Source organism: Roseovarius sp. MMSF_3298 (assembly GCF_030733705.1).
Taxonomy (GTDB): domain Bacteria; phylum Pseudomonadota; class Alphaproteobacteria; order Rhodobacterales; family Rhodobacteraceae; genus Roseovarius; species Roseovarius confluentis.
Genome location: NZ_JASHIN010000021.1, coordinates 1 through 55,312, shown reverse-complemented (window position 1 = coordinate 55,312; position 55,312 = coordinate 1). Strand labels below are relative to the sequence as shown.

Here is a 55,312-nt window from a genome sequence, read left to right as displayed (position 1 = left end):
CGTCGATGCGCACCCCTTCGTCGCCAAGGGCGACAGCGGCAACACCTACACCGCCGACGCCGTGATCCTCGCCACCGGCGCGCGCGCCAAGTGGCTCGGCCTGCCGTCCGAGGACGCGTTCAAGGGCTTCGGCGTGTCGGCCTGCGCCACCTGCGACGGCTTCTTCTACCGCGGCGACGAGATCGTCGTGGTTGGCGGCGGCAACACCGCCGTCGAAGAGGCGCTGTTCCTGACCAATTTCGCCTCCAAGGTCACGCTCATCCACCGCCGCGACGAACTGCGCGCCGAAAAGATCCTGCAGGACCGTCTGCTCAAACACCCCAAGATCGAGCCCCTGTGGTTCCACGAACTCGACGAGGTGCTGGGGGACGACAATCCCAAGGGCGTCACCGGCGTGCGCGTCAAGCACACCAAGACCGGCGAGACGCAGGAAATTCCCTGCAAGGGCGTTTTCATCGCCATCGGCCACGCCCCGGCAAACGAGCTGGTCAAGGGCAAGGTCGAGATGCATCACGGCGACTACGTCAAGGTCGAGGCCGGCTCCACCCGCACCTCGATCCCCGGCCTGTTCGCCGCGGGGGACCTGACCGATCATATCTACCGCCAGGCCGTGACGTCTGCCGGTATGGGGTGCATGGCCGCGCTGGATGCCGAGAAGTTCATCGCCGAACTCCCCGAGGACGCGCCCGCCCCCGAGGCCTACGTCCCGCAAGCCTGAGCTACCCAATAGCGGGACGTCCCCACTCAATGCCCCGCACCGTAGGTTGGGTAAAAACCCACGTGACACTCACTCCGGGTGAATGTCACGCGGCGCGCATCCCGCCTCCAGGACCACCGCGACCCAATTCACATCCGGCTCCAGCCCCAAGGCATTCAGCCATGCCTGCTGCGCCCGGTAGGCCGGCAACTCCTGCGCCCCCGCGCAATACCAATGCCCATGCGCCGCCTGCCGGTGATGCACCAGCTCGTGCAACAGGACGCTCACGTCATACGGGTTCTTCGCACTCCACGGCCGCACCAGCCAGATCGTCTCGCTATCTGGATCGTAAAGCCCGCGTGTACGCGATGATTCCGAGGCCGCCCGCATCGGCGCCAGCCGCGCCACCGTGGCCTGCGACGTCAGGCGGATCTCTGGCGCCACCGCCCGCCGTGGCAAATCCGTATGCCGGTCCAGCCAGACTTCCATATGCTCCACCAGTTCCGGCATCGCTTTCGCCTCGCGCCAGGCCAGCAGATCCGCCGCCCAAGCGACGCCGCAAAACGCGTTGAGAACAAGACAGAAAAGGCCGGTACGCGCCGACCATGGGCCGGCTCGGGACAGGATGCGCATGGCAACCTCCTCTCGGGATTTGGATTGATGTCCCTAAAATGCTAAGCTGCGGTCGCGCCCCGGCGCAAAAGGCCATTTTTCATGTGCCCGTGAAGGAAATTCATCTGCCATGGGACGGCACCTGCCCCCCTTCGCCGCGGTCAAGGCGTTCGAGGCCGCCGCGCGCCACAAAAGCTTCAAGCACGCAGCCGAAGAGCTGTGCCTGTCGCCTTCTGCCGTCAGCCACCAGATCCGCGCACTTGAAGAGTATCTCGACACCGCGCTGTTCGAACGCAGCGGAAACCGGATGGACCTGACGCTGACGGGCCGCGCCTACGCGGGCAAGCTCACCGGCCTTCTGGACCTGCTCGACGACAGCACCCGGTCGGTACGCGAGGCCGGGGACAAACCGTTGCGCGTGCTCTGCACGCCCGGCTTTGCAGCCCGCTGGCTGGTGCCACGCCTCGGCGGGCTCTCCTTCGGCGACCGGATCCGCCTGCGCGTTTCGACCGGCGCGCCCGACATCGATTTCTCGTCCAATGACAGCGACGTGGTGATCCAATGGCGCGACGCGCACCACCCCGGCGTTCACACCGAACCGCTGATGACCTCCAGCCGCTATCCGGTGATCCGCCCCGACCTCAAGGAACGGGAGAACATCCGCAGCCCGCAGGATCTGCTGCGACTGCGCCTGATGTATGACGAAACCGACGACTCCTGGGCAGAGTGGTTCGCCGCCACAGGCCTCCGCTCGCCCGACCTGCCGGCCGGCCCCACCTTTCCCAATTGCGAACTGGCCACCACCGCCGCCGAACAGGGCCACGGCGTGGCCATGGCATTCGATGCGATGGTGCAGGGCACGCTGGCCTCGGGACGCCTGGTGCGGCTCTTCGACACCGACACCATGCCCGACGTGATCTATTCCGTGACCTGCGCCGAGGCGCGCGCGAACGATCCGATGATCCAAACCTTCCGGTCATGGCTGCACGATGAGGTCCGGCAGGCCCGGGCCGCCACCGCACCGATGTCCGCTGCGGAGTAAAACCGGCGGCGCTTCGCGCAACATATCCGCAACTTTAGTGTTTTCGGCCCGAAAGGGGTTCACAACGCAGGTCGCCTGCCATATGTGTTCACGCGTGAACACACTTTGAGTCGCCGCATGACCGCGCATGATGCTAAACAAGGCCTTCCCGACCGGGACCTCCTCTTCCGCCTCCTGCGGCAGCTGGACAGGTCGTCCGAGGCCTCGCAGCGCTCACTCGCGGCGGCGCTCGACGTGTCCCTTGGCCGCCTTAACGCCCTGCTCCGCCAGGCGACAGAGGCCGGCTTCGTCAAGATCGGCGACCGCTCCGGCCCCGACAAGCGCCAGCGTTTCGCCTATGCGCTCACCTCCCGCGGCGCGACGGAAATGCTGCGCCTCACCGACGACTTCCTCGCCCGGAAATTCGCCGAATACGACGCGCTTCATGCCGAACTGACCGGCACGCGAAGCGGGCTCGACCCCCTCAAACACAGGACCAGACTAGTGCAGAACAACCTCGCCCCCATTCCCGAGCTTTTCGTCTCCTACGAAAGCGCCCAGAAACTGAAGGTCGAAGCGGCCGATCTCGTCAGCTGGGATCTCTCCCCGCGCCAGATCTGCGACCTCGAACTGCTGATGAACGGCGGTTTCAGCCCGCTCAAGGGCTTCCTGACCGAGGAAGATTATAACTCCGTGGTCGACACGATGCGCCTGGCCGACGGCACGCTCTGGCCCATGCCCATCACGCTCGACGTCTCCCAGGATTTCGCCGACAGCATCGAGCCCGGCCAGGACATCGCCCTGCGCGACCAGGAAGGCGTGATTCTCGCCACCATGACCATCACCGACCGCTGGTCGCCCGACAAATCGCACGAGGCCGAAAAGGTCTTCGGCGCCGACGATTCCGCCCACCCGGCGGTCAACTACCTGCACAACACCGCGGGCCCCGTCTATCTCGGCGGTCCGGTCACCGGCATCCAGCAACCCGTGCATTACGATTTCCGCGCCCGCCGCGACACGCCCAATGAACTGCGCGCCTTCTTCCGCAAGATGGGCTGGCGCAAGGTCGTCGCCTTCCAGACCCGCAACCCCCTGCACCGGGCGCACCAGGAACTCACCTTCCGCGCCGCGAAAGAGGCACAGGCCAACCTGCTCATTCACCCCATCGTCGGCATGACCAAGCCGGGCGACGTCGATCACTTCACCCGCGTCCGCTGCTACGAGGCCGTGCTCGACAAGTACCCCGCCTCCACCACCAACATGTCGCTGCTGAACCTCGCCATGCGCATGGCCGGCCCGCGCGAGGCCGTCTGGCACGGCCTGATCCGCAAGAACCACGGCTGCACCCACTTCATCGTCGGCCGCGACCACGCCGGCCCCGGCAAGAACTCGGCCGGCGAGGATTTCTACGGCCCCTACGACGCCCAGGACCTCTTCCGCGAGCACCAGGACGAGATCGGCATCGAGATGGTCGACTTCAAGCACATGGTCTACGTGCAGGAACGCGCCCAGTACGAGCCGATGGACGAGATCGAGGACAAGGACGACGTGACCATCCTGAACATCTCGGGCACCGAACTGCGCCGCCGCCTGCAGGAAGGCCTGGAAATCCCCGAATGGTTCTCATTCCCCGAGGTCGTGACCGAACTGCGCCGCACCCGCCCGCCGCGGGCCAAGCAGGGCTTCACCGTGTTCTTCACCGGCTTCTCCGGCTCGGGCAAGTCGACCATCGCCAACGCGCTGATGGTCAAGCTGATGGAAATGGGCGGCCGCCCGGTGACGCTTCTGGATGGCGATATCGTCCGCAAGAACCTCAGCTCGGAACTCGGCTTCTCGAAAGAGCACCGTGACCTCAACATCCGCCGCATCGGGTATGTCGCCTCCGAGATCACCAAGAACGGCGGCATCGCCATCTGCGCCCCCATCGCGCCCTATGCTGCCACGCGCCGCGCGGTGCGCGAAGACGTCGAAAACTTCGGCGCCTTCGTCGAGATCCACGTCGCCACCTCGATCGAGGAATGCGAGCGCCGCGACCGCAAAGGCCTCTACAAGCTGGCCCGCGAAGGCAAGATCAAGGAGTTTACCGGCATTTCAGACCCCTACGACGTGCCCGAAAATCCCGAACTGCGCGTCGAGACCGAAAATGTCGATGTCGACAACTGCGCCCACCAGGTGGTGCTGAAGCTCGAACAGATGGGCCTCATCGCGGGCTGATCTGCCGGGCGTTTGAAAAACCGGGCCCTCCCTTGTTGGGGCGGCCCGTACTGGTTGGCGCGCCAGTGTCGGCTATTCGAACTTTGCTGCTGGTCACGACGAAGGCGAGCGTCAGCCCCTGGGGTGGCGACCGCCCCCGCCTCGACCGCGACGGTATAGGGCCGGAACCTCAGTCCCCCACAACCGCCCGCGCCGCGCGCTCATACAACTCGCCATAGATCTCCGCCTTCGGCATCGCTTCCTCCAGCCTGGGCAACAGCGCGGCATAACGCTCTTCCGACAGGTCCTGCATCGCAGCCTTCAATTCCGCCTCGCTCTCGCAAACGATCATGCCCGAGGTATCGATGAAGTCCGCGATATTCGGACAACCCCAGTAGATCGGCACGCATTTGCACAGCACCGCGTCGATCAGCTTTTCGGTGAAGTAATTCACCTCCCGCACGTTCTCGATCACCAGCGAAAAGCGATAGGGCGCCAGCCCGTCGGCCTTGCGCTCGAACGGCTGATACCCGCCGCCCATCACGTCCACGTCCAGCCCTTCGGCGCGGACGTAATCCACCATCGTATGGCGCAGCGCATGTCCCTCCTGCGACCGCTTGGCCGACGCGATCAGGCTGCAGGCCTTCGTTTTCGTCAGGTCCAGCTTCGTCCGGTCCCCGACCCAGGTAATGCCCTGCGGAAAAAGCACCCCGTTGGGGATCGCGGCCAGCAGGTCGGCATTGGCAGTTAGCACCTTGTGAAACCGCGCGTACTGGCGGCGCAGCTTCTGCATGTGGTCGCCATGAATGGCTTCCGGCTCAAGTATCATCACCGACACCTTCGCCCGCGTGCCAAGCCAGGGCCGGCGATAGAGCAGGCTCGACGTGAAGACCACCAGGTGATCGTCCGGCCCAAGATCGCGCACCGTCCGCTCCGCACCCGCCAGCCTTTCGGGCCGCCCCATCGGCCAGAGAAGCGCGTCAAGGCGCACCCGCCCCGGCCGCAGGCCCGGCCGGACGTCATAAGGCATGATCGCAATGGCATTGGAGGTCTCGTTCATGGCCGCCCTGATACGGCGAAAGCGGCCTCAGCGCAATTGCTCCCGACGACGGCGTCCGCCATTGACATCCCGGCCGGAGATGCCAGCTTATGGAACACTCGGAACAGGACGGGTTCCGGCCAGAAGGACATACTATGACCACCGCGCGCGACGCATTCATAGGGGCCATGCGACAGGTGGCCGCCACGGTCACCGTCGTCACCACCGACGGCCCCTCAGGGCGTGCCGGCGCGACGGTCAGCGCCTTCACGTCGCTGTCCGCCGACCCCCCGTCGGTGCTGGTGTGCCTCAAGGCGGACAGCACCATCGCCCGCGCGGTTTCGGCCAACGGCGCTTTCTGCGTCAACATCCTGCCAGAGGATGCCGACGACCTCGCCCGGCGTTTCGCAGGCTCGTTCGATGCCGAACGCCCGGACCGGTTCGAAGGGGTCGAAGTGTTCGATACCGAATACGGCCCCCTTCTGCCCCGCGCCACGGCGTTTTCCTGCAGCCTGACGCACCGCCACGTCCATGGCAGCCACGCGATCTGCATCGGCGATGTCACAGGCATCTCCGACGCCGGGGAGAAACCGCTCACCTACATGAGCGGCAGCTTTCATATCGTGCGCCCCAAGGCCCGCGTCTGACCTGTCACGCTCAGTTCTGTCGCCACGCGCGGCGCCACAACCTTCGCGCGATTGTGTTTGCTCAGGCTGCGACGTCGCCCGCCAGCCTTGCACGAGTCCCCGGAGGCACAAGCCGTGCCGCGGAAATACGGGGAATATCCATCTCGGAAATAACCGGCTCTTCGCCAAATAGCGCGACATACTCTGCATAATTGTCAAAAGACTGCCGCGTGGCGTAGTCGATGAATGTCTCCGAGGCAGCACCATTGGCCAGGATGATCTCGTGCCCCTCGGTCTCGATATGGTAATAGACAAATGTCTCGGGCATCTCGGCGAGCGGTACGGAACGGATGGTCACGCCATTGACCAGCGCCCCCGCATTGATCACCAAGCCGTCCAAGATCAATCCGTGATCGGCAGTCAGAAACAGGTCACCATGGGGAAGACCACCACCCAAGCCGCCGGCAGAGACACAGACCGGCGCGCGCGTTTCCGATGTGAACATGCTGTTGTGGATTTTCTGGTAACCAACCCATTTGACAGACACCACCTGACCCGAGGCGGTCATGATCGGGTCGCCACGTCGCAGGGTTTCGACAGGGACCTCGCCCTTGGGGGTCGCGATCAACGTACCAGCAAGAAAGCAGAACGTGTAGTCAGCCGTTTGGTTGACGCTGATCGTGTCCCCGATGCTCAAACTGGAGTCATTGGTCGAATAGAGAATTTCCCCTGAGAAGCCAGTTTGCGTCAGGACACCGGCGCCCGGAACCGTGCCGATCAGCGTTTCAACGAAAGAACCGCCGACAGTGGCAGTTATCGGGTCTCCGACCGCTACGGAGCCGTCGTCTGCTCCGTCCGCGGTGTCAGTGAACGTGGTGCTGGTTGCGTCATACCCCGAGGTGATTTGGAACGTTCCACCACCCAGGTCAATGACGTCATAAAATCCACTGAATGTTTCCGACATACTAGGTGTTCTCCCGGCTGTAGCCTGTCAGGCTTTGTGGTTTGCAGCATCCGTTCATTGGGCCGACACTCCCCAAGAAACGTGCCCAGAGGCGGCAAAATTGCATTAACTTTCCCGCTGTACAAGCTATATCCGCGTCGAGCGGCGTATGTGGTCGCGCAGACGGTTGCATGTGTGCGGATGAGGCCGGGAAGCGGTCGCGTCGTAACTTGGCGTCGGCGTTTTTTTGCACAGGCACACACCTCTGTCTTGCCGATTTCATGCAGATTGGGCCCGGAACATCTTTACGCGCATTCCGGTGGCGCTCGTGGGCGTCGGATGGCCGCGGGGATGGCGCGGACCATCGGGCCCGTGGCCGCCACCTCGGCCAGCCTCGTCAGCGACCAGATTGCCATCGCGTGCAGCTGCGCCTTGTTTTCGCGGAACCTTCGGCAAGACAACCGCAGCGAAAGCTCGCTATGTCCCGCACAGCAGACCTCCGGGACAATACATTCCTCCCGCGGATGTCTACGGGAGGGTATGTACACATGGTGCGAGCCGCACGCTTTTTCAGGCCGTGCCCGAGGCTTCAACACTGCCAAAAAAAAGGGCCGCCCCAACGGGACGGCCCCTCTTTTTCCTTGCGGCACCCGTCAGACATCAGGCTTTCGCCAAACGCCCGCCGGGCATCGGTTTTCGCGGATGCGAAAACCTTACATCATGCCGCCCATGCCGCCCATGTCGGGCATGCCGCCGCCAGCACCGCCGCCGGCGCCTTCTTTCTGCGGCTTGTCGGCAACCATCGCTTCGGTCGTGATCAGCAGACCGGCGATCGAAGAGGCGTCTTCCAGTGCGGTGCGCACGACCTTCGCGGGGTCGATCACGCCGAACTTGAACATGTCGCCATATTCTTCGGTCTGCGCGTTGAAGCCGAACTTCAGGTCGTCCGATTCACGGATCTTGCCCGCAACAACCGAACCGTCAACGCCCGCGTTCTCCGCGATCTGGCGCAGCGGCGCTTCAAGCGCCTTGCGAACGATGGCGATACCGTTGTTCTGGTCGCTGTTGGCACCCTCGACGCCGTCCAGCGCCTTCGCACCTTGGACAAGCGCGACACCACCGCCCACGACGATACCTTCCTGAACGGCCGCGCGGGTCGCGTTCAGCGCGTCATCGACACGGTCCTTGCGCTCTTTCACTTCGACCTCGGTCATGCCGCCCACGCGGATGACGGCAACGCCGCCAGCCAGCTTGGCAACACGCTCTTGCAGCTTCTCGCGGTCATAGTCGCTGGTGGTTTCCTCGATCTGCGTGCGGATCTGGCTGACCCGTGCTTCGATCTCGGCCTTCTCGCCAGCACCGTCGACGATGGTGGTTTCGTCCTTGGTAATCGACACCTTCTTGGCCTGGCCAAGCATGTCCATCGTGACGTTGTCCAGCTTCATGCCCAGGTCTTCGGAAATCACCTGGCCGCCCGTCAGGATCGCGATGTCCTGCAGCATGGCCTTGCGACGGTCACCAAAGCCCGGCGCCTTGACGGCGGCGATCTTCAGGCCACCGCGCAGCTTGTTGACCACGAGGGTCGCCAGCGCTTCGCCTTCCACGTCTTCCGCGATGATCAGCAACGGTTTCTGCGACTGGATGACTTGCTCCAGCAGCGGCACCATCGGCTGCAGCGACGAGAGTTTCTTCTCGTGCAGCAGGATCATGCAGTCTTCCAGCTCGGTGGTCATCTTGTCGGCGTTGGTCACGAAGTACGGGCTCAGGTAGCCACGGTCGAACTGCATGCCTTCAACGACGTCGGTCTCGGTGACGAGGCCTTTGTTTTCCTCGACGGTGATGACACCCTCGTTGCCGACCTTCTGCATCGCGTCCGCGATCATCTGGCCGATCTCGGCTTCGCCGTTGGCCGACACGGTGCCGACTTGCGCCACTTCGGCCGAGTCGTTGACTTCGCGTGCGGCGGACTTGATCGCGTCGACGACTTTGCTGGTGGCAAGGTCGATGCCGCGCTTGAGGTCCATCGGGTTCATGCCCGCGGCCACGGCCTTCATGCCTTCTTTGACGATGGCTTGGGCCAGCACGGTCGCGGTGGTGGTGCCGTCGCCGGCTTCGTCATTGGTGCGGCTGGCGACTTCTTTCACCATTTGCGCGCCCATGTTCTCGAACTTGTCTTCCAGTTCGATTTCCTTGGCAACCGACACACCGTCCTTGGTGATGCGCGGCGCGCCGAAGGATTTGTCCAGAACCACGTTACGGCCTTTGGGGCCAAGGGTCACCTTGACCGCATCGGCCAGGACGTTGACGCCGCGCAGCATCTTGTTGCGGGCATCGGTATCGAATTTCACGTCTTTTGCAGACATATAAGTCGCTCCTGATGTCTTAATTGGTTGGTCAGCTTAGGATACGATCCGTGGCGTTCAGGCGGCTTGCGCGGCCTTCGCGTCGGTCGTCACACCTAGGATGTCGCTTTCTTTCATGATCAGCAGCTCTTCGCCGTCGATCGTGATTTCCGTGCCCGACCATTTGCCGAACAGGATGCGGTCGCCGACGGAAACGGCCATCTCGATCAGCTCGCCGTTATCCTTGCGGGCGCCATCGCCAACAGCAACGACTTCACCTTCGCTGGGTTTTTCCTTGGCACTGTCGGGGATAATCAGCCCACCAGCGGTTTTTTCTTCGCTCTCAACGCGGCGTACAAGCACGCGGTCATGCAGCGGTTTGAATGCCATAGCTTTTGCTCCTTGGCTATCAAGTTTCCCTCAGGCCCCCCTGCGGAGACCGTTATCACTCACCGTAGTCGAGTGCTAACGGCGCATAGCTAAGGAGCGATCACGAAGCTGTCAACATGAGTCTGGGAAAATTTTGCGTCGTCAGGCGCGGGGCGTTGTTGCGCACCTCGCCCTGCCCCTCTACATCTTGTTTCAAGCACGTGAAACAAGGGGTCAGATGATGAAAACTTTGCGCACCTCGCTGCTGGCCCCCTTGTGTTTCGCGCTGGGCTTCGCCCTGCCCGCCGCCGCGCAAGACACCCTGGGCGACACCTGCGGCGGCGCCGACCTGATCGACGCGCTGCCCGCCGAAACCCTCGAAACCCTTCGCAAAGAAGCAGATGCAATGCCCTATGCCGAGGGGCTTTTGTGGCAGGCCACGCGCGGCGACACGGTGATCGACATTTTCGGCACCTACCACTTCAAGCACCGCCTGACCGACGCCCATCTCGACCGCCTGGCGCCGATGATCGAGGACGCCGACAAGATCTACCTGGAAATCTCCAACGATGACCAGATGGCGATGCAGCGGGCGATGGCCGAAAACCCGTCGCTCATGTTCATCACCGAGGGCCCCACCCTGCCCGACCTTCTGGGCGAGGAAGACTGGCAGCATTACCGCGCCGAGATGCAGGCCCGGATGATCCCCGGCTTCATGGCCGCCAAGTTCAAGCCGCTCTGGGCCGGGATGATGCTCGGCATCGGCCCCTGCGAGGCGCAGTCCGGCGCGTTCGAGGCCAAGGGCATCGACATGCTGGTCGGCGACCGCGCCGCCGAGGCCGGCAACCCCACCCGCTCGCTCGAGGATTTCGACGACCTGCTGACCCTGCTCGACAGCTTCCCGATGGACGACCAGATCGAGATGATCCGCATGTCGCTCGCCTGGCCCGGCGACATGAACGATCTGTCCTATACGATCCGCGAACGCTACCTTGCAGAAGAGATCGCCCTGACGCTGGTGTTCTCGCGCTACGTGTCCGAGGAGTACGGCGGCGAGGCCGGCGCCGAGGGCTTTGCCATGGTCGAGGACCTGCTGCTGGAAAAACGCAACCTGGGCTGGATCGACCGGCTGGAGTCGCAGGTCGCGCCGGGCGAGCATGTGCTCATCGCCGTGGGCGCCGGCCACCTGCCGGGCGAGGTGGGCATCCTCAGGCTGCTCGAAGACAAGGGCTACACCGTCACCCGCGTGGACCTCTGACGCCACCGGCCACGCGCCCGTCCCGGACGTGATCCGGGACCTCGTAGGGTGGGGTTCCACCCCACCACGCACCCTACGACTTCACCCACCCAAATCGCGCAGGGCTATCTTCACCCCGCCACCCAAACCGCGTAGGGTGGGTGAAAACCCACGCGCCCTGCGTTAACCACCCCTTAACCACGCACGCTCGGTTAACCACCGCTCCCGCGACAACCGCACCGTCGCAATACCACCCGAATACCGACGAGATACCGACGTCGATTTCGCCACGCCGGCCCGATTAACCCTTTGATTCGCTAAGCCGGTCCAACACCCGCTGCGCCGCCACGCTGGGCACCGTGCGCCCCGCAGCCACGTCCTCGGCGCCCTCTTCCATAAGCGCCCGCGCCTCCGGTGTTTCCAGCTGCGCCATCAGGCCCCGCTTCACTTCCTCGCCGAACCAGTACCGCGCCTGTTCCTCGCGCCGCGCATCGAAATGCCCGTTCTCACGGCGCCAGTCGACCAGCGCATTCATCTCGTCCCAGGCCGCGTTCAACCCCTCGTCCTGCAAGGCCGACACCATCATCGCCTTGGGAAAGCCCTCCGGATCCTGCGGCCGTTTGCGCAACAATCGCAACGCGCCGGCATAGTCGGTGCAGGTCCTTGTCGCCGCCGATTTCAGATCGCCATCCGCCTTGTTCACAAGGATCAGATCGGCAATCTCCATGATCCCGCGCTTCACCCCCTGCAACTCGTCGCCGCCCGCCGGGGCCAGCAGCAGCAGGAACAAATCGCACATCTCCGACACCACCGTCTCGGACTGTCCCACGCCCACGGTCTCGATCAGCACCACGTCGAACCCCGCCGCCTCGCACAGCGTCACCGCCTCGCGCGTGCGCCGCGCCACGCCGCCCAGATGCGTCTGGCTGGGCGAGGGGCGAATGAACGCACCAGGCTCGCGGCTCAGCCGCTCCATCCGCGTCTTGTCGCCCAGGATCGACCCGCCCGACCGCGCCGAGCTGGGGTCCACCGCCAGCACGGCCACACGCAGGCCCTTGCCGGTCAACATCATGCCAAACGCCTCGATAAACGTGCTTTTTCCAACCCCCGGCGTGCCCGACAACCCGATGCGAACGGCCTGTTTTCCATGCCCCGCCACCCGGTCCAGCAGGGCCTGCGCCGCGTCCCGGTGATCGGCTCGCCCGCTTTCCACCAGCGTGATCGCCCGCGCCAGCGCGCGGCGTTCCTGCGCCACCAACTGCTCGGCCAGCTTTTCGGTATCGGTCATCGCGCGTCGTCTCCTCCGGTCCGGATCGCCGCATTGCGATCCCTGTCAGGGCCTTCCGCCTTGTGCCCCAGCCGGGCCGGAAATGTCCAGCAACCGCAACAGCCCCCGGCACCGCAGGGCCGGTTTACCAGATGGTAACCACTTGCGCGCCACACTCCCGCACGGACCCACTTCATATGCCGGGATGAAATCCGGGCTGAACGTGTTACTTTGGTTCTTGCGCCATGTCCTTCCACGGATGCAATGCAAGAGGCCCGCACGTGACAGTCAAGATCCGGTTAACCTATGTCGCCCTCGCGGCGCTTCTTACCGCGCTCGGCGCGACCACCGCGCTCGCGGACAGCAGCCAGGCCCGCTACGACGTCCGTCTGATCGGCGCCAAGGTCGGCGAAATGGCCATGGCCAGCAACGAAACCGCCAGCGCCTACAGCACCCGCGCCCGCTTCGCCACCACGGGGGCACTCTCCGCGCTGAAACAGGCCAGCTTCGATCTGTCCGCCAGCGGCGGCAAATCCGGCAATCGTTTCGTCCCGCGAAGCTATTCCGAGGTCACCTCCGAGGGCCGCCGCTCGACCAACCTCAAGATCTCTTTTTCCGGCGGCGTCGCCACGCGGGTCACAGGCGACACCGGCAGCAGCGCACCCGCCGTCAATCCACGCACCCTGCCCGGCGCCTACGACCCGTTGACGGCGCTCTATGCCGCCCTGCGCGACCAGGCTCCGAACCAGCTTTGTTCCTTGAACGCGGACGTTTACGACGGCCACCGCCACGCCCGTCTCAGCCTTACCAGCCGCAAGGCCCTCGATGGCGGACGCGTCCAATGCTCGGGGCAGTACCGCCGCATCGCCGGCTATTCCGCCAGCGAACTGCGCCACAGCGCCGCTCCGGTGTCGATCATCTATGTCCCGCAGGGGAACGCCATGCGCGCCGACACCGTGGTCGTGCGCACCCGCTATGGCAAAGTGTCGATGCATCGCCGATAAGGCGGGACATGACCCACGACAGGCTTCCCATCGACGACGCCATTCCGGCGCTTCTCACCGCGTTGCGCAACACCGGCCGCGCCGTGCTGCAAGCGCCCCCCGGGGCGGGCAAGACCACCGTCGTGCCCCTGGAAATGCTGGCCGACCGCCTCACCCAAGGCCGCATCGTCATGCTGGAGCCTCGCCGCCTCGCCGCCCGTGCCGCCGCCGAGCGCATGGCGTCCACCTTGGGCGAAAAAACAGGCGAAACAGTGGGCTACCGTGTCCGCGGCGATGCCAAAGTCTCCGAGGCGACCCGGATCGAGGTCGTCACCGAAGGCATCCTCACCCGCCGCATCCAGTCCGACCCGGAACTCACCGGCATCGGCGCCGTGATCTTCGACGAGTTCCACGAACGCTCTCTCAACGCCGATCTCGGGCTTGCTCTCTGCCTCGAAGTGGCCGGTGCCCTGCGCGACGACCTGTTGCTCTTGGCCATGTCCGCCACACTCGACGCCACCCCGGTGGCCGAGCTGATGCAGGCCCCCATCGTCACCTCCGAAGGCCGCAGCTTCCCGGTCGAAACCCGCCACATCGACGCGCCCATACCTAAGAAAACAAGGTGGGACGCGGCCCTTGCCGACCTCGTTACCAAGGCCGTGTCCGAGACCACGGGCGGCGTCCTCGTCTTCCTCCCCGGCGAAGGCGAGATCCGTCGCACCGAGGCCCTGCTGAAGGACCGCCTGCCGCCCGACTGCCAAATCCGCCCGCTCTTCGGCGCGATGGACTTCGCCGCCCAGCGCGCCGCCATCGCCCCCGTGTCCGAAGGCCGAAAGGTGGTCCTTGCGACCTCCATCGCCGAAACCTCGCTGACCATCGAGGATATCCGCGTGGTGGTCGACGGCGGCAAGTCCCGCCGCGCCCGGTTCGACCCCGGCTCCGGCATGTCGCGGCTGGTGACCGAGCCCGTCACGCGCGCCGAGGCCACGCAACGCGCAGGCCGCGCGGGGCGCGTCGCGGAAGGCACCTGTTACCGCCTCTGGACCAAGGGAGAGGAAGGCGCCCTGCCCGCCTATCCCCCAGCCGAAATCGAGGCGACCGACCTGTCGGGCCTCGCCCTCGAACTGGCGCTCTGGGGCGCCACGCCCGAAGACCTGCCCTTCCTCACCCCGCCCAATCCCGGCAGCTATGCCGAGGCGCAGGCGCTCTTGCAGATGCTGGGTGCCCTCGATGCACAGGCCCGCATCACCGAGCATGGCAAGGCTTTGGCGAAGCTCCCCCTGCACCCCCGCCTAGCCCATATGCTGGGCACGGCCGGGCCCGACGCGGCCCTGCTCGCCGCCCTGCTGGCCGACCGCGACCCGCTGCCACGCGGCGCCCCGGTTGACCTCACCCTGCGCATGGCCACCCTGCGCGACCCCAAGGGCCGACACCCGCACCCTGCCAACCACGGCGCGGTGATGCGCATCCGTGCCGAAGCCAAGCGCCTGGCGGCACAGGCAAAATCGACGCGGGCCAACGGGATGTCCGACGCGGAATGCGCCGCGCTCGCCTACCCTGACCGCATCGGCCTGCGCCGCAAGGGGGACGCCCCTCGCTTCGTCCTTTCGGGCGGCAAGGGCGCGCTTTTGCCCGACGAAGACCCCCTCGCCGGTCAACGCCTGCTGGTCGCCACCGACCTTGATGGCAACCCGCGCGAGGCCCGCATCCGGCAGGCCGTCGCGCTTTCCGAGTCCGAGCTTCGCGCCCTCTTCGCCGATCAGATCGCCTGGCACGACGTCTGCCACTGGGACCGCCGCGACCGCCGCGTCGCCACCCGCAAACAGGAACGTTTCGGCGCGCTGGTTCTTGACGACCGCATGTGGAAGGACGCCCCTGACGACGCCATCGCCCGTGCCATGCTCGACGGCATCCGCGACCTCGGCCTGAACTGGTCCGACGCCGCCCGCCGCTTCGCCGCCCGCGTCGCCCTGCTGCGCGAGGCGGGCGAGGACCTGCCCGACATGTCAGACGCCGCCCTCCTCGAAGACCTCGAAACCTGGCTCCTGCCTTACATCACCGGCCTCAAGACCGCCGCCGACTGGAAGCGCTTCGACATGCTGGACGCCCTGCGCGCGCGGCTGACCTATGACCAGATGCAGCGCGTTGACGCCACCGCCCCGGCGCATTTCACCACGCCCCTCGGTCGACGCATCCCCATCGATTATTCCAGCGACCATCCCGAAATTTTCCTGCGCCTGCAGGAAATGTTCGGCCAGACCACCCACCCCACCGTGGGCCGCACGCCGCTGCGCGTCACCCTTCTGTCGCCCGCAGGCCGCCCGGTGCAAACCACGCTCGACATTCCCGGCTTCTGGGACAGCTCCTATGCAGACGTCCGCAAGGACATGCGCGGGCAGTATCCCAAGCACCCCTGGCCCGAAAACCCGCGCGAGGCCGACCCGACCCTGCGCGCCAAACGCCGCCAAGGCTGAGACTGCATCTTTTGCAACAGCCAAAAGTTGATTCCTGCGGCAAAAAACGTATATACTTAAAAGAAAACAAATATATTGAGAGCAGCGGCATGACGACAGCGATGAAAAAAGCCTGGACGGAACTTTTCCAACCCATTCTGCGACGCCCGCCGGAATTGCAGGTGGCCGCTCTTTGTTACCGCAACAGTAAAAAGCACGGCACGCAGGTTCTTTTGATCACCAGCCGCGGCACGGGCCGCTGGATTGTCCCAAAGGGCTGGCCGATGGAGGGCAAGAAAGCCGCCGAGGCCGCGCTGCAGGAAGCCTGGGAAGAGGCCGGTGTCAGCAAGGGCGCCAAGATCGAAGGGCATGTCGGCAGTTTCGGCTACGACAAGCAACTCGACGGCGGCTATGAAGCCCCGGTCGAGGTCGAGGTTTTCAAGGTCCACGTCGACCAGCTCGCCGATATCTACCCAGAACATGACGAACGCAAGCGTCGCTGGGTCAGCCCCGCCGATGCGGCTGAAATGGTACAGGAACCGGGTCTGAAGTCCATTCTGCTGGAAATGTAACGGTTTTATGACATCGCGGCATTGAACCGCCGCGCCAGAACGGCTAGCGCTCTGCCCCGAACCGGACCGGGAGGGACCGTTGGCCGATAACCCGCAGAACAACCAGTGGAAGACGCTCGACAAGGATCTCGGGCGGATCTCCCAGATCGAATACGCGACGGCCTATGTCTCGCGGCCGCTGGTCTCGCTTGGTATCGCACTGGCTTTCATGGTCATCGCGGGGCTTGGCGCGGCGCTGTTCTTCGGGGCCTTTCCGAACAACATGGTGGTGATCGCCGCGGCGACATTCGGCGCTTACATGGCGCTCAACATCGGCGCCAACGACGTGGCCAACAACATGGGCCCCGCCGTGGGGGCCAACGCCCTCACCATGGGCGGCGCGATCGTCATCGCGGCGATCTGCGAAAGCGCGGGCGCGCTTCTGGCGGGGGGCGACGTGGTCTCGACCATCTCCAAGGGCATCATCGACCCCGAGGGGATGCAGACTGCACAGACCTTCATCTGGGCAATGATGGCCGCCCTCATCTCTGCCGCGCTCTGGGTCAACCTCGCCACCAAGGTCGGCGCCCCTGTGTCGACCACGCACTCCGTCGTGGGCGGGGTCATGGGCGCCGGCATCGCCGCCGCGGGCCTTGCCACGGTGAACTGGCCGACCATGGGCGCCATCGCCGCCAGCTGGGTGATCTCGCCCGTGCTGGGCGGGGTCATCGCCGCCGGCTTCCTGGCCCTGATCAAGACCCGGATTGTCTATCGCGAAGACAAGATCGCCGCCGCCCGCCGCTGGGTGCCGATCCTTGTGGGGCTCATGGCCGGCACATTCGCCACCTACCTTGCCATGAAGGGCCTCAAACGCATCGTCAAGATCGACATCGGCACCGCCCTCCTGATCGGCGCGGCGACCGGGGCAGCGATCTACGCCCTGACCATCCCCCTGATCCGGCGCCAGTCCGAGGGAATGGAAAACCGCCGCCGCTCGCTCAAGGCGCTCTTCGGCCTGCCGCTCATCATCTCGGCGGCGCTCCTGTCCTTCGCTCACGGCGCGAATGACGTCGCCAACGCAGTGGGCCCCCTCGCGGCCATCGTCTACGCCTCCGAGGCCGGCGGCTTTGCCGGCGAGGTGGCGATCCCGCTCTGGGTCATGATCATCGGCGCCTTCGGCATTTCTTTCGGCCTGTTCCTCTTTGGCCCCAAGCTCATCCGCATGGTCGGCAGCCAGATCACCAAGCTCGATCCGATGCGCGCCTATTGCGTCGCCCTGTCGGCGGCCATCACCGTCATCGTCGCCAGCTGGCTGGGCCTGCCGGTCAGCTCCACGCATATCGCGGTGGGCGGCGTCTTCGGCGTCGGCTTCTTCCGCGAATGGTACATGGAACGCCGCCTTCAGAAAGGGCTGACAACCGGCGGCACGGGCAAGCGCCTCGCCCCCGAGGAACGCCGCCGCCGCAAGCTGGTGCGCCGCAGCCATTTCATGACCATCGTCGCCGCCTGGGTCATCACGGTCCCCGCCGCCGCAGTAATGTCCGCGGTCATCTTCTTCGTGCTCAACAGCCTGACAGGCTGACCCTCAGGCGCGCCGGTCTTTCAGGGCGTCTCGACCGTGCCGTCGCTCGAGACGCGTGCCCTTCGGGCATAAGGATCAATCCCACCACGGCCCGTGAAACTTGCCGTCCTGTCCCAGCCGCGCGAAGCCGTGATAGCCGAAGAAATCCCGTTGCGCCTGGATGATGTTGGCGGTGCCATAGCCCTGACGCATACTGTCGTACCATTGCAGCGCCGCCGACAGCGCCGGGATCGCGTGGCCATGCGCCACAGCCTCCGCAACGACCTTGCGCAGCGCCGGCACGGTCCGTTTCAGGATCTCCGCGAAACGCGGCGACAGGAACAACTGCCCGTGCGGCAGATCCTCGCGAAACGCCTCCGAGATATCGTCCAGCAGAACAGATCTGATTATGCAGCCCGCCCGCCAGACCTCGGCGATCCGGGCGTAATCGAGCGCCCACTCATACTCCTGCGATGCCGCCTCCAGCACGCGAAACCCCTGCGCATAGCACAGAACCCGCGCCGCCATGAACGCCTCTGCCAGGATGTCCTCGTCGAGGGACAGCAGACCGCGCTCGCCGCCCAGCAATTCCTGCGCCTTGATGCGCGTGTCCTTCTCCGACGACCAAGCGCGCGCGCCCACCGCTGCCTCGATCATGGCCGCGGCCTGGCCCATGCGAACGGCCTCCACCACGGTCCAGCGCCCCGTACCCTTTTGTCCCGCGGCATCCTTGATGACATCCACCACCGGATGCCCCGTCGCCGGATCGGTATAGGCCAACAGTTCGCCGGTGATCTCCACGAGGTAGGATTTCAGCGCGCCGTCGTTCCAACTGGAAAACAGCGCCCCGATCTGCGCCGGCGACCAGACACAGCCGTAATGCAACAGGCCATAGATCTCGGCGATCACCTGCATGTCGGCATATTCGATGCCGTTATGCACGGTCTTGACGAAATGCCCCGCCCCGTCCGGGCCAAGGTGATCGACGCACGGGTCATCTTCATACCGCGCCGCGATTGCCCGCAACACGTCGCGCAACTGATCCCAGCTGTGGTCGCTGCCACCCACCATCATCGACGGCCCGTGCCGCGCGCCCTGCTCGCCGCCCGACACCCCCATGCCGACGAAATGCAGACCTTTCTCCGCCAGCGCCTTCGCGCGTCGCCGCGTGTCGTGGAAATCGGCATTGCCGCCGTCGATGATCGTGTCGCCCTCCTCCAGCAAGGGGGCCACCTCCTCGATCATCGCATCCATGGGCTTGCCGGACGGGATCATGAACAGCATCACCCGCGGCGTCTTCAGCCCGGCCACGAAATCGCGCAAGTTTTCATGCGGATGCAACCGCGCGGCCAGCGGCCCGGCCTCATCGACAAAATCGCTGATCCAGTCGGCTTCGCGGTTGGTCACCGCCACCTCGAAGCCCTTCTCGGCCATGTTCAGCGCCAGGGCGCTGCCCATTGTCCCCAGCCCGTAAACGCCGATCTGTGCGAAACCGCCTGCCATGTCCGCTCCTATGCTTCACGGCCAGCGTAGACCGCCCCGCACCGGATGCCAAGGAACCCGACCAGGCGGTCCGGGGAGGTTCCCACGGCGCGCCCTTTTTCTTGGCAGAAATACTCTCGCCGAAGGCAGCCCCGCCTTTCGCAAGGCCGCCTGACCGTGCCCTGACGCGTCACGCCCGCCAGACGCCCCCCGAGGCTTTGCCCGCAAGGGCAACGACGAGACAAACCTGCGCGCGTGAAACGCGCTCCTTCGCACCGGCGTCAGACGCCCAGACACCAGCGCATGATCGCTTTCTGCGCGTGCAGGCGGTTCTCGGCCTCGTCGAACACGACCGAATGCGGCCCGTCCATCACCGGGCTCGTCACCTCTTCCTCGCGATGCGCGGGCAGGCAATGCATGAAAAGCGCGTCGTCCTTGGCGTGCTTCATCAACTCCGCGTTCACCTGGTAGGGGCGCAGCATGTTGTGGCGGCGTTCCTTGCTCGACTGGCTGTCGTGCATGCTGACCCAGGTATCGGTCACCACCAGGTCCGCGCCCTCCACGGCCTTGGCCGCGTCGCGCTCGATGGTGATCGTGCTGCCCGCCTTGCGCGCCAGCCCGACGAATTCCTCCTCCGGGTCCAGCTGCGCCGGCCCGGTGAATGTCATGTCGAACCCGAACTGTCCCGCCGCATGCAGGAAGGATGAACACACGTTGTTGCCATCTCCGGCCCAGACCACCTTCTTACCCTTGATCGGTCCGCGATGTTCCTCGTAGGTCATCACGTCCGCCATGATCTGGCAGGGATGCGTGCGGTCGGTCAGCCCGTTGATCACCGGCACGTCGGCATATTCGGCCATCTCCTGCAGCACGCTTTCGTCGAAGGTCCGGATCATGATCAGGTCCACGTAACGGCTCATCACACGCGCGGTGTCGGCGATGGTCTCGCCATGGCCCAGCTGCATGTCCGCGCCCGACAGCACCATCGTCTCGCCGCCCATCTGGCGCACGCCCACGTCGAAACTGGTGCGCGTCCGCGTCGACGGCTTCTCGAAGATCAGCGCCACCATCCGGCCCGCCAGTGGTTGCTCGTCATCGGCCGCGCCGCGCGGACGGCCCTCGCGGGCAGTCTTCATGTGCCGCGCCCCGTCGATGATCCCGCGCAATTCGCCCGCGTCGGTGGTGTGAATATCCAGAAAATGCTGCATCGGTCCGCTCCTCATGCCTCGGCCAGGGCCGTCTTCACCGCGGTCGCGGCCTTGTCCAGCCGCGCCACCGCCTCGCCGATCTCGTCGTCCGAGATGATCAGCGGCGGCAACAGGCGCACCACGTTCTCCGCCGCCGGGACCACCGCGACCTCGGCGTCATAGCCGGCGGCCACCACGTCGGTGTTGGTCGCCACACATTCCAGCCCCAGCATCAAGCCCGATCCGCGCACGCCCTTGAATACCTCCGGATGCGCCGCGACCAAGCCTTCCAGCTTCTGCCGGAACAGGCCCGCCTTGCGGTTCACCTCGGCCAGGAATTCGGGATCGGCGATGATGTCCATGACCGCGCAGCCAACGGCACAGCCCAACGGGTTGCCGCCATAGGTCGAGCCATGCGTGCCCGCCGTCATCCCGCTGGCCGCATCCTCGGTGGCCAGCACCGCGCCCAGCGGAAAGCCCCCGCCGATGCCCTTGGCAACCATCATGATATCCGGGGTGGCCCCGGACCATTCATGCGCGAACAGCTTGCCGGTCCGGCCCATCCCGCACTGTACCTCGTCGAATATCAGCAGGATGCCCGTCTCGTCGCACAGATCGCGCAGCCCTTTCAGGCACTGATCGGGCACCGGCTTGATCCCGCCCTCGCCCAGCACGGGCTCCAGCAGGATCGCAGCCGTGTTGTCGTCGATGGCGGCGTGCAACGCGTCGTGATCGCCGAACGGCACATGCTTGAATCCCGGCAAGAGCGGCCCGAACCCCTTGGTCATCTTCTCCGACCCGGCAGCGGCAATCCCCGCGCTGGACCGGCCGTGGAACGCGCCCTCGAAGCCAATGATGTCGGTCCGCTCCGGCTGGCCTTTGTCATGAAAATACTTGCGGCACATCTTCACCGCCAGTTCGCAGGCCTCGGTGCCCGAATTGCAGAAGAAGGCCGTGTCGGCAAAGGTCTCGGCCACCAACTTGTCGGCCAACTCCTGCTGCTTGGGGATCTGGTAGAGGTTCGAGGTGTGCCACAGCGCCCCCGCCTGCTCGGTCAACGCCGCCACCAGCGCCGGGTGCGCATGGCCCAGCGCGTTCACCGCGATGCCCGCGCCAAGGTCCAGAAAACGTCGACCATCCGCCTCGATCAACCAGGCGCCCTCGCCTTTGACAAAGCTGAGCGGTGCACGATTATACGTCGGCAGAACGGAGGGGATCATCTGTGGTATCCTCAAGTATGGAAGCCCTTTGAGTGCCGTATGGCAGGGCGTTCGTCAATGGTGGAAAGGGTTTGGTGCGCTCCGGCACCGGATGGATCGAACAGGCGAGCGGGACGTCAGGCGCAGGTGCGGCGGCGTCGGCTCCGAATATTTGTGCGGCGTTCGATCATGCGCGCTGACATAGCCGGTTCCGCGCCCCGCGCAAAGTGTTTTCTGCGCGCTCCGATATGGCGCTTGAGTTTCTCCCGCCCGCCTGCCACTGGACAGGCGATGACACCGCCCGTCCAGAACCCCGGCGCCGCCGCGCTCCTGACCCTTGCCGCCGCAGCCTTCATCGCGGGATGCACGCTCCTGGCCAAGGCGCTCGGCACCGACGCGCTCGGCCCCGCGCTGCATCCGCTGCAGATCAGCCAGGGCCGGTTCCTCTTCGCGTTCATCGCCATATCGTCCTTCGCCGCCGCCACGCGGTTCCCCATCGTGCGCCCGGCCCTGCACCTCCACCTTCTGCGCTCGGGCCTCGGCTGGGGCGGCGTCACCCTGATGTTCGCCGCCGCCGCCTTCATTCCGCTGTCCGACGCCACCGCGATCAGCTTCCTGAACCCGGTCTTCGGCATGATGCTGGCCATTCCCATCCTTGGTGAGAAAGTCGGCCCCGTCCGCTGGACCGCCGCCGCCATCGCCCTTTGCGGCGCGCTCATACTGACCCGCCCCGGCGGCGGCACGATCGAGCCCGGCGCGCTACTTGCCCTCGCCGCCGCTGCCTGCCTCGGGGCCGAGCTTATCGCGATCAAGTTCCTCTCGGGCCGCGAACGCCCCCTGCAGATCCTGCTGATCAACAACGGCTTCGGCTGCCTCATCGCCAGTGCGGCGGCGTTCTTCGTCTGGGCCGCACCCAGCCCGGCGCAATGGGCCGCCCTCGCCGGGATCGGCCTGCTGATGGCCACCGCACAAACCTGCTTCGTCAACGCGCTGGCCCGCGCCGATGCCAGCTTCGTCGCCCCCTTCTTCTATGCGACGCTTGTCTTCGCCGCGCTCTACGATGCCGCCGTGTTCTCTGTCCTGCCCGATGCGATATCTGTCCTCGGCGCGTTGACCATCCTCTCCGGCGCGGCCCTTCTGGCCTGGCGCGAGGCGCGGCTCAAATCTCCCACCGTGCCGCCCGCGCGCCCGCTCTGACCCGGCTTGCCATCGCGGGCCAAATGCGTACCGTCCGCCCCGACGCTGAAAGGAACATGCTCATGGCACACCGCCCCAACCGCCCGCTTTCGCCCGCCACCAAGCTCGCGCAGGCCCTGCGCTATCTCGACCCCGCCACCGGTGCCATCGTGCCGCAGATCCAGACCGCCGCCACCTACGCGAGGGATGACAACTACGAACTGCGCCAAAGCTACATGTACCGCCGCGACAGCAACGTGACGACCGAACAGGCCGAGGCGATCATCGCCGACCTCGAAAGCGCCGCCGAGAGCCTGCTCTTTTCGTCGGGCATGGGCGCGGCCACTGCGGTGATCGAACACCTGCCCGCGGACGCGCACGTGGTGGTGCCCGAGGTGATGTATCACGGCGTCCTCGCCCAGTTCAAAACCTACGAGGCCAAGAACCGCCTGCGGGTCAGCTACTATCCCGCCGGCGATCTCGACGCGATGAAGGCAGCAACGGTCAATGGCGAGACCGCGCTGGTCTGGGTCGAAAGCCCCAACAACCCCAACTGGGACACGACCGACATCGCCGCCGCCGCAGAGATCGCCCATGCCGCCGGGGCGAAACTGGTCACCGACTGCACCGGCACGCCCCCCTGCGCCACCCGCGCGCTGGAACTTGGCGCGGATATCTCCTTTCATTCCGCCACCAAGTACCTCAACGGCCATTCCGACGTGACCGCCGGCGTACTGTCTGTGCGCGAAACCGGGACCTACTGGGACGAGATCTTCCACGTCCGCATGATTCAAGGGACCGTCCTGCATTCCTTCGACGCCTTCCTTCTGATCCGCGGCATGCGCACACTGATGCTCCGCTACGAACGCGCGACCGAGAACGCCCTGGCCGTGGCGCAGCATTTCGAAGGCCATCCCGGCATCGACGCCGTGATGTATCCCGGCTTGCCCTCGCACCCAGACCACGAGATCGCCAAACGCCAGACCGGCGGCCTCTACGGCGGGATGCTCTCGATCCTCGTCAAGGGCACCGAGCAGACCGCCATCGACGTCAGCCGCTATTGCGAGGTCTTCTATCCCGCCACGTCGCTTGGCGGCGTCGAAAGCCTGATCGAACACCGCAAGACCGTCTCGGGCGAGGGCTTCCCTGTCCATCCCCGCCTTTTGCGCCTGTCGATCGGTATCGAGGACGCGGACGATCTCATCGCCGACCTCGAACAGGCGCTGGACCGCGCGGGGGCGGCGGCGTCGTAACGTCACCCTTGATCGCCGCCCCCCTTTCTTGGCTAAATGCGGCGCGAGGGAAGAGGACATGCCGCTCAGCATCTTGCTACCGATGGTCGTGCTCGGCATCGCAGGGATTGCGGTGCTGCTGCACCTGCTCGGCCTCTCGAAACCCGCCACGTTCGATGACGGGTCCGCCGCCACCCGCGCCTGGCTCCGCGAATTCCCCGACGATACGCCCACGCGCGTGATCCTCAGCCACGACCGCCACGCCGCCCTCGTGGAAACGTCCCGCGGTCCCGGCGTGGTCTGGCCCATGGGCGCCGACACCACCGCGCGGTATCTCGACGGCGCGCGGATCACGCAGACCGACACAGGGCTGCGCATCGCCCTGCCCGATTACACCGCGCCGCGCATCACCCTGAAGCTCGACCCCGACGAGGCCCGCCTCTGGCCCGGCCTGATGGAGGCCTCCCGATGACGGATCAACTGACCTATCCCGACGTGGTGAACTTCGCCGTGCCGGTCTTCATCGCGCTCATCCTGATCGAACTCACCTGGATCGTTCTCAAGCGCCGCGGTGGCCGGTACGAGACCTACGACGCGCTGACATCGCTCGTGATGGGCGCCGGCAACGTGGCCTCCGGCATCCTGCTGGGCTTTGTCGCATACGGGTTCTTCATGGCGCTCTGGGCCATCACACCGCTCGACCTCGGCACGTCGGTCTGGGTGGTGATCCTCTGCTTCGTGCTGGACGACCTGCGCTACTACTGGGTGCACCGTTTCGGGCATCGCATCCGCTGGGTCTGGGCCAGCCACGTCAATCATCACTCCTCGCAGCACTACAACCTCACCACCGCCCTGCGCCAAACATGGACCGGCACCTTCACCTTCATGATGCTGGTCCGGGCGCCGCTGATCCTGCTGGGCTTTCACCCCGCGATGGTGCTGTTTTGCGGCGGTTTGAACCTGATCTACCAGTTCTGGATCCATACCGAGGCGATCACCCGACTGCCCCGCTGGTTCGAGGCGTTGATGAACACACCCTCGCACCACCGCGTCCACCACGGCCGCAATGCGCGCTATCTCGATGCCAACTATGCCGGTGTCTTCATCATCTGGGACAAGATGTTCGGCACCTTCGTCCCGGAACAGGACAGCGAAAAGGTCGATTACGGTCTCGTCCGCAACCTGGGCACCTTCAATCCCATCCGCGTGGCCTTCCACGAGTGGGTGGGTATCTTCCGCGACGTGATCCAGCCCGGACTCACCTGGCGCGATCGACTGAACTACTGCATCAAGCCCCCGGGATGGAGCCACGACGGCAGCCGCGATACCTCCGAGACGATCAAGCGCAAGCACCTTGCCAAGCACCCCGAGGATGCGAACACGCCGGGCTTCGAGACCCTCGGCTAACGCGGGCGCGGGAATTTTCTTTCAAAGAAAATTGCCCGGAATTTTTTCAAAATTCCGCCCCCGCGCCAATGTGAGTTTCCTTCCACCCAGCCCCGCGCTACGCATGGTCCCATGCGTCTCTTCATGCTCACCGCCCTGACGATGGTGGCCTTCGCCGCCAACTCCATCCTCAACCGGCTCGCCCTGGCGGGCGGGCATATCGACGCCGTTCCCTTCGGGGCGATCCGTCTCGTCGCGGGCGCAGCGATGCTGGCGGGGCTTTGCATCGTCCTGCGCGGCGGGCTCCGCCTTGGCGGTCCCGCGCGCGTATCTGGCGTCCTGTCGCTGCTGGTCTACATGTACGGCTTCTCATTGGCCTACACCGCGCTCGACGCGGGGCTTGGCGCGCTCATCCTCTTTGGCATGGTGCAGATCACCATGTTCGCCGCTGCCCTACTCACACGCGAGACCCTGCCCGCCCGCCGTTGGATCGGCGCGGGTCTGGCGCTTGCTGGTCTTGCATGGCTGATGTGGCCCGGCGCCGGCACGCCGGTCAGCCCGTGGCACGGTGCGCTCATGGCGCTCGCAGGCATCGGTTGGGGCATTTATTCTCTGGCCGGCCGTAAATCCAAAGACGCGCTTCAAGCCACAGCCGCCAACTTCACCCTCGCCGCGCCCGTCGGCCTGCTGGCCTGGCTCGCCCTGCCCAGCGCTGCCGACGCCGCGCCACTCTCCGGCTACGGCATCTTTCTCGCCATCATCACCGGCGCAGTCACCTCGGGGCTGGGATATGCGCTCTGGTACACCGTCCTGCCCTCGCTTGCCGCTTCCGTGGCCGCCGTCGCGCAACTCACAGTGCCGATCATCGCGCTCCTGGGCGGCATCCTTCTGTTGAGCGAGTCCCTGACCGTGCAGATCGTGCTCTCCTCCGCCCTCGTTCTGGGCGGGGTTGCGCTTTCCATGCCGCGCCGCCGCAATTCCTGACGCAGGGGGCTGTATCTGCGAGGCCCGAAGGCTTATCTCCCTATCCATGAAATCCGCGCTGACCGCCCTTGCCCTTCTGCTCCCCGCTCCGGCTTTGGCCGATTGCGTGGTGCTGCTGCATGGCCTGGCGCGGACCGAAACCTCCTTCATCGTGATGGAGGAAGTGCTGAAAAACGAAGGTTACACCACCTTCCGCACCGATTATCCCTCGACCGAACTCGATATCGCCGAACTGGCCGAGGAAACCCTGCCCTACGCCGCCCGCGTCTGTGGTCAGGACAAGATCCATTTTGTCACCCATTCGATGGGCGGCATCCTTCTGCGCCATTGGCTGCGCGACAACCGCCCCGACGACATGGGCCGTGTCGTCATGCTTGGCCCACCCAACCACGGCTCGGAACTGGTGGACCAACTGGGCGGGCTGGAGCTTTTTGAGTTGATCAACGGGCCCGCCGGGATGCAGCTCGACACCGGCGAGGACGGATTTGCCAACAGCCTTCCGCCGATTGACTTCGAGCTTGGCGTCATCGCCGGCACGCGCTCGCTCAACCCCTATTATTCCACGCTGATCGAGGGCGCCGATGACGGCAAGGTCTCTGTCGAGTCCACCAAGGTCGACGGCATGGCCGACCATATCGAACTGCCCGTCAGCCACACCTTCATGATGAACAATCCTTACGTGATCGCGCAGGTTCTGTCCTTCCTGAGGACCGGCAAGTTCGACCACGACATGAACATCACAGACATGTTCATGGGCCTCACGGAATGAGCCTGTCGTTGCGCCTGACCGGGGCCGAGGTGCTGACGCCCTCGGACCTCGCAGACACGCCACTCTGCCTGTCGGACGGTGTGATCACTGATGAGACGCCAGCGCGCGAGATCGACCTTTCGGGTTATCTCATCCTGCCGGGCCTGGTCGATGCCCATGGCGATGCCTTCGAAAAACATCTCGCCCCGCGGCGCGGGGCCATGAAAGACCTCGACCAGGGCCTGATCGTGGCCGAGGCCGAGCTGGCCGCGAACGGCATCACCACCGCCACACTGGCACAGTTCTACAGCTGGGAAGGCGGGATGCGCGGGCCGGACTTCGCCCAGCGCGTGCTGGAAAGCCTCGACGATATACGCCCCCGCGTCGGCACCGACCTGCGCGTGCAGCTGCGCTTCGAGATCTCGATGCTGGACGACTACGCCACGATAGAGGATTGGATCACACGCTACGCCATCCCCTATCTGGTGTTCAACGACCACCTGCCGCATGACCTGCTGGCCAAGGGCAAGACACCCCCGGGCCACGTCGGCAAATCGCTCAGGATCGGCAAGAACCCCGACAAGCATCTCGAAGACATTCACGCGCTCCACGACGGCATGGCCGACGTTCCGTCCGCCCTCGACGCCCTCTGCGCCCGGCTGGCAGACCTGCCCGTGCGCCTTGGCAGCCACGACGACGCCACCACCGAACAACGCGCTGCATGGACCGCGCGCGGTGTGCATATTGCCGAATTTCCCGAAACCGCCGAGGCGGCGGAAGCCGCGCGCGACACCGGCGCACCGATCGTGCTGGGTGCCCCGAACGTGGTACGCGGCGGCTCGCACAAGGGCAATGCCAGCGCGCTCGACCTGATCGCGATGGGGCTGTGCGATTCACTCGCCTCGGACTACCACTACCCGTCGATGCGCCGCGCCGCGTTCCTGCTGGCCGATGGCGGCCTGATGGACTTCGCTGCCGCCTGGGGGATGATCTCGTCGGGTCCGGCACAGCTTCTGGGTCTGTCCGACCGCGGCACGCTTACCCCCGGACAACGAGCCGACCTCGTCATCGTCGATGCCAGTACCCGCGATATCTGCGCCACGATCTCGGGCGGCCAGGTCACCTACTTGAAAGGCGACGTCGCGCACCGCTTTATCGCTTAGCCCGACCGCGTGACCCGGTTCACATGCCCCATCTTGCGCCCCGGCTTGGCCTCGGCCTTGCCGTAAAGATGCAGGCTCGCGCCCGCCTCTCCGGCAATCGCCGGCACGCGGTCCATGTCATCGCCAATGAGGTTTTCCATCACCACGTCGGCATAGCGCGACCCGTCGCCCAGTGGCCACCCGGCCACCGCCCGGACATGCTGCTCGAACTGGTCCACCGTGCAACCCTGCTGCGTCCAGTGGCCCGAGTTGTGCACCCTTGGCGCAATCTCGTTCACGATCAGGCCCTGCGCCGTCACGAACAGTTCCACGCCCATCACGCCGACATAGTCCAGCGCGTTCAATATCCGCCCGGCCAGCAGCACGGCGTCCGTCCGCTGCGCCGTGCTCAGCGTCGCCGGAACCGTAGTCGTGTGCAAAATCCCGTCGCGGTGCACGTTCTCGCCCGGATCGAAACAAGCCACCTGCCCGTCCACGCCGCGCGCACCGATCACCGATACCTCGTGACTGAACGCCACGAACCCTTCCAGGATCGCGGGTGCGCCGTTCATCTCGGCCAGCGCTGCTTCAGCTTCGGCCGCATCGTTGATCCGCACTTGGCCCTTGCCATCATAGCCGAACCGCCGTGTTTTCAGGATCGCGGGCGTGCCCATCTCCTCCAGCGCGGCCTCAAGGCTCGCAAGATCGGTGATGTCGGCGTAAGGTGCGGTGCTCAGTCCCAGCCCGGTCAGGAACGCCTTCTCGGTCAGCCGGTCCTGGCTCACCCGCAGCGCCTCGCGCCCCGGACGAATCGGGCGGGCCGCTTCCAGCACGTCCAGCGCCGAGGTCGGGATGTTCTCGAACTCGTAGGTCACCACGTCCACGGCATCCGCGAACTGCCGCAGCGCGTCTGCGTCTTCGTAAGACTTCTGCAAGTGAAAGTTCGAAACATGGCTGGCCGGGCAATCGCCCCCCGGCTCGAAAATGCAGGTCTTGAACCCCAGCCGGCTGGCCGCGACGGACAGCATCCGCCCAAGTTGCCCGCCACCCAGGATTCCGATCACCGCACCCTGCGGCAAAGGTTCAGTCATCCGATGGCTCCTCCGGGATCGATGCCGACAACGCATCACGCCACTTGTCCAGCCGCTCCGCCAACGCCGCATCGCCATTGGCAAGGATCGCCGCCGCCATCAGCCCGGCATTGGCCGCGCCCGCCGATCCGATCGCCATGGTGGCCACGGGAAAGCCCTTGGGCATCTGCACGATGGAATAAAGGCTGTCCACACCGCTCAGCGCCTTGGTCTGCACCGGCACGCCGATCACGGGCACGCGCGTCTTGCTGGCCATCATGCCCGGCAGATGCGCGGCACCGCCCGCACCCGCGATGATCGCCTTCAGGCCGCGGTCCACGGCGCTTTTGCCATAGTCCCACAGCCGGTCCGGCGTGCGATGCGCCGAGACGATCTTCGTCTCGTACGACACGCCCAGCTCGTCCAGGATCAAGGCGGCCTCCTTCATGGTGGCCCAGTCCGACTGGCTGCCCATGATGATGCCGATCTGCGGATTGCCCATGTCTCGCTCCCCTTTGCGGAGCGCGAACTATACCGATCAGCGGTGCCTACGCAATGATATCCGGCAGCAGCCGATCCTCGATCCACGAGATCCGGTCCTTCAGCCGCAATTTTTGCTGTTTGAAGCGCTTCACGGTCAGAAAATCGCTGGTGCCTTTTTCCTCCAGCGCGCGGATCGCCTCGTCAAGGTCGCGGTGCTGGCGCCGGAACTCCTCCAACTCCACCCGCAGCACTTCGTCCGACTTCATCGAAAGGTCGTTGAACTTGTTCATTCGCCCCGATTCTCCGAAAAATGCCCCGCGTTGGGGCAGAATAGCGACAAACCCTCTCGCAGCATAGCCCTTGCAGGCCCCGCCCCGCGCCCCCATATTCACTGCAAGAGGTCGCCGCGAACGGGGCCTTCACATACGGACTGTCGCTTGACTGCATAAGGACACGCCCATGACAAAGCACACGATGGGATCGCACCCCTACATGCTCGGCTTCGAGCAGCTTGAGCGCCTGCTGGAACGCAGCGCCAAGTCGGGAAACGAAGGCTACCCGCCTTTCAACATCGAACAGACCTCCGAGAATTCCTATCGGATCACGCTGGCCGTGGCCGGATTCGCCGACGGAGACCTGTCGATCACGCTGGAAGACCGCCAACTGGTGATCCGCGGACGCCAGCGGGACGATGCGGATGGCCGCGTCTATCTGCATCGCGGCATCGCCGCCCGCCAGTTCCAGCGCAGCTTCGTGCTGGCCGACGGGGTCGAAGTGGGCGAAGCGATCATGGAAAACGGGCTGTTGCACGTCGACCTGACCCGCGCCGCACCAGAAACGGTGGTTCAGACCATCAAGATAAACAAGGGGTAAATAGTATGGAAACGCAGTACGAATTCGATCACGAGGCCGAGCGTCCCATCGTCTATGTCCGTCAGGTCAACGCCGAGGATCTGCCCGAGGACATGCGCGAGCAGGTGGGCGAGTTGGAAACGCTCTACGCCGTGCACAACGAGGAAGGCGAGCGCCTGGCGCTTGTCGCCGACCGCAAGATGGCCTTCGTTCTGGCCCGCCAGAACGACCTCGATCCGGTCGCCGTGCACTGATACGCCCAATCCCGTTTCGGCCCGCATCCCGGGCCGAAACCCCGGCTGGTCAAACAGCCCCTTCGCTGGCATACGGTTTTCGACACTTAACGACGCGAAAGGCCCGTATCGCAGTGACCCAGATCATCACTTCCCTCTCCGAAATCTCCGGCAATTACGACGCGCTTTTCGTCGACCTTTGGGGCTGTGTGCATAACGGCGTCACCGCCTACCCGGACGCGGTCGAGGCGCTGATGACCTACCGCGCCGATGGCGGCACGGTGGTGCTGGTCACCAACTCCCCCAAGCCCCGCGCCGGCGTCGAATCCCAACTCGAAAGCTTCGGCGTGCCCGCGTCCTGCTATGACGCCATTGCCACGTCCGGCGACAGCGCCCGCGCCGCGATGTATCGCGGGATGGTCGGCCGCAAGGTGTGGTTCATGGGCGAATGGGCGCGCGATGCGGGCTTTTTCGAACCGCTGGAAGTCATCGACAACCCCGTCGAGATCGAGCGCGTTGACCTGAAAGACGCCGAGGGCATCGTCTGCTGCGGTCCCAACGACACGATGGCCGATCCCGAAACAAATCGCGCCGATTTTCTCTATGCCAAGCAGAAGGGCCTGAAACTGCTTTGCGCCAACCCCGACATCATCGTTGATCGTGGCGACGTGCGCGAATGGTGCGCGGGGGCGCTCGCCCGGCTTTACACCGAAATGGGCGGCGAAAGCCTCTATTTCGGCAAACCGCACCCGCCGATCTACGACCTCGCCCGCCGTCGCCTTTCGGCCTTGGGCAAGGATATCTCCAGCGACGGCATCCTCGCCATCGGCGACGGCATCGCCACCGACATCCAGGGCGCAACGGGCGAGGATATCGATTCTCTCTTCATCACCGGCGGGCTGGCGGCGGACGAAACCAAAACGTCGCACCAGCCCGACCCGCAGGCGCTAACCGCTTACCTGCAAAAGGAAATGTCGTCTCCGACCTACGCCATCGGCAAACTGCGCTGACAAAATAACCCTTGATTTTCTGCGCCTGCAAAGTAATAAAGTTGCATCCTTACCTATCGTATGGTGTTATTTATTGCGCACCCGTTAGGGGCGCAGGTGGAAATGGAGGGTCTGATGTTGGACAACATGCCGCGCGGAACGATCACGATCGAAGAGATCGAAATGGGAATGACCCGGTCGCTGCGCAAAGTGGTGACCGACGAGGACATTCGCATGTTCGCCGAGGTCTCGACCGACCATAACCCGGTGCACATGGACGACGATTATGCCCGCGACACCATCTTCGAGGGGCGCATCGCCCACGGGATGCTCACGGCCGGCCTGATATCTGCGGTGATCGGAGAACAGCTTCCGGGGCACGGCACCGTCTACATGGGCCAGACCCTGAAATTCCTCGGCCCCGTGCGCCCCGGCGACATGGTCGAGGCCGAGGTCGAGGTGACCGCCATCGACTACGCCAAGCGCCGCGTGACGCTGGAAACCCGCTGCCTCGTGGACGGCAAGAAGGTCCTCGTGGGCGAGGCGACCGTGCTGGCCCCGACCGGCAAGTTTGACTGAGCCGCGTACAACCGCCCGGCGATAGATCGCCGCGCGTCACACGACCGGAACACGAATCGTGTATAATGCGTTTCATAATTGGACAACCAGAGGGAGGACCCAACCGATGGATGCGATCCAGACAGCCGAATACGCCCGCGCGCTGCTGAGCGCGCACGGCCCCAAGGCCGAGGCCGAGGCCGCGCGAAAAATGCGCGAGTCGCAGGACGCCGGACGCAAGTCAGAGGCCGACAGCTGGGCGGCCATCCGCCAGGCCGTGATGCAGCGGCGCGGCCCCAGCCAGACCTGATGCAAGCGCGACGGGCGATCAGCCCATATCGGGATCGGTCGCCTTGAAGCTTTCGATCTCCTGCATCGGCGTCCACCACCGCGCCAGCTTGCCGGTGATGATGTTGTCGGCCTCGGGCGTCAGCGACACGTAATAGATCATCGGCGCCAGCATGTAGTCCGCCAGCGTCGGCTCCTTGCCGCAGATGAACGGATCGGCCCAGTCCATCAGCAGCGCGTTCAGCGTCTGCGAGTCCGCAAGGCTTTTCGACAGGGCATCGTCATTCTTGCCGCCGATCAGCTCGGGGAACAGGTGATAGCCCGTCGCCGCCATCAGGGCGTCGTACCCATAGCTGGTGAAAACGCTGATCGCCTCGTTCATCTTCGCCCGCGCCTTGGGATCGTCCGGCACAAGGCTCGGCCCCTTGCCCGTCTCGTCGATGTAGCGGCAGATCGCGTCGCACTCGCGCAGGCGCATATCGTCGATGTCCATGACCGGCACCTTGCCGAAGGGATGCCGCTTCAAGTGCTCGGGCTGTTTGGGCTCGCCTTCCAGCACGTTCACATGCACCTGATCATAGTCAATCTCGTTGTCCATCAGGACCATGCGCACCGTCCGCACATACGTCGATCCGTTGAAACCGTAGAGCACGGGTTTGTCGGCCATTCATTCTCTCCAATCATCTTGTTGCTGCTGCATGAACGCATCAGAACGGTTTGCGTTTCTTTCAAACCGAATGCGCGGCACCGCCTCTTGATCACCCCCCCGCATCCGGCTACCCCTGCGCCATGCGCATCATCCGCGATTACACCTTCATTGATCCCGAAGACCGGGGCGCCTCCGTCGCCATCGGCAATTTCGATGGTGTGCATCTGGGCCACCAATCGGTGATCGACCTTGCCCGCAAGGGCGACGGTCCCCTTGGTGTGCTGACGTTCGAGCCGCACCCGCGCGAGTATTTCGCCCCCGACGCGCCGCCCTTCCGCCTGATGGGCCACGAGGCGCGCGCCAACCGCTTGGCCAAGCTGGGTGTCGAACGGCTCTACGAACTCAACTTCAACGCCGCCCTCGCCAGCCTCACACCCGAGGAATTCGCCCGCAACGTCATCGCCGACGGCCTCGGCCTGACGCATGTGGTCGTCGGCGCCGATTTCTGCTTCGGCAAGGGCCGCGCCGGCAATTCCGCCGACCTGAAACGGTTCGGGCAGGACATGGGCTTCGACGTCACCATCGCCACGCTTCTCGAAGGCGACGACGGCCAGGTCTCCTCCACCGCCATCCGCGACGCCCTGAGCGAGGGCCGCCCCCGCGACGCCGCCGCCATGCTGGGCCACTGGCACCGCATCGACGGGCCTGTCATCGGCGGCGAACAACGCGGCCGCGACCTCGGCTATCCCACCGCCAACATGTCCATCGAAGGGCTGCACCCGCCCCGTTTCGGCGTCTACGCCGTGCTGGTCGACGTGCTGGACGGTCCGCACCGCGGCCACTACCACGGCGCGGCGTCCCTCGGCACGCGCCCTATGTTCCAGGGCGAAGTCCCCAATATCGAGACCTTCCTCTTCGATTTCTCCGGCGACCTCTACGGCGCCGACCTGTCCGTGGCCCTCGTCGAATACCTTCGCCCCGAGGAAACTTTCGACAGCCTGGAGGCCTTCATCGCCCAGATGGACGCCGACTGCGACCGCGCCCGCGCGATCCTGGCCGCCATATGACCGACACCTCCGACCCCATCGACCGCTCCGGCCTGCGCCCGCGCTACTGGGAAACCGTGCCGCTGGACCGCATGACCCAAAAGGAATGGGAAGCGCTCTGCGATGGCTGCGGCAAATGCTGCCTTAACAAGCTCGAGGACGAGGACACCGGCGAGGTCGCGCTGACCCGCATCGCTTGCCGCCTGTTCGACGACAGCACCTGCCGCTGCGCCAATTACGACATCCGGCACCAGTTCGTGCCCGAATGCATCTCGCTCTCGCCCAAGAATATCGAAGGCAGCCTCTACTGGCTGCCGGAAACCTGCGCCTACAAGCTCCTCTGGACCGGCAAGCCGCTTTACGACTGGCACCCGCTCATCTCCGGCACACCCGACAGTGTGCACGCCGCCGGGGTTTCGGTGCAGAACGCCACCCTGCCCGAGTTCGAGATCTCGGAGGACGAGTGGGAAGAGCACCTGATAGAGGAACCCCTGGGATGCGACTAGGCTCCGACAACACCGGCCCCGCCCTGCCCCAGGTGATGGAAGCGCTGGCCCGCGCCAACGAAGGCCACGCCACGCCCTACGGCGCCGACGCGCTCACCGACGCCGCCCGCGACAAGGTGCGCGAGGTCTTCGCCGCCCCCGACGCCGCGGTCGAATTCGTCGCCACCGGCACGGCGGCCAACGTCCTTGCGCTCGCCACGCTCACCCAGCCGTGGCAGACCATCTTCTGCACGCCCCGCGCACATATCCTCGTCGATGAATGTCACGCGCCCGAGTTCTACACCGGCGGCGCGCGCCTGACCCTGACGGGGCATGAGGACAAGATGACGGCCGATGACCTCGCCGCCGCTATCTCAACCCTGCCCCGCCGCGACGTCCACACGTCCGAGCCGGGCACCTTGGCCCTCACGCAGGTCACCGAAATGGGCCAGCTTTACACGCTGGATGAACTACGCAGCATCACCGACGTGGCCCACGCCCACGGCCTCTCGGTGCATCTCGACGGCGCGCGCTTTGCCAATGCCTGCGCCGCCCTCGGCTGTACGCCCGCGCAGATGAGCCATGAGGCCGGGATCGACGCCGTCTCCTTCGGCGCCTCCAAGAACGGCTGCCTGAATGTCGAGGCTGTGGTCATGTTCGACCCGGCCAAGGCATGGGAACTGGAACGCCGCCGCAAGCGTGGCGGACACCTCGTGTCCAAGGGCCGCTTTCTCGCCGCGCAAATGCTGGGCTATCTCGAAAACGATGTCTGGCTGACCTCGGCACAGCGCGCCAACGCCAACGCCGCCCGCCTTGTCGCCGGCCTGCGCGCCTTGCCCGGCTGCACTTTTATCGCCGAACCGCAGGCCAACATGATCTTCGCCCGCCTGCCCCGCGCCACGCACCAGCGCCTGCACGCGGGCGGCGCAGTCTACGGCCTCTACGAAGGTCCTTTGGAAGGTGGCGACCCGGACGAACCACTCCTGATGCGCTGCGTCTGCGACTGGTCCCTCACAGACGAGCAGATCGACGACTTCCTGGCGCTCGTCAAAGGCTGACGCGCTGCCTCAGGCCCACCACCGCGCCACCGCGACACCCACCGTGGCCGACGTGCCCGTCAGCAGCGTGCCCCAGGTAAAGTCCGTGGCGACCATCCGCCACGTCCAATCCTTCAGCGTCGCAAGGTTGGTAAACTCGTAAGTGCCATAGCCCATCGCCCCGATCAGCGCCGCGGTGCCAAACACCCACAGCAGCGTCCGCTCCTGCTGGATCGCGGGCCAGCTGACGAACCACAGCACGCAGAAGATATAGAAGGCGTAGAAAACGACCGCCGGCCCCGTGCGCGGGCTGTCCAGCAGCAGGCCCTTGACGTCCTTCTCGAAGGTCGGCTTGATCAGGTAACTCAGGCCCAGGTAATCCAGCCCGAGGAAAACCGCGAAGGTCACGACGTAAAGAATGGCGATGGTCATGCTTGGCCTCCAGACCGGTTGAACGCGGCCCGAACCGCGCCGGTTCCTGCCGCCCCTCAAGAGCTAGCGTGAAAACCTTCAGGGCAACGCTTCTGCGTCACACGTTGCGCAGGAATCGCAGGATTTCCGCACTCACCTGCCGCGCATGGGTCAGCGGCACCATGTGCCCCGCCCCGGCCATGACCGCGCGCTCGGCCTTTGGCAATCGCGCCGCCAGCCCTTCGTTGATCGCACCGATGATGGCGGGCGAGGCGGTGCCTTCGATCAGCAGCACGGGCTTCGTCACGCCCTGCAGGACACCGGGCGCTAACAGGCTCCCCACATCATCGTACAGCGCGGCATGCCCCGCCTCGATCAGCGACATCTGCGTCGCCAGCCGGGCGCGCTCCGCCGAACTCAGGCTCTCCCACTCGGTGCCGTTCCCCCAGACGGACAGGAACGCCCGCGCCGCCGCATGTCCGTCACCAGCTTTCATGCCGTCGGTGAACCCGGCCATCTGCGCCGCGAAGCCGTCCCGCATCTGCGGGTGATCGGTCAGCGCCACAGCAAAGAACACCGGCTCGATCAGGACCAGAGACCGCACCAGCTCGGGCCGCATGACCGCCAGCCGCAACGCCACCGTCGCACCAAAGGAATGCCCGATCACATGCGCCGGACCATCAGCCAAGTCGGCGGCAATCTTCGCCGTCACCTCCTGGATCTCGCCGCGCCCGTCCCAGTCGCCACTGCGCCCATGACCCGGCATGTCGAACGCCGTCAGGGTCAGCGCCCCCGACAGGTGCCGCGCCAGCGCGCCCCACGTGCCCGAATGCGCCAGCGAACAATGGATGGCCAACGCTGGCTGCGGCCCTTGCCCGAACGTCGTCCAATACGTCGGAAACCCGGCTTTCAACGCCTCAGGCATCGCGCGTCACGGGGGCATCTGCGGGGAAATGCGGCAGGGTGCGTCTCATTTTCATGGCCTTTCGCGGCATTCGGCACCCTCGCCCAATGCATGTCTTTGCCAGACGTGCCACCCATGCTAATCGGTGTCAACGTCACGAATCTGTCAAGATCGACCACCCGGGGACCCTTTCACATGTCAGTCACTCACGAGCCGAAGCTCATTTCCGGCAACGCCAACATGCCGTTGGCCACAGCCGTCTCGCGCCGCATGTCCATGCATCGCGGCGTCAATGTCGGGCTCGTCGATGCCCGCGTCGAACGCTTCAACGACGGCGAGATCTTCGTCGAGGTATTCGAGAATGTCCGCGGCGAGGACATGTTCATCATCCAGCCGACGTCCAATCCGGCCAACGACAACCTGATGGAACTGCTGATCATGTCCGACGCGCTGCGCCGCTCGTCGGCCAAGCGCATCACCGCCGTCATCCCCTATTTCGGCTACGCCCGGCAGGATCGCCGCACCAAGGCCCGCACGCCCATTTCGGCCAAGCTGGTGGCCAACATGATCGTCGAAGCCGGCATCGAACGGGTCCTGACGATGGACCTGCATGCCGCCCAGATCCAGGGCTTCTTCGACATCCCCGTCGACAACCTCTACGCCTCTCCGGTCTTCGCGCTCGACGTGATGACCCAGTTCCGCGACCACCTCGACGACGTCATGATCGTGTCGCCCGATGTCGGCGGCGTGGCCCGCGCCCGGGAACTCGCCAAGCGGATCAATGCGCCCCTCAGCATCGTGGACAAACGGCGCGAAAAGGCCGGCGAAGTGGCCGAGATGACCGTGATCGGCGAGGTCACCGACAAGATCTGCGTGATCGTCGACGACATGTGCGACACCGCCGGCACCATGTGCAAGGCGGCCCAGCACCTGATGGACAACGGCGCACGCGAGGTTCACGCGTACACGACCCACGGCGTCATGTCCGGCCCGGCGGTCGAGCGGATCACCAACTCGGTGCTGAAATCCATGGTCATCACCGACACGATCCAGCCCACCGAGGCGGTCAAGAACACCCCCAACATCCGCATCATCCCCACCGCCCCGGTCTTTGCCCAGGCAATCCTGAACATCTGGAACGGCACGTCCGTCTCGTCGCTCTTCGAGACCCCGACGCTGGAGCCCATCTACGAAGGCCAGTTCGGCACCTGAGCCTGATCCGATCGAGTGGCTGAGCCACGCTCTATTGTTTGATTGGGGCCAGAGGAAAAGGCATGCCCGCGCGTCTTCCTCTGGCGAAAATTATCCCCGCCGGAGGCCCGAAACTCTTCAGTAGAGCTGCCAGTCGTCCTCGTGCGGGACGGCGCCGATCGCCATCCACCGGATGCGGGCGCGGGCCACGCGCGTGTCACCCCATGTGCGGAAAACCACATCGAACCCTGTTGCGGCCACGTTCTCGGCGGTAACGTCCGCGCGGGCGTTCGTCGCGCTTGCCATGTCCCACATCGACAGGCTGACATGCACCGAAGGCGGCTCTTTGAAAGCCGTCCCGAATTTCACCTTGCGGCGGCGTTCGCGGGCGCCGGTGCCGGTCCACATCTCGCCACCATCCTCGTAGTCGGAGAACAGGACGTCGTCGCCCTGTTCAATCCCCATGGTCTGATTGACAAGATACTTCATCTACCGCCGCGCGCCGTCACACAATTGGTTCTAATATCGCTTTTCGGCGAAATTGCGAAACAAAAAGGAAAAGGGCCCGACATTTGTGGGCCCTTTCCGAAACATGTCTTTTGCCCGACCGCGCTCAGGGAGCGGGGGCCTTGGACGAGGTCGAAAGACCGATCTGGTCGCCCATCGCCACCATGTCGGACAGCAGTTTCGCCGCGTCGTCCACCGGGCCGGGCTCGTTGACGAAGGTTTCCTGCGCTTTGGCCAGACGGTCGGTAGCCTCGTCGACCATCTTCTGAAACTCGTCCTGCGTCATGTCCTCGCGCGGAAGCGCGCGTTCGGCCAGGACCGAGATCGAGTCGGCGTTGATCTCGGCGAAACCACCGGTGACGACATACTCCTTGTCGCCCTCCGGGCCGGACACGCTGACGACACCGGGGCGCAGCGTCGTGATCAGCGGCGCGTGGTCGGCCATCGCCGTCATGTCGCCGTCGCTGCCAGGGATCTGCACCTGCGTCACCTCGATCGACGCCAGCAGGCGCTCGGGGCTCACCAGGTCGAATTGCACTGTATCAGCCATATTGGCCTCCGTTTCTGTCGCGCCAGGCTTCTCCCACCCCGCGGACCGGTCCGTAGGGTGGGTGAAAACCCACGCTTATGCGGCGTCCGCGGCCATCTTCTCGGCCTTGGCTTTCACGTCGTCGATGCCGCCGACCATGTAGAACGCCCCTTCGGGCAGGTGGTCGTATTCGCCGGCAACCACGGCCTTGAAGGACGCGATCGTGTCTTCCAGCGGCACCTGGATGCCGTCCGAGCCGGTGAACACCTTGGCCACGTCGAAGGGCTGGCTGAGGAAGCGCTGGATCTTCCGGGCGCGGGCCACGGTCAGCTTATCTTCCTCGGACAATTCGTCCATGCCAAGGATCGCGATGATGTCCTGCAGCGACTTGTAGCGTTGCAGGATCCCCTGCACGTCACGCGCCACCTTGTAATGCTCCTCGCCCACGATCTGCGGGTCCATGAGACGCGAGTTGGAGTCGAGCGGGTCCACCGCCGGGTAGATGCCCAGCTCCGAAATTGCACGGCTCAGAACGGTCGTGGCGTCGAGGTGGGCAAAGGTCGTGGCCGGTGCCGGGTCGGTAAGGTCGTCCGCGGGCACGTACACGGCCTGGATCGAGGTGATCGATCCCTGCTTCGTCGAGGTGATGCGTTCCTGCATCGCGCCCATGTCCGTGGCCAGCGTCGGCTGGTAGCCCACCGCCGAGGGGATACGGCCGAGCAGAGCCGACACCTCGGAGCCCGCCTGCGTGAAGCGGAAGATGTTGTCCACGAAGAACAGAACGTCGGTCCCCGACGCGTCGCGGAACTGTTCGGCCAGCGTCAGGCCGGTCAGGGCGACACGGGCACGCGCACCCGGCGGTTCGTTCATCTGGCCGTAGACCAGCGCCACCTGGGAGTTTTCCAGGTTCTCGGGGTCGATCACGTTCGACTCGATCATCTCGTGGTACAGGTCGTTACCCTCGCGGGTCCGCTCGCCCACACCGGCGAAAACCGAGTAGCCCGAGTGCACCTTGGCGATGTTGTTGATCAGTTCCATGATCAGAACCGTCTTGCCCACGCCGGCGCCGCCGAAGAGGCCGATCTTGCCGCCCTTGGCGTAAGGCGCCAGCAGGTCGACGACCTTGATGCCGGTGACCAGGATTTCCGACTCGGTCGACTGTTCCTCGAACTCGGGTGCGGGCTGGTGGATCGCGCGGGTCTCTTTCGCCTTGATCGGCGCGCCCTCGTCCACCGGCTCGCCGATGACGTTCAGGATGCGGCCCAGGGTGGCGTCGCCCACCGGCACGCTGATCGGGCCGTCGGTGTCGGTCACTTCCTGGCCGCGCACCAGACCCTCGGTGGAGTCCATGGCGATCGTGCGCACGGTGCTTTCGCCAAGGTGCTGCGCCACTTCGAGGACCAGCCGCTTGCCGTTGTTGTCGGTTTCCAGCGCGTTCAGGATCTCGGGCAGGTGGTCGGTGAACTGCACGTCCACCACGGCGCCGATCACCTGGGTGATTTTGCCTTTTGCTTTGGCCATTGTCGTCTCTCCGGTTGTTCTTAAAGCGCCTCGGCGCCCGAAATAATTTCAATCAGCTCGTTGGTGATCACGGCCTGACGCGAGCGGTTGTACTCGATGGTCAGGTCCTCGATCATCTCGCCGGCGTTGCGCGTCGCGTTGTCCATGGCCGACATCCGTGCGCCCTGTTCGCTGGCACCGTTCTCCAGCAGGCCGCTGAAGATCGCGGTCGCCACGCCACGGGGCAGCAGGTCGCGCAGGATCGCGTCCTCGTCGGGCTCGTAATCGTAGACCGTGCCGGCATCGTCCGACTCTTCGGCCGCTGCTTCGTCGACCTCGAAGGGGATCACCTGCTTTATCGTCGGCTTCTGGCTGACCACGTTCTCGAACTCCGAGAAGAAGATCTTGCAAACGTCGAAATCGCCCTGGTCAAACAGGTCCAGCACCCTCTGCGCGATCGCCTGCGCGTCGGCATAGCCCACGTTCTTGACGTCCGACAGATCGACATGGTCGATGAACAGATCCGCAAAGTCACGCTTCAGCGCGTCGCGGCCCTTCTTGCCCACGGTGATGACCTTCACGGTCTTGCCATCCGCCTGCAGCTTGTTGATCTCGCCCCGCGCCAGCTTGGCGATGTTGGCGTTGAACCCACCGCACAGACCACGCTCGGCGGTCATCACCACCAGCAGATGCACGTCGTCCTTGCCCGTCCCGCGCAGCAAAGGCGGCGCGTTCTCGGCGTCGCCCGCCGCGGCGGCCAGCTTGGACATCACGGCGTTGAACCGCTCGGCATAGGGGCGGGCCATTTCGGCCGCATCCTGGGCCCGCCGCAGTTTCGCGGCGGCCACCATCTGCATGGCCTTGGTGATCTTGCGGGTCGATTTGACCGACTCGATCCTGTTTTTTAGGTCCTTCAGACTCGGCATTGCCTCGTCACCCCCTTATCCGAAGTCGGCTGCGAACTCTTCGATGGCCGACTTGAGCTTGTCTTCGGCGTCGCCCTTGATCTTGGGATCCTCGTTGGTGATCCAGTCAAGAACGTCCTTACGCTTGCTGCGCATGTGGTTCAGCAGACCATCCTCGAACCGGCCAACCTGGTCGACCTTGATCTTGTCGAGGTACCCGTTGGTGCCCGCGTAGATGACGCAGACGATCTCGGCGTTGGTCAGCGGCGAATACTGCGGCTGCTTCATCAGCTCGGTCAGACGCTCGCCCCGGTTCAGCAGCTGCTGGGTCGAGGCGTCGAGGTCCGAACCGAACTGGGCGAAGGCCGCCATCTCACGGTACTGGGCCAGTGACAGTTTCACCGGACCCGCAACCGACTTCATCGCGTTGGTCTGGGCCGAAGAGCCCACGCGCGACACTGACAGACCGGTGTTCACGGCGGGGCGGATGCCCTGGTAGAACAGTTCCGTTTCCAGGAAGATCTGACCGTCGGTGATCGAGATCACGTTGGTCGGAATAAACGCCGACACGTCGCCGCCTTGGGTCTCGATGATCGGCAGCGCCGTCAGCGAGCCCGAGCCGTTGTCCTCGTTCAGCTTCGCCGAACGCTCCAGCAGACGGGAGTGCAGGTAGAAAACGTCACCCGGATAGGCTTCGCGGCCCGGCGGGCGGCGCAGCAGCAGCGACATCTGGCGATAGGCCACGGCCTGTTTCGACAGGTCATCGTACACGATCAGCGCGTGGCGGCCGTTGTCGCGGAAATGCTCCGCCATGGCGGTCGCCGAATAGGGCGCCAAGAACTGCATCGGCGCGGGGTCGGATGCGGTGGCGGCCACGACGATGGAGTATTCCATCGCGCCGGCTTCTTCCAGCTTCTTCACCAGCTGCGCCACGGTCGACCGCTTCTGGCCAACAGCGACGTAGACGCAGTAAAGTTTCTTGCTCTCGTCGTCACCGGCCGCGTCGTTATACGACTTCTGGTTCAGCATCGTATCGAGCGCGATTGCGGTCTTGCCGGTCTGGCGGTCGCCAATGATCAGCTCGCGCTGGCCACGGCCAACGGGGATCATCGCGTCGACCGATTTCAGGCCGGTTGCCATCGGTTCATGAACCGATTTACGCGGGATGATGCCCGGCGCTTTCACGTCGGCAACGCCGCGGCTCTTGGCCTTGATCGGGCCCTTGCCGTCCAGCGGGTTGCCCAAGCCGTCCACGACCCGTCCCAGCAGCTCGTCACCGATCGGAACGTCCACGATCGACTTGGTGCGCTTGACGGTGTCGCCTTCCTTGATGTCGCGGTCCGAACCGAAGATCACGACACCGACGTTGTCGTTTTCCAAGTTCAGGGCCATACCCATGATGTTGCCGGGGAATTCCACCAGCTCACCGGCCTGCACATTGTCGAGGCCGTGCACACGGGCAATCCCGTCACCGACTGACAGCACGCGACCCACCTCGGCAACTTCGGCCTCCTGGCCGAAATTCTTGATCTGGTCCTTAAGGATCGCAGAAATCTCTGCAGCTTGGATACCCATTTATCCGACCTCTTTCATTGCATTCTGTAGGGAATTGAGGCGCGAGCGGATCGACGTGTCGATCATCTTCGAGCCCACCTTTACGACAAGACCGCCAATGAGGCTTTCATCGACGGTCGCATTGATCTTCACGTCTTTTCCGACGGTGCTTTTCAGCGTCTCGGCCAGCTTCTTCGACTGTGCGTCGGTCAGCTTGACGGCGCTGGTCACATCGGCGGTCACTTCGCCCTTGTGGTCCGCGATACGCTCGTTCAGCTGGCGCACCAGTTGCGGCACCGCGAACAGGCGGCGTTTCTGCGCCATCAGCGCCAGGCCGTTCTTCAGTTCGGGCACGAGCCCCATCTTGTCCGCAACCGCCGTGATGGCGCGTTCCTGGTCTTCCCGGCTGACAACCGGGCTGCTGAGCAGGTCACGCAGATCGGCACTGTCATCAAGAGCGGCGGAAAGATCGGCGAGGTTCGTTTCAAGCTTGTCCAGCGAGTTGGCATCTTTGGAAAGCTCGAAAATGGCAGTGGCATAGCGTTCGGCAATGCCGGAGGAGATCGAAGCTGGTTCGGACACGTCCACCCTTCCGATAGTTCTGACCCCGGCTCGACAAAAGACGGCGCAAAGGCCGTCTTTACCAGGGTGGTTAGAGACGATGAAACTCGCGAGACATCGATTTTCGTGGGCGGTTTAGCAGACCGTTGTGAACCTCGCAAGCCAGCAGGACGGACTAAGACCCCGGCGGTCGCCCTTACTTTTCAATGACTTACGGGCTCTGCGACCGAATGCGCAATTTTATTGCGACAAAAATCGTAACTTTTCGTCGCTTTTTTGCGATTCCTTCCTGCGCAACCTGCACAGAAGTCAGGCATCAAAGGGTTTTGGCGCATCAAAAGCCGTTAACGCTACCACACTCTCAAGCACGCGCATGTGGGCCCACTTTCTTCCACGTTGCACAGCGTGCTCCATCTCCCTAAGGACGCCTGATGCCCCGTCCCTTCGCCTCCACTGTCCGTCTCGCCCACGTCCTGACCCTGGCGCTGGCGCTCGGCATCCTTGTCACCACGCTTTGGCCGTCGCACGGGCACCACCCGCCGTTCACATTGCGCGACAAGGTGCTTCACCTTCTGGCCTTCGCGGCCCTGATCCTGCCCATGGCCGTGACCGAACCGCGCCGCGCCCTGCGCTTCGCGCCCGTCTACATCGCGTTCGGCGCGGCGATCGAGGTGATCCAGCCAGCCTTCGGGCGCGGCGCCGAATGGCTGGACCTGCTGGCCGATGCGCTCGGCGTTGGGCTGGGCCTCGCCCTGGGGTGGGGGGTTCGCGCAGCCTTCCGGCGCCGTTAAACCGGCTTCGCCTCCGGTTTCGGCTTCGGCGCCAGCACCCCCAGCGGACTGCGCACCGTGTCCCGGATGGCCGAGCCGCGATCGGTCGGCGCGTGCACCCGTTTGGTGGCCTGCACGATCAACACCCCACCTTTCAGCACCACTGACAGCTTGCCGCCCATGTTTTCCCACATGCCCGCCGTCTTGCGCCAGAATTTCCGGTGCGACGGCGGCTGGTAAAGCGCGGTCACATGCCGCTCGGGCAGGAAATTGCGGGTCTTCAGCTGTGCCTCCAACTGGCTCTGGCTATAGGGTCGCCCGTACCCGAACGGCGTCCGGTCACTGCGCGACCACAGCCCGGCGCGGTTCGGCACCACGAAGAGCGCCGATCCCCCCGGCCCCAGCACCCGCCAGCATTCCTCCAACAGTTCACCTGGCCGCTCACAGGTCTCCAGCCCATGCACCAGCATCAGCTTGTCGACCCGCCCCGTTTCCAGCGGCCACAGCGTTTCCTCGCACAAAACGCTGATATTGGGCTTGTCGGCGGGCCAGTGGATCACGCCCTGCGGCGCGGGCATCAGCGCGATCACCCGCCGGCTGTCTTTCAGGTAGGGCCGCAGGAACGGCACGGCAAAGCCGTAACCGGCCACTGTCTGCCCCTTCGCTTCGGGCCACAGCGCCCTGATCTCGGCGCCCACGGTTTTCTGCACCGCACGCCCCAGCTGGTTGCGGTAATAGAAATTCCTCAGGTCCTGCACATCCAGATGCATTGCAGCCCGCGCCTCGATCCGTCACTCTCGGAACAAACATAACCACGAATTCAAGGATGGACCAATGACATTGCAGATCGAAACCGTCCCGTGCCTTTCGGACAACTACGCCTTCCTCGCCCACGACCCCGAAACCGGCGACACCGCCGTCGTCGATGTCCCCGAGGCCGCGCCGATCCTCAAGGCGCTGGCCGACAAGGGCTGGTCCGCCACGCATGTGCTGATCACCCACCACCATGCCGACCACGTGCAGGGCCTGGACGAGCTACTGGCCGAACATGACGCAAAGGTCGTCGGCCACGCCGCCGACGCCTCCCGCCTGCCAAAACTCGATATCGCGCTGAATGACGGCGATACGGTCACCATCGGCTCCGACACCGGCACCGTCATGGATGTCTCGGGTCACACCATCGGCCACATCGCCTTTCACTTCCCCGACAGCAAGGTCGCCTTCACCGCCGACAGCCTGATGGCCTTGGGCTGTGGCCGCGTCTTCGAGGGCACCATGCCGCAAATGTGGGACAGCCTGTCGAAGCTGGCCGCCCTGCCGCCCGACACGACCATCTGCTCGGGCCATGAATACACCGCCGCCAACGGGCGTTTCGCGGTCACTATTGATCCCGACAATCCGGCGCTTATATCAAGGGTCAAGGCGGTCGAAGCCGCCCGCGATCAAGGGAAACCGACCGTTCCCTCCACCCTGTCCGAAGAACTGGCCACCAACCCCTTCCTGCGTGCCACCGATCCCGCCGTGCAGGCGCATCTGGGCATGACGGGCGCCGACGCCGCCGACGTGTTCGCCGAAATCCGCACCCGAAAGGACAATTTCTAGGCGCGCCCACGCGGGCTGGCCAAATTGTCACGGCATGGCCTGTAAAAGCAGCTTTTGTAAGATAGGAAAGGGAAAAGTGAACGGGTTTGGGAAAAAAGTCCTTGAAGGCTGGCCTGTATCGACCAAACTTTAATCATATAAGGCGAAGGTCGTGGGACCGGCCCTAGCCCAAGCAGAGGGAGCACACCGTGCCGTCATTCTCGAACACCCTTGAACAGGCAATCCACGCCGCATTGGCCCTGGCCAATGCTCGGCAACATGAATTCGCGACGCTGGAACACCTCCTGCTCGCCCTGATCGACGAGCCCGATGCGGCCCGCGTGATGAAGGCGTGCAGTGTCGATACCGAGGACCTGCGCACCACGCTGGTCGAATTCATCGACGATGACCTGTCCAACCTAGTTACCGACATCGAAGGCTCCGAGGCGGTTCCGACCGCCGCCTTCCAGCGCGTTATCCAGCGCGCCGCCATCCATGTGCAATCCTCCGGCCGCACCGAGGTCACGGGCGCCAACGTGCTCGTCGCCATCTTCGCCGAGCGCGAGTCGAACGCCGCCTACTTCCTTCAGGAACAGGACATGACCCGCTACGACGCGGTCAACTTCATCGCCCATGGCGTCGCCAAGGACCCCGCCTACGGCGAATCCCGCCCGGTGCAGGGCGTGGGCGAGGAAGAATCCGAATCCGCCAAGTCCTCCACGGAGGGCGAGCAGGTGGAGAATGGCGAATCCGCGCTGGCCAAATATTGCGTCGATCTGAACGAGAAATCCCGCCAGGGCGATGTCGACCCCCTGATTGGCCGCGACAGCGAGGTCGAGCGCTGCATCCAGGTGCTCTGCCGCCGCCGCAAGAACAACCCGCTTCTGGTGGGCGATCCCGGCGTGGGCAAGACCGCCATCGCCGAAGGCCTGGCGCACAAGATCGTCGGCGGCCAGACACCCAAGGTCCTGTCCAAGACAACCATCTTCTCGCTCGACATGGGCGCGCTCCTTGCGGGCACGCGCTACCGCGGTGATTTCGAGGAACGGCTCAAGGCCGTCATGACCGAGCTTGAGGAACATCCCGACGCGGTGCTCTTCATCGACGAGATTCACACCGTCATCGGCGCCGGCGCCACCTCGGGCGGCGCGATGGACGCCTCCAACCTGCTGAAGCCCGCGCTTCAAGGCGGCAAGCTGCGTTGCATGGGCTCCACCACGTTCAAGGAGTTCCGCCAGCATTTCGAGAAGGACCGCGCCCTTTCCCGCCGGTTCCAGAAAATCGACGTGGTCGAACCCACGGTCGATGACGCGATCAAGATCCTCAAGGGCCTCAAGCCCTATTTCGAGGAGCATCACAGCGTGAAGTACACCGCAGAGGCCATCAAGTCCGCGGTGGACCTTTCGGCGCGCTACATCAACGACCGCAAGCTGCCCGACAAGGCCATCGATGTCATCGACGAAGCCGGTGCCGCACAGCATCTCGTGGCGGCCTCCAAGCGACGCAAGTCAATCGGCCCCAAGGAGATCGAGAATGTCGTGGCCAAGATTGCCCGCATTCCCCCGAAAAACGTCTCCAAGGACGATGCCGCGGTTCTCAAGGATCTCGAAGGCTCGCTCAAACGCGTCGTCTTCGGTCAGGACACTGCGATCGAGGCGCTGTCGGCGGCGATCAAGCTGTCCCGGGCCGGTCTGCGCGAGCCTGAAAAGCCCATCGGCAACTACCTCTTCGCCGGCCCCACCGGCGTGGGCAAGACCGAGGTGGCGCAACAGCTGGCCGATACGCTGGGCGTGGAACTTCTGCGCTTCGACATGTCCGAATACATGGAGAAACACGCTGTCTCGCGCCTCATTGGCGCACCTCCGGGCTATGTCGGCTTCGACCAGGGCGGCCTGTTGACCGATGGCGTCGATCAGCACCCGCATTGCGTGCTGCTGCTGGACGAGATCGAAAAGGCCCACCCGGACGTGTTCAACATCCTTCTGCAGGTGATGGACCACGGCAACCTGACCGATCACAACGGCCGCACGGTGAACTTCCGCAACGTGGTCCTGATCATGACCTCGAACGCCGGCGCCACCGAGCTTGCCAAGTCGGCCATCGGCTTTGGCCGCGACAGCCGCGAGGGCGAAGATACCGCCGCGATCGAACGCACCTTCACGCCGGAATTCCGCAACCGGCTGGATGCGGTCATCTCCTTCGGCGCGCTGCCCAAGGATGTCATCCTGCAAGTGGTCGAAAAGTTCGTGCTGCAACTCGAGGCGCAGCTGATGGATCGCAACGTGACCATCGAACTGACGAAGCCCGCCGCTGAATGGCTGGCCGACAAGGGCTATGACGACAAGATGGGCGCGCGTCCGCTTGGCCGCGTGATCCAGGAACACATCAAGAAGCCGCTGGCAGAAGAACTGCTCTTCGGCAAGCTCTCCAAGGGCGGTGTGGTCAAGGTTGGCGTCAAGGATGGCCAGATCGACCTGCGCATCGAAGGGCCGGAGCATCCGCGCCTTTCGGGCAAGAAGCCGCCGTTACTCACGGCCGAGTGACACCGGCGCAGGCTTTGCGATAGACTACATGACGGGCGGCATCCAATGCCGCCCGTTTTCCGTTCGACCAGCCTGCGAGATGACCCCGTGCCGACACGCCTCCCCCTTGCCGCCCTTGCCATCGCCCTGCTGACCGCACCTGCCCTGGCCGAGCCGCCCACGCTTGCGCTGCCCATCGACTGCGCCCTGGGCCAGACCTGCTATATCGAGGATTACGTCGACCTCGACCCCGGCCCGGGCCAGCACGACTTCATGTGCAGCCTCAAAAGCCGCGACGGCCACCGCGGCACCGACATTCACCTGCTCTCGTTCGAGGCGATGGATCAGGGCGTCAACGTCCTCGCCGCCGCCCCGGGCCGCGTCGCCGCCCTGCGCGATGGGATGGAAGACACCCCCGTGACCGAAGAGACCCGCGACGCCATCGCAGGCCGGGAATGCGGCAATGCCGTGCGCATCGACCACGGCAGCGGCTGGCAGACACTCTATTGCCACATGAAAAAGGGCTCTATCGCCGTGACCGAAGGACAGGAGGTCGACAGCGGCACGCCCTTGGGTCAAATCGGCCTCAGCGGCCTCACCAACGCGCCCCACATCCACCTTTCGGTCCTCAAGGACGGCGAGGTGATCGACCCGTTCCTGCCCGAGGCCGAGCCGGGCACCTGCGGCACCGCCACCGGCCCGGGCCTTTGGGAAAGCGCCCTGCCCTATGACCGCGCCGGGCTTTTCACCGCCGGTTTCTCCACCGCCGTGCCGGAATTCGATGCCGTGAAATCCGGCGACGCCCGCGTGTCCGAGACCACCCCCGACACGCCGCTGGTGCTCTACGGTCACGTCTTCTACGCCCAACCGGGCGACACCATGCGCGTCACGGCGTCCGGCCCCGAAGGCGAAATCTTCACCCATTCCGAAACGCTCAACGCCCCGCAGGCCCAGCTTTTCCGCGCCTATGGCCGCCGCGCCCCCGAGGGCGGCTGGCCCCCCGGTGCCTATCGCGGCTACGTGACGCTGGAACGGGACAGCCAGGTGCTGGCCAACCGCCACGCCGACATCATCGTTCTGGCCGAGTAGCGCCACCGGGATGTCCGCGACAGGCTCGCGCCTACTTCTCCGTCAGCTTCAGCTCGATCCGCCGGTTCTGCGCCCGCGCCTCGGGGGTGTCGGCGGGGTTGACCGGCTGGTACTGTCCGAACCCGTTGGCTGACAAACGCTCCGGCGGCAGGCCCAGGAAATCCACAAGGTAGCGCACCACCGACAGTGCCCGCTGCTGGCTTAGCTCCCAGTTGTCCTCGAACCGCGCGCCCGCGCGCACCGGCACGTTGTCGGTGTGCCCGTCCACCTGGATCACCCAGTCGATATCCTCGGGAATATTCTCGGCCACCGTGCGCAGGATGTCGGCCACCTTCGCCAATTCCCCTTCACCCGCGTCCGACAGGCGCGCTTCACCCTGTGCGAACAGTACTTCGGACGAAAACACGAAGCGGTCGCCCACGATCCGCACGCCTTCCTGTTCTTCCAGCAACTGCCGCAACCGGCCAAAGAACTCCGACCGGAACTTCTCCAGGTCCGCACGTTCCGCCTCCAGCCGCTTGCGCTCGGCTTCCTCCAGTTCGCGCCGCCGCCGTTCCTCGGCCGCCACCCGCGCCAGCGCGGTGTTCAACTCGTTGCCCAGCGATTGCAGCTGCACTTCCGATGCGGCCTCGCGCGCCTTGGCATCGTCCAGAAGCGCCTGCAACTGCCCCAACTGATCACGCAATGCGCGCACCTGCTGGTTCAGCAGCGCCTCTTCCTCTTGCGCCTCGTCGGCCAGCGAACGCTGCCGGTCCAGCTCCGCCTGCACCTGCCCCAGCATCGCCGCCCGCTGCTCGGCTTCCGTCAGCCGCGCTTCGGCCTCCTCTTCGGCGGCCAGCTTCGCGGCCAGGGCCGCGGCAAGCTGCGCGCGCACATCTTCCGCCGACATGGCCTCCGCCGTGGCCGCCTCGTTCGCCGCCATCAAAGACGCGATCCGCTTGTCGCGCGCCTGCACATCTGCCTCCAGCGCCTCGACTTGTCGCCTCAAATCCGCGATCAGATCGGCATTCTCCACCGCCTCGTTCTCGGCGGCGGTCTTGGCCGCCAATGCCTCGGCCAACCGCTCTTCCAGACTTGCCGCGGTCTGCGCCACCTCGCCGCTTTCCTTACTCAAGGCGGCCAGTTCCGCTTCGGTCTCGCTCAGCCGAAGCTGCAACTCCTCGGCCCGCACCGTCTCGGCCTCCATATCCGCCAGCGCCTGCGCCAGTTCCGCCTCGACAGAGTTCAACTGAGAGCGGGTCACCTCCTGTCCGCTCTCGGCCTCCGTCAACGCGGCTTCGGCCTCCTGCTGCGCCATCAGCGCCGCCGCCAGCCGCACGTCCAGATCCTCCTGCGCGTCCTCGGCCGCGGCCAGCATGGCCAGCGTTTCCTCGGCTTTCCTGCGCTGTTCCTCCAGCGCCAGCGTCATCGCCGTCAGCTCCGCATCCGCGTTTTCCAAACGATCACGCAGCGCCTCCGCCGCAGCCGCCTCGGCCAGCCGCGCCTTCTCTTCGTCCGACAATTGCGCCTGCAAATCCTCGACCTGCGCGGTCAGCTCCGCCTGCGCCGCCTCATCCGCCTCGGCCTCGCCGCGCAATTCCGCGATCATCGCCTCCAGCGCATCGGCCTGCGCCGCCGCCAACCGTGCGGCTTCTTCCTGCGCATCGATCTCGTCGCGCAAACCCGCCAATGCCAGCTGCAGCTGCTCCTGCTCGCTCAGCAACTCTTCGCGCTGGCCTTCCAGGTCCGCAATCGTGCCAAGGTTTTCGTCGCGCTGCGCCAACAGCCCCGCCACCTGTTCCTCGAAACTGGCGATCCGGGCCTCTGCCTCGGCGATCTGCGATTCCTGTGCCGCGATCAGCGCCGCCTGCTGTTCCTGCCGTTCCCGCGCATCGCCCAGCGTCGCGGTCAGCGCACCCACCCGCTCGGTCAGCGTGGCGTTGCGGTCCTGTTCCAACCCCAGCGCCCGGCTCAGCGCCGCCACTTCGGACGACAGCTCGTCCAGCCGGCTTTCCTGTCCGCTGATCGTCTCGCGCAAAACGAACTGCACCACCATGAAGATGGTCAGAACGAACATCAGCACCAGCAGAAGGCCCGTCATCGCATCCACGAATCCCGGCCAGATAGAGGCCTGGAATCGTGCGCCGGTGCGCCGTGACAGGGCCATCGCCTAGCTCCCCTGCTCCCGCTCGGTGCGGCGCAGTGCCCGTGGCGCCGCATCGCTTCGCCCATGGCTCGACGCCAACTGCCCGATCGCCCGCGACAGCGAATTCAGGTCGGTGCGCAACTCGCTCATGCTTTCCTGCCGCCCGGCGCTGATTTCCTCCAGGATGCGCAACATCTGCACGTCGATCGACCGCAGCCGCATCCGGCTTTCCGCGTCGATCCCACCGCTCTCGCCCTCGTGGCTCGCCATCTGCCGGATCAGCTCTTCCTGCCCGTCCGCCACCCGCGACAACGCGTCATGCAGAGGCGCGCTATCGGTCAGACGCGCGGTCAGCTTCTCCATCGAATCCGCCAGAAGCCCCAGCTTTTCGTCCACCATCGCGCGGCTTACGTCGGATTGCGTCAGCATCAGCTGCAGGCTCTCCATCTGCTCGCCCATGTGGTCGACGACGCTGGCCATCACGCCCGCCTCGCTGCCGCCCTCGCCGTCACCCGACGCAAGACCGACCCGCGTGATCGTCGACATCCACTCTTCCAACTCGCGGTAAAACCGGTTCTGCCCGTGCCCCGCGAAGAGCTCCAGAAGGCCCACCACCAGCGACCCGGCAAGGCCCAGGAGCGAACTGGCAAAGGCCACGCCCATGCCGCCCAACTGCGATTCCAGCCCGGTCATCAGGCGGTTGAACACGTCCACGCCTTCCTCGCCGTCCTGCGGGGCCAAGCTGCGGATCGTGTCCACCACCGCCGGCACCGTCGTGGCCAGGCCATAGAACGTCCCCAAAAGACCGAGGAAAATCAACATGCTGGTGATGTAGCGCGTGATCTCCCGTGCCTCGTCGATCCGCTGTGCCACCGAGTCGAGGATCGACCGCGCCGAGCCCGACGCGATCTTCATCCGCTTGCCGCGCTGCTTCAGCAGGGTCGCCAGGGGTGCCAGCAGCAGCGGCGCCTTGATATCCTGGGGTGTTTCCCGTTCTTGGACAAACCCCTCGATCCAGCGCACCGAACCGATCAGCTGGTACATCTGCCAGAAACAGGCCACCACCCCGATCACAAAGACGAACAGGATGAACCCGTTCAGGTACGGGTTGGCCTGGAACACCGGCAATACCCGCGGCAGCGCGAAGAACGCGCCAAGCCCCGTCAGGGCCAGCACGATCAGCATCAGCGTGATCTGCCTCACGGGGTGTGAAAAGTTGGGCTCGACCTCACGGTCCGGCTGGTCCATCTGGACGGCTCCCGGCGCGGTTATTGTTTGGCGACACCCTACGCGTTAACCACTTTGAAGCCAAGGTTTTAAAGCGTTTTCCGCACCGTCGCCGCAGGTTTGCTCAGACCCCGATCCCCTTCACCCGCCGCACCAGCCAGTCCAGTTCGGGATCAACGATGCCCAGCTCCTCCAGATGCGCGACGGTCTGGAAAAGATACTCGTGGTTCGGCCCCCGCCCGCCATGCGCGCGCGCGATGATCCGGGCCTGTTCCTCCAGGTCCAGCCCGCCGCAATACTGCACGTGATCGGCGTCGATGACATAGGTCAGCGCCCGCACCTGCCGCCCGTCGCGCAGCATGATGTCCAGCTCTTTCTCAAGATAGGCCGCCGACACCAGTTCCCGCTCGCGCAGATAGGCCAGCACCTTGTCCTCTTCGTCCTCGTGCACCGCCAGCGCCACACCCCGGCACAGCGCATCCGGGCTTTCGTCCAGCGCCAGCACAAGGCCGGGGTTCTCCTCGGTGCCGCGGTGGTGGATCGAGCGCATGCAGAAGCTGCGATGATAGCCCGGCAAGGCGGCCAGCACGCGCTGCACCGGCGTGAAGCCGGGGTTCCACACCAGCGACCCATAGCCGAAAACCCACATCGTCATTTTTCCGCTCCTTGCGCTTTCCCCTGCCCCCTAATCACTTTAAATACCACTCGGCAAGGGCTCGGAAGAAGGCTGATAGGCAGATGCGCGGCATGTTGATCCTGATCGTGGTGGCGGCCCTGGCATGGTCCGTCTACTGGGCCGTCGGCTCCACCGGCGCGACCAAGGCGTTCGAGGCGTGGTTCGAGGGCCGTCGCGCCGATGGCTGGGTGGCCGAGTATTCCGACCTCACGACCCGCGGCTTCCCCAACCGCTTCGACACCACCTTCACCGATGTCAGCCTCGCCGACCCCGACACCGGCCTTGCGTGGGAGGCACCGTTCTTCCAACTCTTCGCGCTCAGCTACAAGCCCAACCACATCATCGCCGTCTGGCCCGATCATCAGCTGGTCGCGACGCCCCGGGCCAAGTACGACGTGACCAGCACGGACATGCGCGCCAGCCTTGTTACCCGCGCCGCGCCGGGCCTGCCGCTGGATCGCCTGACCCTGACCGCCGAAAATCTCGCCATTCAGCCTGACACCACCGTCCAGCCGACCACCGCCGACAGCCTGACGCTCGCCGCCGAACGCTCGACCGCCGCCGACAGCAGCTATCGCCTGGGCCTCAACGCCGACGGGTTTACCCCTGCGCTTGACTGGCGGGTCAAGGTCGATCCCGGCGACACCCTGCCCGACTCGCTCGAGGCGCTGTCGGTAGACATGACCGTGGCGTTCGACAAGCCCTGGGACCTCTCGGCGATCGAGGACGCCCGCCCCCAGCCCCGCCGCATCGAGCTCAAGCTGGCCGAAGCCCGCTGGGGCCGGCTGGAATTGCAGGCCGCGGGCGAGGTCACGGTCGACGCCGCCGGCATTCCCACGGGCGAAATCACCGTCAAGGCGCGCAACTGGCGCGACATCCTGCGCCTCGCCGTGGACAGCGGCGCGCTGCCACAGGGCTTTGCCGGCACGCTCGAAGACGGCCTCGCGCTGGTGTCGCAAATGGCCGGCAACCCCAAGACGCTCGACATTCCGCTGGGTCTGCGCGATGGCCGCGTTCTCTTGGGCCCGGTGCCCCTCGGCCCCGCGCCAGTACTGCGCCTGCGCTAGGCGGCGTCTGCATTTAGCTGATCCACGCCATAGCGCAGGCCAGGTCTACGAAGGCTTTGAACGAGGTGACCGA

The 55,312-nt window shown here is 64.9% G+C and carries 55 protein-coding genes and 1 pseudogene (1 of these 56 cut by a window edge); 30 read left to right on the top strand and 26 right to left on the bottom strand.

The features are described from left to right. Positions 1 to 718, top strand: the 3' portion of a protein-coding gene (gene trxB / locus RBB18_RS17140) for a thioredoxin-disulfide reductase (protein ID WP_103763451.1). 263 nt of this gene lie to the left of the window's left edge; 718 of the gene's 981 nt are visible here — the last part of the coding sequence; its start codon lies off the left edge, out of view; its stop codon occupies positions 716 to 718. Between the two features lie 69 nt (positions 719 to 787). On the opposite strand, the gene RBB18_RS17135 is transcribed toward trxB, so the two are convergent. Further along, positions 788 to 1,330: a DUF6647 family protein gene (locus RBB18_RS17135; protein ID WP_306111635.1), complete on the bottom strand. Its 543-nt coding sequence runs from the start codon at positions 1,328 to 1,330 to the stop codon at positions 788 to 790. Positions 1,331 to 1,439: 109 nt separating this feature from the next. On the opposite strand from RBB18_RS17135, the gene RBB18_RS17130 reads away from it, so the two are divergent. Together RBB18_RS17130 and RBB18_RS17125 are read left to right on the top strand one after the other, a co-directional pair. Next, complete coding sequence (locus RBB18_RS17130; RefSeq protein ID WP_306111636.1) at positions 1,440 to 2,351, top strand: LysR substrate-binding domain-containing protein; 912 nt, start codon at positions 1,440 to 1,442, stop codon at positions 2,349 to 2,351. Between the two features lie 117 nt (positions 2,352 to 2,468). Continuing rightward, complete coding sequence (locus RBB18_RS17125) at positions 2,469 to 4,544, top strand: bifunctional sulfate adenylyltransferase/adenylylsulfate kinase (RefSeq protein WP_306111637.1); 2,076 nt, start codon at positions 2,469 to 2,471, stop codon at positions 4,542 to 4,544. Positions 4,545 to 4,713: 169 nt separating this feature from the next. Here the strand turns inward: RBB18_RS17125 and RBB18_RS17120 are convergent, their stop codons facing one another. Continuing rightward, positions 4,714 to 5,583: a glycosyltransferase family 10 domain-containing protein gene (locus RBB18_RS17120; protein ID WP_274593046.1), complete on the bottom strand. Its 870-nt coding sequence runs from the start codon at positions 5,581 to 5,583 to the stop codon at positions 4,714 to 4,716. A 134-nt stretch (positions 5,584 to 5,717) separates the two neighbouring features. Here RBB18_RS17120 and RBB18_RS17115 point away from each other — a divergent pair, with 134 nt between their 5' ends. Next, positions 5,718 to 6,209 (top strand): flavin reductase family protein, encoded by a 492-nt coding sequence (locus tag RBB18_RS17115; protein WP_103763450.1) that lies wholly within the window; start codon positions 5,718 to 5,720, stop codon positions 6,207 to 6,209. Between the two features lie 61 nt (positions 6,210 to 6,270). Here RBB18_RS17115 and RBB18_RS17110 read toward each other — a convergent pair whose 3' ends face one another. The 4 genes and pseudogenes from RBB18_RS17110 to groES form a co-directional block, all read right to left on the bottom strand. Continuing rightward, on the bottom strand, positions 6,271 to 7,152 hold the full coding sequence (locus tag RBB18_RS17110; protein WP_306111638.1) for a Hint domain-containing protein: 882 nt from the start codon (positions 7,150 to 7,152) through the stop codon (positions 6,271 to 6,273). Between the two features lie 284 nt (positions 7,153 to 7,436). After that, positions 7,437 to 7,595: pseudogene (locus tag RBB18_RS17105) on the bottom strand (IS1380 family transposase); the annotation flags it as partial. Between the two features lie 249 nt (positions 7,596 to 7,844). Continuing rightward, complete coding sequence (gene groL, locus RBB18_RS17100; protein ID WP_103763301.1) at positions 7,845 to 9,494, bottom strand: chaperonin GroEL; 1,650 nt, start codon at positions 9,492 to 9,494, stop codon at positions 7,845 to 7,847. A 57-nt stretch (positions 9,495 to 9,551) separates the two neighbouring features. Further along, positions 9,552 to 9,863 (bottom strand): co-chaperone GroES, encoded by a 312-nt coding sequence (gene groES / locus RBB18_RS17095; RefSeq protein WP_103763300.1) that lies wholly within the window; start codon positions 9,861 to 9,863, stop codon positions 9,552 to 9,554. A 220-nt stretch (positions 9,864 to 10,083) separates the two neighbouring features. Between groES and RBB18_RS17090 the strand changes: the two genes are divergently transcribed. Further along, positions 10,084 to 11,100 carry a TraB/GumN family protein gene (locus RBB18_RS17090; RefSeq protein ID WP_306111639.1) on the top strand — a complete coding sequence of 339 codons (1,017 nt, stop codon included), beginning with the start codon at positions 10,084 to 10,086 and terminating at the stop codon, positions 11,098 to 11,100. A 280-nt stretch (positions 11,101 to 11,380) separates the two neighbouring features. Here RBB18_RS17090 and meaB read toward each other — a convergent pair whose 3' ends face one another. Then, complete coding sequence (meaB, locus tag RBB18_RS17085; protein WP_103763299.1) at positions 11,381 to 12,367, bottom strand: methylmalonyl Co-A mutase-associated GTPase MeaB; 987 nt, start codon at positions 12,365 to 12,367, stop codon at positions 11,381 to 11,383. A gap of 260 nt (positions 12,368 to 12,627) precedes the next feature. Between meaB and RBB18_RS17080 the strand changes: the two genes are divergently transcribed. The 4 genes from RBB18_RS17080 (at position 12,628) to RBB18_RS17065 (ending at position 17,915) form a co-directional block, all read left to right on the top strand. Beyond that, entirely contained in the window at positions 12,628 to 13,350 is a 723-nt protein-coding gene (locus RBB18_RS17080) for a DUF3108 domain-containing protein (protein WP_306111640.1), read from the top strand. Between the two features lie 8 nt (positions 13,351 to 13,358). Further along, entirely contained in the window at positions 13,359 to 15,803 is a 2,445-nt protein-coding gene (gene hrpB, locus RBB18_RS17075; protein ID WP_306111641.1) for an ATP-dependent helicase HrpB, read from the top strand. Positions 15,804 to 15,814: 11 nt separating this feature from the next. Beyond that, on the top strand, positions 15,815 to 16,354 hold the full coding sequence (locus RBB18_RS17070; protein WP_342749719.1) for an NUDIX hydrolase: 540 nt from the start codon (positions 15,815 to 15,817) through the stop codon (positions 16,352 to 16,354). Positions 16,355 to 16,433: 79 nt separating this feature from the next. Continuing rightward, positions 16,434 to 17,915, top strand: coding sequence for an inorganic phosphate transporter (locus RBB18_RS17065; RefSeq protein ID WP_274593052.1), 1,482 nt, complete (start codon positions 16,434 to 16,436; stop codon positions 17,913 to 17,915). A 75-nt stretch (positions 17,916 to 17,990) separates the two neighbouring features. Here RBB18_RS17065 and gndA read toward each other — a convergent pair whose 3' ends face one another. The 3 genes from gndA to RBB18_RS17050 all read right to left on the bottom strand — a co-directional run bounded on the left by gndA (position 17,991) and on the right by RBB18_RS17050 (position 21,783). Next, positions 17,991 to 19,397 (bottom strand): NADP-dependent phosphogluconate dehydrogenase, encoded by a 1,407-nt coding sequence (gene gndA, locus RBB18_RS17060; RefSeq protein ID WP_306111642.1) that lies wholly within the window; start codon positions 19,395 to 19,397, stop codon positions 17,991 to 17,993. A gap of 260 nt (positions 19,398 to 19,657) precedes the next feature. Then, a complete protein-coding gene (gene argF / locus RBB18_RS17055) occupies positions 19,658 to 20,584 on the bottom strand; it encodes an ornithine carbamoyltransferase (protein WP_306111643.1) in 927 nt (308 codons plus the stop codon). An 11-nt stretch (positions 20,585 to 20,595) separates the two neighbouring features. Further along, the gene (locus tag RBB18_RS17050) at positions 20,596 to 21,783 is read right to left on the bottom strand and encodes an aspartate aminotransferase family protein (RefSeq protein ID WP_306111644.1); all 1,188 of its coding nucleotides are present in this window, start codon (positions 21,781 to 21,783) and stop codon (positions 20,596 to 20,598) included. A gap of 270 nt (positions 21,784 to 22,053) precedes the next feature. On the opposite strand from RBB18_RS17050, the gene RBB18_RS17045 reads away from it, so the two are divergent. The 7 genes from RBB18_RS17045 to RBB18_RS17015 all read left to right on the top strand — a co-directional run bounded on the left by RBB18_RS17045 (position 22,054) and on the right by RBB18_RS17015 (position 28,451). Then, positions 22,054 to 22,959: a DMT family transporter gene (locus tag RBB18_RS17045; RefSeq protein ID WP_274593056.1), complete on the top strand. Its 906-nt coding sequence runs from the start codon at positions 22,054 to 22,056 to the stop codon at positions 22,957 to 22,959. 62 nt (positions 22,960 to 23,021) lie between these two features. After that, positions 23,022 to 24,191, top strand: coding sequence for a PLP-dependent aspartate aminotransferase family protein (locus RBB18_RS17040; RefSeq protein ID WP_274593057.1), 1,170 nt, complete (start codon positions 23,022 to 23,024; stop codon positions 24,189 to 24,191). A 58-nt stretch (positions 24,192 to 24,249) separates the two neighbouring features. Continuing rightward, positions 24,250 to 24,642, top strand: a complete 393-nt coding sequence (locus RBB18_RS17035) for a hypothetical protein (RefSeq protein WP_103763289.1) — start codon at positions 24,250 to 24,252, stop codon at positions 24,640 to 24,642. Then, positions 24,639 to 25,577: a sterol desaturase family protein gene (locus RBB18_RS17030; RefSeq protein ID WP_306111645.1), complete on the top strand. Its 939-nt coding sequence runs from the start codon at positions 24,639 to 24,641 to the stop codon at positions 25,575 to 25,577. The genes RBB18_RS17035 and RBB18_RS17030 overlap by 4 nt, the downstream gene beginning before the upstream one ends. A gap of 111 nt (positions 25,578 to 25,688) precedes the next feature. Next, positions 25,689 to 26,540, top strand: coding sequence for a DMT family transporter (locus tag RBB18_RS17025; RefSeq protein WP_306111646.1), 852 nt, complete (start codon positions 25,689 to 25,691; stop codon positions 26,538 to 26,540). Positions 26,541 to 26,586: 46 nt separating this feature from the next. Beyond that, entirely contained in the window at positions 26,587 to 27,309 is a 723-nt protein-coding gene (locus RBB18_RS17020; protein WP_274593060.1) for an alpha/beta fold hydrolase, read from the top strand. Further along, positions 27,306 to 28,451 (top strand): alpha-D-ribose 1-methylphosphonate 5-triphosphate diphosphatase, encoded by a 1,146-nt coding sequence (locus RBB18_RS17015; protein ID WP_103763285.1) that lies wholly within the window; start codon positions 27,306 to 27,308, stop codon positions 28,449 to 28,451. Before RBB18_RS17020 ends, RBB18_RS17015 begins: the two co-directional genes overlap by 4 nt. Here the strand turns inward: RBB18_RS17015 and RBB18_RS17010 are convergent. Genes RBB18_RS17010 through RBB18_RS17000 form a run of 3 tightly spaced genes read right to left on the bottom strand, consistent with a single transcriptional unit; the run spans position 28,448 to position 30,273 of the window. After that, positions 28,448 to 29,521 (bottom strand): 5-(carboxyamino)imidazole ribonucleotide synthase, encoded by a 1,074-nt coding sequence (locus tag RBB18_RS17010; RefSeq protein ID WP_274593062.1) that lies wholly within the window; start codon positions 29,519 to 29,521, stop codon positions 28,448 to 28,450. The two genes, RBB18_RS17015 and RBB18_RS17010, sit on opposite strands and share 4 nt — an antisense overlap. Further along, positions 29,514 to 30,002: a 5-(carboxyamino)imidazole ribonucleotide mutase gene (purE, locus tag RBB18_RS17005; RefSeq protein WP_274593063.1), complete on the bottom strand. Its 489-nt coding sequence runs from the start codon at positions 30,000 to 30,002 to the stop codon at positions 29,514 to 29,516. Before purE ends, RBB18_RS17010 begins: the two co-directional genes overlap by 8 nt. 46 nt (positions 30,003 to 30,048) lie before the next feature. Beyond that, complete coding sequence (locus RBB18_RS17000; RefSeq protein ID WP_103763282.1) at positions 30,049 to 30,273, bottom strand: YdcH family protein; 225 nt, start codon at positions 30,271 to 30,273, stop codon at positions 30,049 to 30,051. Positions 30,274 to 30,442: 169 nt separating this feature from the next. Here RBB18_RS17000 and RBB18_RS16995 point away from each other — a divergent pair, with 169 nt between their 5' ends. The 5 genes from RBB18_RS16995 (at position 30,443) to RBB18_RS16975 (ending at position 32,925) form a co-directional block, all read left to right on the top strand. Continuing rightward, positions 30,443 to 30,856, top strand: a complete 414-nt coding sequence (locus tag RBB18_RS16995) for an Hsp20 family protein (RefSeq protein ID WP_103763281.1) — start codon at positions 30,443 to 30,445, stop codon at positions 30,854 to 30,856. A gap of 5 nt (positions 30,857 to 30,861) precedes the next feature. After that, entirely contained in the window at positions 30,862 to 31,089 is a 228-nt protein-coding gene (locus RBB18_RS16990; protein ID WP_152475776.1) for a DUF1150 family protein, read from the top strand. Between the two features lie 113 nt (positions 31,090 to 31,202). Beyond that, positions 31,203 to 32,078 carry a TIGR01459 family HAD-type hydrolase gene (locus RBB18_RS16985; protein WP_103763279.1) on the top strand — a complete coding sequence of 292 codons (876 nt, stop codon included), beginning with the start codon at positions 31,203 to 31,205 and terminating at the stop codon, positions 32,076 to 32,078. A 114-nt stretch (positions 32,079 to 32,192) separates the two neighbouring features. Then, the gene (locus RBB18_RS16980; protein WP_103763448.1) at positions 32,193 to 32,636 is read left to right on the top strand and encodes a MaoC family dehydratase; all 444 of its coding nucleotides are present in this window, start codon (positions 32,193 to 32,195) and stop codon (positions 32,634 to 32,636) included. A gap of 106 nt (positions 32,637 to 32,742) precedes the next feature. After that, entirely contained in the window at positions 32,743 to 32,925 is a 183-nt protein-coding gene (locus RBB18_RS16975; RefSeq protein WP_103763278.1) for a hypothetical protein, read from the top strand. Positions 32,926 to 32,943: 18 nt separating this feature from the next. Here RBB18_RS16975 and RBB18_RS16970 read toward each other — a convergent pair whose 3' ends face one another. Continuing rightward, a complete protein-coding gene (locus tag RBB18_RS16970) occupies positions 32,944 to 33,570 on the bottom strand; it encodes a glutathione S-transferase family protein (RefSeq protein WP_306111647.1) in 627 nt (208 codons plus the stop codon). A gap of 122 nt (positions 33,571 to 33,692) precedes the next feature. Between RBB18_RS16970 and RBB18_RS16965 the strand changes: the two genes are divergently transcribed. The 3 genes from RBB18_RS16965 to RBB18_RS16955 are packed head-to-tail and all read left to right on the top strand — an operon-like array spanning position 33,693 to position 36,141. Further along, positions 33,693 to 34,619 carry a bifunctional riboflavin kinase/FAD synthetase gene (locus RBB18_RS16965; RefSeq protein ID WP_306111648.1) on the top strand — a complete coding sequence of 309 codons (927 nt, stop codon included), beginning with the start codon at positions 33,693 to 33,695 and terminating at the stop codon, positions 34,617 to 34,619. Further along, the gene (locus tag RBB18_RS16960; RefSeq protein WP_103763275.1) at positions 34,616 to 35,104 is read left to right on the top strand and encodes a YcgN family cysteine cluster protein; all 489 of its coding nucleotides are present in this window, start codon (positions 34,616 to 34,618) and stop codon (positions 35,102 to 35,104) included. The genes RBB18_RS16965 and RBB18_RS16960 overlap by 4 nt, the downstream gene beginning before the upstream one ends. Next, the gene (locus tag RBB18_RS16955; protein WP_306111649.1) at positions 35,095 to 36,141 is read left to right on the top strand and encodes a low specificity L-threonine aldolase; all 1,047 of its coding nucleotides are present in this window, start codon (positions 35,095 to 35,097) and stop codon (positions 36,139 to 36,141) included. The genes RBB18_RS16960 and RBB18_RS16955 overlap by 10 nt, the downstream gene beginning before the upstream one ends. 9 nt (positions 36,142 to 36,150) lie before the next feature. Here RBB18_RS16955 and RBB18_RS16950 read toward each other — a convergent pair whose 3' ends face one another. Then, on the bottom strand, positions 36,151 to 36,552 hold the full coding sequence (locus tag RBB18_RS16950) for a DUF2177 family protein (RefSeq protein ID WP_306111650.1): 402 nt from the start codon (positions 36,550 to 36,552) through the stop codon (positions 36,151 to 36,153). A 97-nt stretch (positions 36,553 to 36,649) separates the two neighbouring features. Continuing rightward, positions 36,650 to 37,456, bottom strand: a complete 807-nt coding sequence (locus RBB18_RS16945) for an alpha/beta fold hydrolase (RefSeq protein ID WP_306111651.1) — start codon at positions 37,454 to 37,456, stop codon at positions 36,650 to 36,652. Positions 37,457 to 37,630: 174 nt separating this feature from the next. On the opposite strand from RBB18_RS16945, the gene RBB18_RS16940 reads away from it, so the two are divergent. Then, positions 37,631 to 38,647 carry a ribose-phosphate pyrophosphokinase gene (locus RBB18_RS16940; RefSeq protein WP_103763271.1) on the top strand — a complete coding sequence of 339 codons (1,017 nt, stop codon included), beginning with the start codon at positions 37,631 to 37,633 and terminating at the stop codon, positions 38,645 to 38,647. A gap of 117 nt (positions 38,648 to 38,764) precedes the next feature. Here the strand turns inward: RBB18_RS16940 and RBB18_RS16935 are convergent, their stop codons facing one another. The 6 genes from RBB18_RS16935 to RBB18_RS16910 form a co-directional block, all read right to left on the bottom strand. Next, the gene (locus RBB18_RS16935; protein ID WP_103763270.1) at positions 38,765 to 39,115 is read right to left on the bottom strand and encodes an H-type lectin domain-containing protein; all 351 of its coding nucleotides are present in this window, start codon (positions 39,113 to 39,115) and stop codon (positions 38,765 to 38,767) included. Positions 39,116 to 39,239: 124 nt separating this feature from the next. Continuing rightward, a complete protein-coding gene (locus tag RBB18_RS16930; RefSeq protein ID WP_103763269.1) occupies positions 39,240 to 39,683 on the bottom strand; it encodes a F0F1 ATP synthase subunit epsilon in 444 nt (147 codons plus the stop codon). 75 nt (positions 39,684 to 39,758) lie between these two features. Next, on the bottom strand, positions 39,759 to 41,183 hold the full coding sequence (gene atpD, locus RBB18_RS16925; RefSeq protein WP_103763268.1) for a F0F1 ATP synthase subunit beta: 1,425 nt from the start codon (positions 41,181 to 41,183) through the stop codon (positions 39,759 to 39,761). Between the two features lie 20 nt (positions 41,184 to 41,203). Continuing rightward, on the bottom strand, positions 41,204 to 42,088 hold the full coding sequence (locus tag RBB18_RS16920) for a F0F1 ATP synthase subunit gamma (protein ID WP_103763267.1): 885 nt from the start codon (positions 42,086 to 42,088) through the stop codon (positions 41,204 to 41,206). Positions 42,089 to 42,103: 15 nt separating this feature from the next. Next, positions 42,104 to 43,642 (bottom strand): F0F1 ATP synthase subunit alpha, encoded by a 1,539-nt coding sequence (atpA, locus tag RBB18_RS16915; protein ID WP_103763266.1) that lies wholly within the window; start codon positions 43,640 to 43,642, stop codon positions 42,104 to 42,106. Continuing rightward, complete coding sequence (locus RBB18_RS16910; RefSeq protein WP_103763265.1) at positions 43,643 to 44,209, bottom strand: F0F1 ATP synthase subunit delta; 567 nt, start codon at positions 44,207 to 44,209, stop codon at positions 43,643 to 43,645. It lies immediately after the preceding gene. 404 nt (positions 44,210 to 44,613) lie between these two features. Here RBB18_RS16910 and RBB18_RS16905 point away from each other — a divergent pair, with 404 nt between their 5' ends. Further along, positions 44,614 to 44,973 carry a VanZ family protein gene (locus RBB18_RS16905; protein ID WP_306111652.1) on the top strand — a complete coding sequence of 120 codons (360 nt, stop codon included), beginning with the start codon at positions 44,614 to 44,616 and terminating at the stop codon, positions 44,971 to 44,973. Here RBB18_RS16905 and RBB18_RS16900 read toward each other — a convergent pair. Beyond that, complete coding sequence (locus RBB18_RS16900) at positions 44,970 to 45,722, bottom strand: class I SAM-dependent methyltransferase (protein ID WP_103763263.1); 753 nt, start codon at positions 45,720 to 45,722, stop codon at positions 44,970 to 44,972. The two genes, RBB18_RS16905 and RBB18_RS16900, sit on opposite strands and share 4 nt — an antisense overlap. Before the next feature lie 64 nt (positions 45,723 to 45,786). On the opposite strand from RBB18_RS16900, the gene gloB reads away from it, so the two are divergent. The 3 genes from gloB (at position 45,787) to RBB18_RS16885 (ending at position 50,144) form a co-directional block, all read left to right on the top strand. After that, a complete protein-coding gene (gloB, locus tag RBB18_RS16895) occupies positions 45,787 to 46,554 on the top strand; it encodes a hydroxyacylglutathione hydrolase (protein ID WP_103763262.1) in 768 nt (255 codons plus the stop codon). A gap of 188 nt (positions 46,555 to 46,742) precedes the next feature. Further along, the gene (gene clpA / locus RBB18_RS16890) at positions 46,743 to 49,076 is read left to right on the top strand and encodes an ATP-dependent Clp protease ATP-binding subunit ClpA (protein ID WP_306111653.1); all 2,334 of its coding nucleotides are present in this window, start codon (positions 46,743 to 46,745) and stop codon (positions 49,074 to 49,076) included. A gap of 45 nt (positions 49,077 to 49,121) precedes the next feature. After that, positions 49,122 to 50,144 (top strand): M23 family metallopeptidase, encoded by a 1,023-nt coding sequence (locus RBB18_RS16885; RefSeq protein ID WP_306111654.1) that lies wholly within the window; start codon positions 49,122 to 49,124, stop codon positions 50,142 to 50,144. A 31-nt stretch (positions 50,145 to 50,175) separates the two neighbouring features. On the opposite strand, the gene RBB18_RS16880 is transcribed toward RBB18_RS16885, so the two are convergent. From RBB18_RS16880 to RBB18_RS16870, 3 genes are all read right to left on the bottom strand, one after another. Beyond that, complete coding sequence (locus RBB18_RS16880) at positions 50,176 to 52,290, bottom strand: peptidoglycan -binding protein (RefSeq protein ID WP_306111655.1); 2,115 nt, start codon at positions 52,288 to 52,290, stop codon at positions 50,176 to 50,178. Positions 52,291 to 52,293: 3 nt separating this feature from the next. Beyond that, positions 52,294 to 53,517, bottom strand: coding sequence for a biopolymer transporter ExbB (locus RBB18_RS16875; RefSeq protein ID WP_245890476.1), 1,224 nt, complete (start codon positions 53,515 to 53,517; stop codon positions 52,294 to 52,296). 103 nt (positions 53,518 to 53,620) lie between these two features. Continuing rightward, on the bottom strand, positions 53,621 to 54,151 hold the full coding sequence (locus tag RBB18_RS16870) for a gamma-glutamylcyclotransferase (RefSeq protein ID WP_170067193.1): 531 nt from the start codon (positions 54,149 to 54,151) through the stop codon (positions 53,621 to 53,623). 83 nt (positions 54,152 to 54,234) lie between these two features. Between RBB18_RS16870 and RBB18_RS16865 the strand changes: the two genes are divergently transcribed. Then, positions 54,235 to 55,239, top strand: coding sequence for a DUF2125 domain-containing protein (locus RBB18_RS16865; protein ID WP_306111656.1), 1,005 nt, complete (start codon positions 54,235 to 54,237; stop codon positions 55,237 to 55,239). Positions 55,240 to 55,312: the final 73 nt, after the last annotated feature.

What these genes read in the sequence shown, in the direction of transcription:
- RBB18_RS17135 (WP_306111635.1), bottom strand. Translation starts at nt 1,330, where the DNA reads ATGCGCATCCTGTCCCGAGCCGGCCCATGGTCGGCGCGTACCGGCCTT.
- RBB18_RS17130 (WP_306111636.1), top strand. Translation starts at nt 1,440, where the DNA reads ATGGGACGGCACCTGCCCCCCTTCGCCGCGGTCAAGGCGTTCGAGGCC.
- RBB18_RS17125 (WP_306111637.1), top strand. Translation starts at nt 2,469, where the DNA reads ATGACCGCGCATGATGCTAAACAAGGCCTTCCCGACCGGGACCTCCTC.
- RBB18_RS17120 (WP_274593046.1), bottom strand. Translation starts at nt 5,583, where the DNA reads ATGAACGAGACCTCCAATGCCATTGCGATCATGCCTTATGACGTCCGG.
- RBB18_RS17115 (WP_103763450.1), top strand. Translation starts at nt 5,718, where the DNA reads ATGACCACCGCGCGCGACGCATTCATAGGGGCCATGCGACAGGTGGCC.
- RBB18_RS17110 (WP_306111638.1), bottom strand. Translation starts at nt 7,152, where the DNA reads ATGTCGGAAACATTCAGTGGATTTTATGACGTCATTGACCTGGGTGGT.
- groL (WP_103763301.1), bottom strand. Translation starts at nt 9,494, where the DNA reads ATGTCTGCAAAAGACGTGAAATTCGATACCGATGCCCGCAACAAGATG.
- groES (WP_103763300.1), bottom strand. Translation starts at nt 9,863, where the DNA reads ATGGCATTCAAACCGCTGCATGACCGCGTGCTTGTACGCCGCGTTGAG.
- RBB18_RS17090 (WP_306111639.1), top strand. Translation starts at nt 10,084, where the DNA reads ATGAAAACTTTGCGCACCTCGCTGCTGGCCCCCTTGTGTTTCGCGCTG.
- meaB (WP_103763299.1), bottom strand. Translation starts at nt 12,367, where the DNA reads ATGACCGATACCGAAAAGCTGGCCGAGCAGTTGGTGGCGCAGGAACGC.
- hrpB (WP_306111641.1), top strand. Translation starts at nt 13,359, where the DNA reads ATGACCCACGACAGGCTTCCCATCGACGACGCCATTCCGGCGCTTCTC.
- gndA (WP_306111642.1), bottom strand. Translation starts at nt 19,397, where the DNA reads ATGGCAGGCGGTTTCGCACAGATCGGCGTTTACGGGCTGGGGACAATG.
- argF (WP_306111643.1), bottom strand. Translation starts at nt 20,584, where the DNA reads ATGCAGCATTTTCTGGATATTCACACCACCGACGCGGGCGAATTGCGC.
- RBB18_RS17050 (WP_306111644.1), bottom strand. Translation starts at nt 21,783, where the DNA reads ATGATCCCCTCCGTTCTGCCGACGTATAATCGTGCACCGCTCAGCTTT.
- RBB18_RS17045 (WP_274593056.1), top strand. Translation starts at nt 22,054, where the DNA reads ATGACACCGCCCGTCCAGAACCCCGGCGCCGCCGCGCTCCTGACCCTT.
- RBB18_RS17040 (WP_274593057.1), top strand. Translation starts at nt 23,022, where the DNA reads ATGGCACACCGCCCCAACCGCCCGCTTTCGCCCGCCACCAAGCTCGCG.
- RBB18_RS17035 (WP_103763289.1), top strand. Translation starts at nt 24,250, where the DNA reads ATGCCGCTCAGCATCTTGCTACCGATGGTCGTGCTCGGCATCGCAGGG.
- RBB18_RS17030 (WP_306111645.1), top strand. Translation starts at nt 24,639, where the DNA reads ATGACGGATCAACTGACCTATCCCGACGTGGTGAACTTCGCCGTGCCG.
- RBB18_RS17025 (WP_306111646.1), top strand. Translation starts at nt 25,689, where the DNA reads ATGCGTCTCTTCATGCTCACCGCCCTGACGATGGTGGCCTTCGCCGCC.
- RBB18_RS17020 (WP_274593060.1), top strand. Translation starts at nt 26,587, where the DNA reads ATGAAATCCGCGCTGACCGCCCTTGCCCTTCTGCTCCCCGCTCCGGCT.
- RBB18_RS17015 (WP_103763285.1), top strand. Translation starts at nt 27,306, where the DNA reads ATGAGCCTGTCGTTGCGCCTGACCGGGGCCGAGGTGCTGACGCCCTCG.
- RBB18_RS17010 (WP_274593062.1), bottom strand. Translation starts at nt 29,521, where the DNA reads ATGACTGAACCTTTGCCGCAGGGTGCGGTGATCGGAATCCTGGGTGGC.
- purE (WP_274593063.1), bottom strand. Translation starts at nt 30,002, where the DNA reads ATGGGCAATCCGCAGATCGGCATCATCATGGGCAGCCAGTCGGACTGG.
- RBB18_RS17000 (WP_103763282.1), bottom strand. Translation starts at nt 30,273, where the DNA reads ATGAACAAGTTCAACGACCTTTCGATGAAGTCGGACGAAGTGCTGCGG.
- RBB18_RS16995 (WP_103763281.1), top strand. Translation starts at nt 30,443, where the DNA reads ATGACAAAGCACACGATGGGATCGCACCCCTACATGCTCGGCTTCGAG.
- RBB18_RS16990 (WP_152475776.1), top strand. Translation starts at nt 30,862, where the DNA reads ATGGAAACGCAGTACGAATTCGATCACGAGGCCGAGCGTCCCATCGTC.
- RBB18_RS16980 (WP_103763448.1), top strand. Translation starts at nt 32,193, where the DNA reads ATGTTGGACAACATGCCGCGCGGAACGATCACGATCGAAGAGATCGAA.
- RBB18_RS16975 (WP_103763278.1), top strand. Translation starts at nt 32,743, where the DNA reads ATGGATGCGATCCAGACAGCCGAATACGCCCGCGCGCTGCTGAGCGCG.
- RBB18_RS16970 (WP_306111647.1), bottom strand. Translation starts at nt 33,570, where the DNA reads ATGGCCGACAAACCCGTGCTCTACGGTTTCAACGGATCGACGTATGTG.
- RBB18_RS16965 (WP_306111648.1), top strand. Translation starts at nt 33,693, where the DNA reads ATGCGCATCATCCGCGATTACACCTTCATTGATCCCGAAGACCGGGGC.
- RBB18_RS16960 (WP_103763275.1), top strand. Translation starts at nt 34,616, where the DNA reads ATGACCGACACCTCCGACCCCATCGACCGCTCCGGCCTGCGCCCGCGC.
- RBB18_RS16955 (WP_306111649.1), top strand. Translation starts at nt 35,095, where the DNA reads ATGCGACTAGGCTCCGACAACACCGGCCCCGCCCTGCCCCAGGTGATG.
- RBB18_RS16950 (WP_306111650.1), bottom strand. Translation starts at nt 36,552, where the DNA reads ATGACCATCGCCATTCTTTACGTCGTGACCTTCGCGGTTTTCCTCGGG.
- RBB18_RS16945 (WP_306111651.1), bottom strand. Translation starts at nt 37,456, where the DNA reads ATGCCTGAGGCGTTGAAAGCCGGGTTTCCGACGTATTGGACGACGTTC.
- RBB18_RS16940 (WP_103763271.1), top strand. Translation starts at nt 37,631, where the DNA reads ATGTCAGTCACTCACGAGCCGAAGCTCATTTCCGGCAACGCCAACATG.
- RBB18_RS16935 (WP_103763270.1), bottom strand. Translation starts at nt 39,115, where the DNA reads ATGAAGTATCTTGTCAATCAGACCATGGGGATTGAACAGGGCGACGAC.
- RBB18_RS16930 (WP_103763269.1), bottom strand. Translation starts at nt 39,683, where the DNA reads ATGGCTGATACAGTGCAATTCGACCTGGTGAGCCCCGAGCGCCTGCTG.
- atpD (WP_103763268.1), bottom strand. Translation starts at nt 41,183, where the DNA reads ATGGCCAAAGCAAAAGGCAAAATCACCCAGGTGATCGGCGCCGTGGTG.
- RBB18_RS16920 (WP_103763267.1), bottom strand. Translation starts at nt 42,088, where the DNA reads ATGCCGAGTCTGAAGGACCTAAAAAACAGGATCGAGTCGGTCAAATCG.
- atpA (WP_103763266.1), bottom strand. Translation starts at nt 43,642, where the DNA reads ATGGGTATCCAAGCTGCAGAGATTTCTGCGATCCTTAAGGACCAGATC.
- RBB18_RS16905 (WP_306111652.1), top strand. Translation starts at nt 44,614, where the DNA reads ATGCCCCGTCCCTTCGCCTCCACTGTCCGTCTCGCCCACGTCCTGACC.
- RBB18_RS16900 (WP_103763263.1), bottom strand. Translation starts at nt 45,722, where the DNA reads ATGCATCTGGATGTGCAGGACCTGAGGAATTTCTATTACCGCAACCAG.
- gloB (WP_103763262.1), top strand. Translation starts at nt 45,787, where the DNA reads ATGACATTGCAGATCGAAACCGTCCCGTGCCTTTCGGACAACTACGCC.
- RBB18_RS16885 (WP_306111654.1), top strand. Translation starts at nt 49,122, where the DNA reads ATGCCGCCCGTTTTCCGTTCGACCAGCCTGCGAGATGACCCCGTGCCG.
- RBB18_RS16880 (WP_306111655.1), bottom strand. Translation starts at nt 52,290, where the DNA reads ATGGCCCTGTCACGGCGCACCGGCGCACGATTCCAGGCCTCTATCTGG.
- RBB18_RS16875 (WP_245890476.1), bottom strand. Translation starts at nt 53,517, where the DNA reads ATGGACCAGCCGGACCGTGAGGTCGAGCCCAACTTTTCACACCCCGTG.
- RBB18_RS16870 (WP_170067193.1), bottom strand. Translation starts at nt 54,151, where the DNA reads ATGACGATGTGGGTTTTCGGCTATGGGTCGCTGGTGTGGAACCCCGGC.
- RBB18_RS16865 (WP_306111656.1), top strand. Translation starts at nt 54,235, where the DNA reads ATGCGCGGCATGTTGATCCTGATCGTGGTGGCGGCCCTGGCATGGTCC.